The organism is Reichenbachiella versicolor (assembly GCF_003171675.1).
Lineage (GTDB): Bacteria > Bacteroidota > Bacteroidia > Cytophagales > Cyclobacteriaceae > Reichenbachiella > Reichenbachiella versicolor.
Genome location: NZ_QFZQ01000004.1, coordinates 115343 through 173013 on the forward strand (window position 1 = coordinate 115343; position 57671 = coordinate 173013).

Annotated in this window: 45 protein-coding genes (2 of these 45 running past the window's edge); 21 read left to right on the plus strand and 24 right to left on the minus strand. The window is 37.2% G+C overall.

Going from position 1 to position 57671, the window contains the following annotated elements:
- Positions 1-637 carry the 5' portion of a class I SAM-dependent methyltransferase gene (locus tag DKG80_RS10155; RefSeq protein ID WP_221409102.1) on the minus strand. The gene continues 68 nt to the left of window position 1, outside the view, so only the first 637 of its 705 coding nucleotides appear in the window; the start codon lies at positions 635-637; its stop codon lies off the left edge, out of view.
- Between the two features lie 11 nt (positions 638-648).
- Positions 649-1977: a signal recognition particle protein gene (ffh, locus tag DKG80_RS10160; RefSeq protein ID WP_109831294.1), complete on the minus strand. Its 1329-nt coding sequence runs from the start codon at positions 1975-1977 to the stop codon at positions 649-651.
- A gap of 504 nt (positions 1978-2481) precedes the next feature.
- Between ffh and DKG80_RS10165 the strand changes: the two genes are divergently transcribed.
- Complete coding sequence (locus DKG80_RS10165) at positions 2482-4989, plus strand: glycoside hydrolase family 2 protein (protein WP_221409103.1); 2508 nt, start codon at positions 2482-2484, stop codon at positions 4987-4989.
- Positions 4990-5117: 128 nt separating this feature from the next.
- Here DKG80_RS10165 and DKG80_RS10170 read toward each other — a convergent pair whose 3' ends face one another.
- From DKG80_RS10170 to DKG80_RS10190, 5 genes are all read right to left on the minus strand, one after another.
- A complete protein-coding gene (locus tag DKG80_RS10170; RefSeq protein WP_109831234.1) occupies positions 5118-5867 on the minus strand; it encodes an SDR family NAD(P)-dependent oxidoreductase in 750 nt (249 codons plus the stop codon).
- Positions 5868-5955: 88 nt separating this feature from the next.
- Positions 5956-6531 (minus strand): TetR/AcrR family transcriptional regulator, encoded by a 576-nt coding sequence (locus DKG80_RS10175; RefSeq protein ID WP_109831235.1) that lies wholly within the window; start codon positions 6529-6531, stop codon positions 5956-5958.
- Between the two features lie 45 nt (positions 6532-6576).
- Entirely contained in the window at positions 6577-7857 is a 1281-nt protein-coding gene (bioA, locus tag DKG80_RS10180; RefSeq protein ID WP_109831236.1) for an adenosylmethionine--8-amino-7-oxononanoate transaminase, read from the minus strand.
- On the minus strand, positions 7857-8459 hold the full coding sequence (gene bioD / locus DKG80_RS10185) for a dethiobiotin synthase (RefSeq protein WP_109831237.1): 603 nt from the start codon (positions 8457-8459) through the stop codon (positions 7857-7859). Before bioD ends, bioA begins: the two co-directional genes overlap by 1 nt.
- On the minus strand, positions 8456-9580 hold the full coding sequence (locus DKG80_RS10190; RefSeq protein WP_109831238.1) for an aminotransferase class I/II-fold pyridoxal phosphate-dependent enzyme: 1125 nt from the start codon (positions 9578-9580) through the stop codon (positions 8456-8458). The genes bioD and DKG80_RS10190 overlap by 4 nt, the downstream gene beginning before the upstream one ends.
- Positions 9581-9645: 65 nt before the next feature.
- Between DKG80_RS10190 and DKG80_RS10195 the strand changes: the two genes are divergently transcribed.
- Positions 9646-10257, plus strand: coding sequence for a porin family protein (locus tag DKG80_RS10195; RefSeq protein WP_109831239.1), 612 nt, complete (start codon positions 9646-9648; stop codon positions 10255-10257).
- Positions 10258-10345: 88 nt separating this feature from the next.
- On the opposite strand, the gene DKG80_RS10200 is transcribed toward DKG80_RS10195, so the two are convergent.
- From DKG80_RS10200 to DKG80_RS10215, 4 genes are all read right to left on the minus strand, one after another.
- Positions 10346-12058: a glutamine--tRNA ligase/YqeY domain fusion protein gene (locus DKG80_RS10200; protein ID WP_245906991.1), complete on the minus strand. Its 1713-nt coding sequence runs from the start codon at positions 12056-12058 to the stop codon at positions 10346-10348.
- A 98-nt stretch (positions 12059-12156) separates the two neighbouring features.
- On the minus strand, positions 12157-12816 hold the full coding sequence (gene rpe, locus DKG80_RS10205) for a ribulose-phosphate 3-epimerase (protein ID WP_109831240.1): 660 nt from the start codon (positions 12814-12816) through the stop codon (positions 12157-12159).
- 113 nt (positions 12817-12929) lie between these two features.
- Entirely contained in the window at positions 12930-13166 is a 237-nt protein-coding gene (locus DKG80_RS10210; protein ID WP_109831241.1) for a hypothetical protein, read from the minus strand.
- Complete coding sequence (locus DKG80_RS10215) at positions 13163-14545, minus strand: nicotinate-nucleotide adenylyltransferase (RefSeq protein WP_109831242.1); 1383 nt, start codon at positions 14543-14545, stop codon at positions 13163-13165. Before DKG80_RS10215 ends, DKG80_RS10210 begins: the two co-directional genes overlap by 4 nt.
- 124 nt (positions 14546-14669) lie before the next feature.
- Between DKG80_RS10215 and DKG80_RS10220 the strand changes: the two genes are divergently transcribed.
- Entirely contained in the window at positions 14670-15191 is a 522-nt protein-coding gene (locus DKG80_RS10220; protein ID WP_221409104.1) for a hypothetical protein, read from the plus strand.
- 334 nt (positions 15192-15525) lie between these two features.
- Here DKG80_RS10220 and DKG80_RS10225 read toward each other — a convergent pair whose 3' ends face one another.
- Positions 15526-17454 (minus strand): FGGY family carbohydrate kinase, encoded by a 1929-nt coding sequence (locus tag DKG80_RS10225; RefSeq protein ID WP_221409105.1) that lies wholly within the window; start codon positions 17452-17454, stop codon positions 15526-15528.
- Between the two features lie 215 nt (positions 17455-17669).
- Here DKG80_RS10225 and DKG80_RS10230 point away from each other — a divergent pair, with 215 nt between their 5' ends.
- The 6 genes from DKG80_RS10230 to DKG80_RS10255 all read left to right on the plus strand — a co-directional run bounded on the left by DKG80_RS10230 (position 17670) and on the right by DKG80_RS10255 (position 24202).
- On the plus strand, positions 17670-18275 hold the full coding sequence (locus tag DKG80_RS10230; RefSeq protein ID WP_109831245.1) for a helix-turn-helix transcriptional regulator: 606 nt from the start codon (positions 17670-17672) through the stop codon (positions 18273-18275).
- Between the two features lie 164 nt (positions 18276-18439).
- A complete protein-coding gene (locus tag DKG80_RS10235; protein ID WP_109831246.1) occupies positions 18440-19921 on the plus strand; it encodes a xylulokinase in 1482 nt (493 codons plus the stop codon).
- 18 nt (positions 19922-19939) lie between these two features.
- On the plus strand, positions 19940-21277 hold the full coding sequence (gene xylA, locus DKG80_RS10240) for a xylose isomerase (protein WP_109831247.1): 1338 nt from the start codon (positions 19940-19942) through the stop codon (positions 21275-21277).
- A gap of 74 nt (positions 21278-21351) precedes the next feature.
- Complete coding sequence (locus DKG80_RS10245; RefSeq protein ID WP_221409106.1) at positions 21352-22755, plus strand: sugar porter family MFS transporter; 1404 nt, start codon at positions 21352-21354, stop codon at positions 22753-22755.
- Between the two features lie 344 nt (positions 22756-23099).
- The gene (locus DKG80_RS10250; RefSeq protein WP_162555808.1) at positions 23100-23579 is read left to right on the plus strand and encodes a DUF4468 domain-containing protein; all 480 of its coding nucleotides are present in this window, start codon (positions 23100-23102) and stop codon (positions 23577-23579) included.
- Positions 23580-23662: 83 nt separating this feature from the next.
- Positions 23663-24202 carry a hypothetical protein gene (locus DKG80_RS10255; protein ID WP_109831250.1) on the plus strand — a complete coding sequence of 180 codons (540 nt, stop codon included), beginning with the start codon at positions 23663-23665 and terminating at the stop codon, positions 24200-24202.
- 134 nt (positions 24203-24336) lie between these two features.
- Here the strand turns inward: DKG80_RS10255 and DKG80_RS10260 are convergent, their stop codons facing one another.
- The 8 genes from DKG80_RS10260 to DKG80_RS10295 form a co-directional block, all read right to left on the minus strand.
- The gene (locus DKG80_RS10260; protein ID WP_109831251.1) at positions 24337-26034 is read right to left on the minus strand and encodes a hypothetical protein; all 1698 of its coding nucleotides are present in this window, start codon (positions 26032-26034) and stop codon (positions 24337-24339) included.
- A 328-nt stretch (positions 26035-26362) separates the two neighbouring features.
- Entirely contained in the window at positions 26363-27226 is an 864-nt protein-coding gene (locus tag DKG80_RS10265) for an alpha/beta hydrolase (protein WP_109831252.1), read from the minus strand.
- A 27-nt stretch (positions 27227-27253) separates the two neighbouring features.
- Entirely contained in the window at positions 27254-27943 is a 690-nt protein-coding gene (locus DKG80_RS10270) for a class I SAM-dependent methyltransferase (protein ID WP_109831253.1), read from the minus strand.
- Positions 27944-28147: 204 nt separating this feature from the next.
- Positions 28148-29440 carry a TRAP transporter large permease gene (locus DKG80_RS10275; RefSeq protein ID WP_109831254.1) on the minus strand — a complete coding sequence of 431 codons (1293 nt, stop codon included), beginning with the start codon at positions 29438-29440 and terminating at the stop codon, positions 28148-28150.
- A gap of 2 nt (positions 29441-29442) precedes the next feature.
- Positions 29443-29904 carry a TRAP transporter small permease gene (locus DKG80_RS10280; RefSeq protein WP_109831255.1) on the minus strand — a complete coding sequence of 154 codons (462 nt, stop codon included), beginning with the start codon at positions 29902-29904 and terminating at the stop codon, positions 29443-29445.
- On the minus strand, positions 29888-30916 hold the full coding sequence (locus DKG80_RS10285; RefSeq protein WP_245906992.1) for a TRAP transporter substrate-binding protein: 1029 nt from the start codon (positions 30914-30916) through the stop codon (positions 29888-29890). Before DKG80_RS10285 ends, DKG80_RS10280 begins: the two co-directional genes overlap by 17 nt.
- Positions 30917-30959: 43 nt before the next feature.
- Positions 30960-31289 carry a hypothetical protein gene (locus tag DKG80_RS10290; protein ID WP_109831256.1) on the minus strand — a complete coding sequence of 110 codons (330 nt, stop codon included), beginning with the start codon at positions 31287-31289 and terminating at the stop codon, positions 30960-30962.
- 7 nt (positions 31290-31296) lie between these two features.
- Positions 31297-32013: an NUDIX hydrolase gene (locus tag DKG80_RS10295; RefSeq protein WP_109831257.1), complete on the minus strand. Its 717-nt coding sequence runs from the start codon at positions 32011-32013 to the stop codon at positions 31297-31299.
- A gap of 428 nt (positions 32014-32441) precedes the next feature.
- On the opposite strand from DKG80_RS10295, the gene DKG80_RS10300 reads away from it, so the two are divergent.
- The 6 genes from DKG80_RS10300 to DKG80_RS10325 all read left to right on the plus strand — a co-directional run bounded on the left by DKG80_RS10300 (position 32442) and on the right by DKG80_RS10325 (position 46614).
- Entirely contained in the window at positions 32442-33491 is a 1050-nt protein-coding gene (locus tag DKG80_RS10300; protein WP_162555809.1) for a LacI family DNA-binding transcriptional regulator, read from the plus strand.
- A gap of 343 nt (positions 33492-33834) precedes the next feature.
- Positions 33835-35862, plus strand: a complete 2028-nt coding sequence (locus tag DKG80_RS10305) for a TonB-dependent receptor plug domain-containing protein (protein ID WP_109831259.1) — start codon at positions 33835-33837, stop codon at positions 35860-35862.
- A 54-nt stretch (positions 35863-35916) separates the two neighbouring features.
- Positions 35917-36876 (plus strand): 23S rRNA (adenine(1618)-N(6))-methyltransferase RlmF, encoded by a 960-nt coding sequence (gene rlmF / locus DKG80_RS10310; RefSeq protein ID WP_109831260.1) that lies wholly within the window; start codon positions 35917-35919, stop codon positions 36874-36876.
- A 212-nt stretch (positions 36877-37088) separates the two neighbouring features.
- A complete protein-coding gene (locus DKG80_RS10315; RefSeq protein ID WP_109831261.1) occupies positions 37089-39398 on the plus strand; it encodes a type IA DNA topoisomerase in 2310 nt (769 codons plus the stop codon).
- A 610-nt stretch (positions 39399-40008) separates the two neighbouring features.
- Positions 40009-41487 (plus strand): hypothetical protein, encoded by a 1479-nt coding sequence (locus DKG80_RS10320; protein WP_109831262.1) that lies wholly within the window; start codon positions 40009-40011, stop codon positions 41485-41487.
- A gap of 354 nt (positions 41488-41841) precedes the next feature.
- Positions 41842-46614, plus strand: a complete 4773-nt coding sequence (locus tag DKG80_RS10325; RefSeq protein ID WP_109831263.1) for a putative Ig domain-containing protein — start codon at positions 41842-41844, stop codon at positions 46612-46614.
- A gap of 149 nt (positions 46615-46763) precedes the next feature.
- Here the strand turns inward: DKG80_RS10325 and DKG80_RS10330 are convergent, their stop codons facing one another.
- Positions 46764-47294, minus strand: a complete 531-nt coding sequence (locus DKG80_RS10330) for a dihydrofolate reductase family protein (RefSeq protein WP_109831264.1) — start codon at positions 47292-47294, stop codon at positions 46764-46766.
- Between the two features lie 413 nt (positions 47295-47707).
- Here DKG80_RS10330 and DKG80_RS10335 point away from each other — a divergent pair, with 413 nt between their 5' ends.
- The 3 genes from DKG80_RS10335 to DKG80_RS10345 all read left to right on the plus strand — a co-directional run bounded on the left by DKG80_RS10335 (position 47708) and on the right by DKG80_RS10345 (position 49700).
- On the plus strand, positions 47708-48109 hold the full coding sequence (locus DKG80_RS10335) for a DUF2141 domain-containing protein (protein ID WP_109831265.1): 402 nt from the start codon (positions 47708-47710) through the stop codon (positions 48107-48109).
- Positions 48110-48140: 31 nt separating this feature from the next.
- A complete protein-coding gene (locus DKG80_RS10340; RefSeq protein ID WP_109831266.1) occupies positions 48141-49001 on the plus strand; it encodes a DUF2911 domain-containing protein in 861 nt (286 codons plus the stop codon).
- A 267-nt stretch (positions 49002-49268) separates the two neighbouring features.
- Complete coding sequence (locus DKG80_RS10345; protein WP_109831267.1) at positions 49269-49700, plus strand: hypothetical protein; 432 nt, start codon at positions 49269-49271, stop codon at positions 49698-49700.
- Positions 49701-49836: 136 nt separating this feature from the next.
- Here DKG80_RS10345 and DKG80_RS10350 read toward each other — a convergent pair whose 3' ends face one another.
- Entirely contained in the window at positions 49837-50604 is a 768-nt protein-coding gene (locus tag DKG80_RS10350; RefSeq protein ID WP_162555810.1) for a universal stress protein, read from the minus strand.
- 126 nt (positions 50605-50730) lie between these two features.
- On the opposite strand from DKG80_RS10350, the gene DKG80_RS10355 reads away from it, so the two are divergent.
- Entirely contained in the window at positions 50731-51294 is a 564-nt protein-coding gene (locus tag DKG80_RS10355) for a hypothetical protein (RefSeq protein WP_109831269.1), read from the plus strand.
- Positions 51295-51298: 4 nt separating this feature from the next.
- On the opposite strand, the gene DKG80_RS10360 is transcribed toward DKG80_RS10355, so the two are convergent.
- Positions 51299-52708 (minus strand): aldehyde dehydrogenase family protein, encoded by a 1410-nt coding sequence (locus DKG80_RS10360; protein WP_109831270.1) that lies wholly within the window; start codon positions 52706-52708, stop codon positions 51299-51301.
- 287 nt (positions 52709-52995) lie between these two features.
- On the opposite strand from DKG80_RS10360, the gene DKG80_RS10365 reads away from it, so the two are divergent.
- Positions 52996-53769: a hypothetical protein gene (locus tag DKG80_RS10365; RefSeq protein WP_109831271.1), complete on the plus strand. Its 774-nt coding sequence runs from the start codon at positions 52996-52998 to the stop codon at positions 53767-53769.
- Here the strand turns inward: DKG80_RS10365 and DKG80_RS10370 are convergent.
- Positions 53766-56699: a DEAD/DEAH box helicase gene (locus DKG80_RS10370; RefSeq protein ID WP_109831272.1), complete on the minus strand. Its 2934-nt coding sequence runs from the start codon at positions 56697-56699 to the stop codon at positions 53766-53768. The two genes, DKG80_RS10365 and DKG80_RS10370, sit on opposite strands and share 4 nt — an antisense overlap.
- Positions 56700-56970: 271 nt before the next feature.
- On the opposite strand from DKG80_RS10370, the gene DKG80_RS10375 reads away from it, so the two are divergent.
- Positions 56971-57671 carry the 5' end (the start) of a bifunctional UDP-N-acetylmuramoyl-tripeptide:D-alanyl-D-alanine ligase/alanine racemase gene (locus tag DKG80_RS10375; protein WP_109831273.1) on the plus strand. The gene runs 1705 nt beyond the window's last position, so only the first 701 of its 2406 coding nucleotides appear in the window; its start codon is at positions 56971-56973; its stop codon lies beyond the right edge, outside the window.

The following is a 57671-nucleotide window of genomic DNA, read 5'->3' on the forward strand; positions in this document are numbered from 1 at the left end:
TAAGAATCTCACATGAGAGATTCATTCTATTGCATATTTCTTGGATTTTTCCCGAATCGACATAAACCCAATCAAACCAGTTGCTCTTTTCACCTTTGTATTCATATTGGTATCTAATCTCACCATAGTAGTGTTCAGGTCGTGGAGTTTCAGAATCATACAGGTATGTGATATCAGAGGAATCAAAGATGATTTTTCCATCGGGCTCTAGCATATTAAAGCATTTTTCAATCAATTCAGGGATATTGTTCAGCTTGCCCGCTATGCCAATGCCATTCATAAGCATAAGAATAGTATCGTATTTTTTGGTGATATTTTGGTAGTTATCGTGAATGACATTTTTTATACCTTGATCACGCATGATTGTGGCACAACCTAGTGAGTTGTCTACTGCTTCTACGTCGTAACCAAGGGCCTGTAGGAATAATGAGTGTGTTCCTGCACCGGCACCTAAATCAAGGATTTTACCTTCACAAGCCGAAATAGCCAAGTGCTCTAAATATGTGAAGTCATGTTCGTCTCTGAAGAAAACTTCAACGGGCATTTCTTCGGGTTCTCCGTAAGAGTTATAAAGTAAAAGAGGCGATTCCTCGCCTCTATAATAATCTTTGATTGCTTGACCGTGTATGTCTTTCACTACTCAGTCTTTTATCTTCCCATCATATTCATTGCTTGCATAGCACGCTTGGCTCCTCCCATTTTATTCATGGTTTTCATCATTTTACGCATTTGCTCAAACTGCTTCATTAACTGATTTACTTCTTGAATAGAAGTGCCGCTACCTTTTGCAATTCTCTTCTTTCTACTGCCATTGATTATGTCTGGGTTTGTTCTTTCTTTTAACGTCATAGACTTAATGATAGCTTCTATTGGCTTTAAAGAATCGTCATCTATATCTACGTCTTTGATAGCCTTACTTACTCCAGGTATCATGCCTACGAGATCTTTCAGGTTACCCATTTTTTTGATTTGCTCAAGCTGAGATAAAAAGTCGTCGAATCCAAAAGTATTCGTACGCATTTTCTTTTGGAGCTTTTTAGCCTGTTCCTCGTCGAAATTTTGTTGAGCTTTTTCTACAAGAGAAACGACGTCCCCCATACCGAGAATCCTACTTGCCATCCTGTCAGGGTGGAAGATGTCAAGCGCATCCATTTTTTCACCGTGTGAGATGAATTTAATAGGCTTAGTAACGACTGTGCGAATAGAAAGTGCAGCTCCACCTCGAGTATCACCGTCCATTTTGGTTAATACCACTCCATCAAAGTCCAATCTATCGTTGAAAGTCTTGGCAGTGTTGACGGCATCCTGACCAGTCATTGCGTCCACTACAAAAAGAGTCTCAGCAGGCTTGAGTTCTTTTTTTAACAACTCAATTTCCTGCATCATTTCTTCATCTACAGCTAGACGACCAGCGGTATCGACGATGATTGTTTTCTTGTTATTTTCCTTAGCAAACTTTATTGCATTTTTAGCAATTTCAAGTGCATTTTTATTTTCAGGTTCAGCATACACATCGACGTCGATCTGTTCCCCAAGAACCTTTAACTGATCAATCGCAGCAGGTCTATAAATATCACAAGCTGCTAGTAATACATTTCTTTGACTCTTTAGTTTATTTGCTAGTTTTCCTGAGAAAGTAGTCTTACCAGAACCTTGAAGACCTGATATTAAGATGATATTCGGATCCCCTTTTAGTTCTATGTCTTCTTTAGCTCCTCCCATCATCAGGGTAAGCTCATCAGATACGATCTTAGTTAATAATTGACCAGGAGATACTGCCGTAAGCACATTTTGTCCGAGTGCCTTTTCCTTGATTGTGTCTGTTACATTCTTTGCAACTTTGAAGTTAACATCGGCATCAACTAGCGCACGTCTGATTTCTTTCACCGTACTTGCTACATTGATTTCAGAAATTTTACCTTGACCTTTCAGGTTTTTAATCGCTGAGTCAAGCTTGCTACTAAGATTCTCGAACATAATGAACTGTATTTTAATCTCAGGGCGATAGCCCATTGAGTTTAAATTTTCGACTCTAAAGTCGATTTAAATGAAATTTCGAATAAGCCAGTTGCTTTAAGGACTGGAACTCCATTCGGTGCGCAAATGTAGATACTTTGAGGCAGAAAGAGAATCTTAAATAGAGAGAACTAGCTATTATGTAAGAGACTATTATGCAATCTCAGAGGTTCTTTTAAGAATCGTGTGTTTTCCATTTTAATTGCTGCTGTATTATTTACATATGGTAGTTAATAGCCTAATGATGATAAAGTCTAGATTTTAGGTTTAGCTTAATTAAAATTTTATAGATAGGATCTCCTCGTTGGGTAAAGAAACTTTATTCTACAATCTATTTGGTCTATAATCAGTCTATAACAAATTTATCAAAATCCATAGTCAGTCTATATGTGATTTTATGCCTTCAGTATGTATATGAGGACTTTTGCTCTAGAATTAGTGATAACCAAAATATATGTAATGCATATGAGGATGATAGTAATGATGATGGGATTGCTGGTGTGTAATCTTGTCATAGCACAACCCAATACTGAAGTGCCACACGGCGAGAATAGTGAATTAGTAAGGGATTTTTCTGGATTTAAGTGGAAGATGAAAATGATGCTTCCGGGACAAGGAGTGAAAATGGGACTTCCTCAAATTCCTCCAGAAGATATAGAAGAACATGTATGGAATATTGCGAGAGTGCCAGGAGATGTATACACTGATCTATGGAAAGCAGGAGCGATAGAAGATCCGTATTTTGGGAGAAATACCGTAAAGGCTCAGTGGGTACAGCACTATGAATGGTGGTATTCTCATCAGTTCAATGTAACTGAATCTGTTGAAGGGCAAATCGTCAAACTTTTATTCGAAGGTGTGGACTTTAGTTGTGACGTTTGGTTGAACGGACATCACTTAGGAAGACATGAAGGTGCATTCTCTTCTTTTTCTTTTGAAGTGCAGGATTATTTGAGAGTCTCAAAGAAGAGGTTAGCTAGTACAAATATGATATTGGTAAAATTAGATCCACCGCCTCAAGTCAATGCTTTGGTGGCTGGAAGGAAAACTCCTTGGTTTGGGGATTATTGGAGAGATCTGGCTCCATTTGGTATAACAAAGCCAGTAAAAATGATTTCTACAGGTAAGGTTTCTATTGAAGACGTATATGCCAATAACAAAATCAATGATGACGGATCTGCTGATGTGAAGCTCGAATTGGAAGTGAAGAATGCTGACCATCACCCTAAGGAAATGACTTTTATCGCGACCATTGAAGGTTATAATTTCAATAGTAAGGTTCAAAAAATAGAGTTCAATAAAAAGGTCAACCCAGGAGTAAATAGGATTAGCGAAACAATGATCGTAAAAGATGCTAAGCTGTGGTGGCCATGGGACTTAGGTGATCCAAATCTTTACAAATTGAAATTAAGTCTGAAGGAGGATAAGTTAAATCATGACTTCAAAGAAACTACTTTCGGTATTCGAGAAGTAACTTCTAGGTGGAACCCAGGTTTTGTAAAAGATGTTGATGTAAGTTTTCCACGTTCGACCTATATCAATGATAAATTTCATTTTATTAGATCTGCATGTTGGGGAGGACCACCAGATGTTTTTGTTGGTCGGACAAACGATGAAGAGTATCGAAAGCTGATTAGAATGGCTAAAGAAGCCAACATGAATAATATTAGAATTTTTGGATGGCATCCACCGGAGATCGATTTGTTTTATCAATTATGTGACGAAGCGGGGATTACTGTTTGGCAAGATATTATTCCTTTGGGTACAGGAAACATTCCCAAGGAAAGAGAGAAGATTGATTTAATTATGAATGAAGCCGTAAGTGTGATCAAAGCACGCAGAGGTCACCCCTCTCTAATTATGATGGAAGGAGGAGAGGAGATGCTGTTGAGAACTCGTGATGCACATTTCGGAAGGGCATTTTTAGAGGAGTTGGGAGATTCTTTGACGACATATGCCGATTTGCCTTATGTGCCCGATTCTCCTTTGACTTGTGAAGTGTCTAGGGAAGCAGGTTTCAAGCCTAAAGAAGCTGTTCATGCATTGAGATATTTTTATGGAATGGGTAGGGAACTTCATGAAGATTGGCTATTGAGTTTAGATTACCCTATAGTTCCTGAATTTGCTATTACTTCTGTTCCTTCTGTTGAAAGCTTGAAAAAATTCATCCCAGAGGATGAATTATGGCCTCCAGGGCTTAGTTGGGGACATCACTGGGCAGATTTAGATAGATTGAAAATGCAAAATTGGGATGTGTTCAATGATGCTAAATCAGGATCGCTCGAAGAGTTTGTAAATGCAACTCAAGATGCACAAGGTATTATTTTTCAAAATGGGATTGAGATCTTCAGAAGAAGTAAACCAAAGCTAAGTGGAATAGCACTATGTCATTACATTACCTATTGGCCAGATATGAAATGGGGAATAGTAGATAATTATCAACAGCCAAAGCGGTCTTATGATTTTGTAAAAAAAGCGTACCAACCGTTATTAATCAATTTGGCTTTTGAGAAGAGAAGATGGAAGGCGGAAGAATCTTTTAAAGGAGAATTATGGGTAGTTAATGATTTATATGAAGCTTATCCAAATTGCGTAGCTGAATTGGTTTTTAAAAATGATAAGGGTAAAGTTATCAAAAGAGAAATTCAATCAATTGGCAATATTGAAGAAAACAGTGCAGAGAAATTTTTTGATACAGATGTAGATTTGAGTAAAGTCAAGGAGAAGTTTTATGTAGAGTTGACCTTGAAGAATTCAAAAGGAGAAGTAGTGTCAACTAATGATTACTTTTTCTTGATCGGCGATCAGCAAGAAGCTACTAAATATTTCAATCAATGGGGTAGAGAAAGAGGAAAAGGGGTTCGCAAATATTCTTATCCAAACTACTATCGCTTTTTTGATGAAATGACTGGTGAAAATGGAAAAAGCCTAGATAGCAAGGTTCAAACGCCTAGGGCTATCGGGTTTAAATAAATGGATATAGTTAGTTGTAATTAGAAGGATTCAGTCTTTTCTGAAAATAGCTTTTGTCCGCTTTATTTACATGACACTCTGCCAAAGTTAAAGAATTGGCAGAGTGTTCATTTGTTGTATTGTCCAAGTTATACTTGGCTTAAACCACCATCAACTTCGAATTCAACTCCATTAATATAAGAGGCATCGTCAGATGCTAAGAATAAGACAGTTTTAGCGATTTCTTCAGGAACACCAAATCTTTTTAGCGGAATGGCTTGTGCCATTGAAGCGCCAAACTCGTCAAGTTGCTCTTGTGGCATTCCCATTTTATCATATATAGGAGTTTGAATAGGGCCTGGAGCTACACTGACTGTTCTGATTTGTCTAGTATGTAATTCATTAGCTAATACTCTAGAAAGTGATCTTAGAGCACCTTTTGAAGCTGAGTAAACACCAATTCCTTCAAATCCTTTTTGGTGAACAATTGATGTGTTAGTAATGATAACACCACCGTCTTTTAATTGAGGGATAGCAGCTTTGATTGTAAAAAACGGGCCTTTGACATTTGTTTCAAAAACAGCATCAAAATGTTCTGGAGTGATGTCGCTAATTGGTGCAAGAGGAGCTATTCCAGCGTTTAAGAATAAGATATCGATTTTTCCATACTTATTAACAGCAGCTTCAATCAATTGAGCACTTTCTTCTACACTAGAAGCATCTGACTTCACTGCTAGAAAATCACCTGAAAGCTCTTTAGAGACTTCGTCGAGCGCTTCTTGTCTTCTACCTGAGAATACAACTTTAGCCCCTTCAGCTAAAAATAGCTTTACTGTAGCAAGACCAATGCCGCTATTACCTCCAGTAATTACAGCTACTTTGTTATTCAGTTTTGTCATTTTTTTATTTATTTGGAATGAATGTTTCAAATTACAAAACTGCTTAACGCTATTTTGAAACGAACGTTTCAAATTGATTCAAAAAAAATCAAATATTTTCCAAAGCCTTGTTAATTATGCTCTGTAAGGCCTTTTTATCTTCGATTTGCATGGCAGTAACTCGAAGTCCAAGGAGGTTGGAGTATAGGTAGAGTACAGTTTGTTCAATATTGATTCCTTTATCAAACTCACCACTTTCAATCCCTATTAGAATTAGTTCTTTAAAGAATTCTTTAGTGTCATGAACACTTTCTGAAACATAGGCATCTATATCTCCATTTTGATGGATAAGTTCGGTAGTACAGTTTGTTATTAAACACCCTCTGTCATTCGTCTTGTCTTCTATGCACTTGATGACGTCTTCATAAAATACTCTTATAGCCTGTTTGGGACTTAATTGTATGAGCTGTTTGAATGTTGGGGTTTGTAAAGTCTTTCTGTAATGTTTAAGGCTTTCAAGGTATAGTTTGAATTTATCACCGAAAGAGTTGTAAATACTAGATCGGTTTAGTCCCGAGACATCTACGATATCTTGCATAGAAGTACCATGAAAACCATGCTCCCAAAATTGGAGCATAATTTTATCCATTACCTTCTCTCTATCAAATGTTTCTACCTTGGGCATAGGCAAAGATACGAATATTGTAAAGTTCGGTTTAGAAGTAATAGTTTAGATCGCTTGGACAGCTCTAGTGATTCCATTGGTTAACTTATCAAGCTCTTTATCAGAGATATTAAAGGGAGGCATAGAGTATACTAGCTTTCCAAAAGGTCGAAGCCACACACCTTGATCAATGAGGTCATTTTGGATCGATTTCATATCTACAGGTTCTTTCATTTCAATGACTCCAATAGCTCCTAAAACTCGTACATCTGACACTGTGTTTAACTTCTTGAGAGGCGCAAGCGATTTTTTGAAATGATCTTCAATCCTTGTGACGTTCACTTTCCAGTTACTGCTAAGAAGCAGATCAATATTAGCCCTTGCTACCGAACAGGCAAGTGGATTTGCCATGAAGGTGGGACCATGCATGAAATATCCAGGGTTTGAATCAGAAATGGTCAAAGCAACCTCAGCTGTGCAAAGTGTAGCGGCAAATGACATATACCCTCCTGTCAAAGCTTTTCCAATGCACATGACGTCTGGAGTAATATTCGCATACTCGCATGCAAATAGCTTTCCAGCTCTTCCAAATCCGGTGGCAATTTCATCTGCTATAAATAGAATGTCAAACTGTTCACAAAGTCGTTTAACTCCTTTCAAATACTCAGGATGATAAAACCGCATTCCACCGGCATTTTGCACGATAGGCTCTATGATGAAGGCAGCAATCTCATGATGGTGTTTTTTAAGCTGCTTTTCGACTTCTTCTAATTCTGCCGATTCGAATTCTTCATAAAAGGTGCTTTTTGGCTCAGGAAGGAATATTTGCTTTGTAAGTCTCTCTCCGAAAATACCATGCATTCCATTGATAGGGTCACATACAGACATCGTGTGCCATGTATCACCATGGTAGCCGCTACGTGTTGTGATGAATCTATTTTTCTCTGGTTGTGATTTTGCAATCCAATATTGTAAGGCCATTTTCATAGCTATTTCAACAGATACTGAGCCTGAGTCACTATAAAATACGTGCTCTAGTTTTTGAGGAACTATGTCTAGCAATGTTTTAGTTAGCTCAACTGCGGGTCTGTGGGTTAGTCCTCCAAACATTACATGAGCCATATTTTTTAATTGCTTTTCAATAGCATAATTAAGCTCAGGCACGTTATAACCATGAATAGTACACCACCAACTAGACATTCCATCCAAGAGTTTGGTGCCATCTTCTAGCTCTAGATATACCCCATTAGCGCTTTTGACAGGTAGGCTATCTACGGTGCCATGTGCTGAATTGTATGGATGCCAGACGTGATCTTTGTCAATCTGAATTAGTTCTTCTGCAGTCATTAGATGTTGATGTTTTTACCTAGTTCGTGGATGGCTTGTGGGGTAATGTTCTCGATTTTTGGGATGTGCCCGAGGCATTTAAGGCCCGAATAATTAAGAATAAACGACTCCGTAGCTTCATTAGGAGTATCGTTAAAGATTATCCCTTTGATATTGTAATTGTTGGACTTTAAGTATTCTATAGATAGCATGGTATGGTTGATACTGCCGAGATAATTTCTTGATATGAGTATCACTTCTGCATCAAATTGCTTGGCAAATTCTATCACGAATTCTTTGCTGTTTATGGGAACCATTAATCCTCCAGCTCCCTCGATGATTATGTTATGCTTTTGTGATTTTGGGATAGTAATATCTCTTGCTTGAAGATTAATTTTTTCTAATTCAGCCGCTGCATGAGGAGACATAGGAGCTTTTAAAATGATTCCTTCTGGTAGCACGTTGATATCTTTTGATACTAGCGATCGGATCGTATCGCTATCAGTAGGGAAACCTGCTTGTATTGGTTTCCAATAATCAGCTTTTAGTTTCTCAGTCAATATTGCGCTAGCGATAGTTTTGCCAGCATCGGTGTCTATTCCAGTGACGAAATATCTATTCATAGCAGCGAAGATAGTTTTTCTACTAATTCTATGATTTGTTGGTCTGTGTTATAAGTATGGATGGATATCCTAAGACGTTCAGAATCCTTTTTTACCGTAGGGGATAGAATTGGTCGAACATCAAAGTCTAAGCTCTGCAATTCAGATGAGATGAATTTTACTCTTTCGTTTCCAGGTACGACGATAGGTTGGATAGGAGTATTGCTATCCATCTTGTAGCAGCTATCCGAATCACCTATTTTCTCTTCGAATGTCTTTTTGAATAGGCTGATCTTATCTTGGCTAGTCTGCTGTAGGTGATTGTGACTTTCAATGTACTTGAAAGCTTCGTCTATCGATTTGACACTGTGAGGAGGGAGGGCGGTAGTGTAAATAAATGGTCTTGCAAAATTTATTAGGTAATCAATGAGTTGCTGACCGCCAGCGATAGCGGCTCCATGGACGCCCATTGCTTTACCAAAAGTGTAAACTCTTGCAAAGAATTCTGTTTCGATTCCAAGGTCGCAGACTAAACCTTGGCCTTGATCACCGTACATGCCAGTACTATGAGCTTCATCAACAATTAAATGTGCGTTGTGTTTTTTTGCTAACTCTATAATAGGCCCGAACTCAGCTTTGTCACCATCCATAGAATAAACAGATTCGATTACCACGAATTTCTCTCCAGTTGCATTGTTGAGTTTTCGTTCTAGGTCTTCAATATCATTGTGCTTGAAAGAATAGCTTTGAGCTTTACTAAGCTTTGCACCTTCCTTGAGGCAAACATGAGAAAGACTATCATAAATGATGGTGTCAGATCGCTGGGGAATCGTAGATATTAGAGCAAGGTTAGCTACATAACCCGAGTTAAAAAGCAGCGTGGCTTCAGTATTAAATAGCTTCGCAAGCTTGTTTTCTAAATCCGTAGTACTTGATTGATTACCAGCTAGAAGCCTTGACCCTGTAGAACCATTGAGATATACAGAGGAAGTTTTATTGATATTGTGGAATAGTTCTTCAGAGCGACTTAGCCCTAAATAGTCATTAGAAACAAAATCGATCAATTCACTATAATTTTTCAAGGTTCTCAGACTGCCTTCTAGTTTTCTCTCCTCTAGCTTATCAAATATTTTGAGTTTCATTTCAGTAGCGTAATAGATAGGTCGCGAAGTTACAGAATTAGCCTTGAGAGAAAATAAAACTCAGCATGCAGAATAAATGGCATTCAAATTGTAATGTGAAGCGCATGTATTATTTCGTAATAAAGTGTATTAGAAGTTTAATCTTTGGTTTATCGATAGTTTGTATTGTTAATGCTTCTGTTTTTGGCCAAAGCATTAACCTAGGACTTAGTGGTGGAGGGAATTTGAGTAGTTTAAAAGTTCCTGACTCAGAATATAAGATGGGGTATCACTATGGAGTATATGCTAGAGTTCTTAGTTCTAGTAAATGGGGTGCGCAAATAGACTTGACATATAATCGGCATCAAACTGAGTATCTCGGACATCTCTTAAAGATGAATTATGTCACCGTTCCACTATTGATTCGATACAAATTCAACCCTCTTTTGTATTTACTTGTTGGGCCTCAGTACAGTTTTCTTGCAGAACAAGGAAAAAATACTGAATTCGTTGAAGAAGGGCTTCGAAATACCTATTTAGGTGTGTGCTTTGGAGTGGGAGTAGACTTACCAATGGGCTTCGATATGTCTTTGAGAGTCAACAATGCTTTCAATGAGCTGTACACAGTTGATGGAGGCATTCCTAGTGATATTGTTCAACTGTCCTTAGAAATGGATCTTCTGAGATTTAAAAATTAATTCTACTCAGGGATTTTTCGTAAAAAGAAAGCGTAAAAAAAGCACTGCCAAAAGAAATGGTAGTGCTTTTTATATTTTTATGTAGGGATTACCCGTTTTTCTTCGCCCAATTATCACGAAGAGTTACAGTTCTATTAATTACCGGTTTTGTATCCGAGGAGTCTCTATCAATGATAAAATATCCCATTCTTTCAAACTGAAATTGTGTTCCAACTTCCATTTTTCCTACAGACGGCTCGACCATAGCATTAGTCATGGTAGTCAGTGATTCAGGATTTAAATGGTTCTTGAAATCGTCCTCTATAGTATTCAAGTCTTCAGTCTTAAATAATCTGTCGTAGAGTCTAATTTCAGCATTCACTGCGTTATTAGCTTCTACCCATCCAAGAGTACCTTTTACTTTCTTACCCGTATTATCTTGACCACTTTTAGTCGCAGGGTCATATTCGCAGTACACTTCTTCTATTTCTCCCGCATCATTTTTCTTGAAGCCAGTACATTTCACGATGTAGGCGTATTTCAATCTTACTTCACGATCTGGTCCTAGTCTGAAAAACTTACGCGGAGGCTCTTCCATGAAGTCACCTCTTTCAATGTATACCTCTCTAGAGAATGGTATTTGACGCTTCCCCGCATTTTCATCCTCAGGATTATTCACAGCGTCTAGTTGTTCAGTCTGTCCTTCTGGATAATTGGTGATAACAAGTTTAATCGGATCCAAAACACCCAAAACTCTGTTGGCTTTCTTGTTTAAATCCTCTCTTACACTATGTTCTAAAAGAGCAACATCGCTGATACCGTCTCTTTTGGCTACTCCTACTTTTGATGCGAAGTTTTTGATCGAATCTGGAGTATAACCCCTTCTTCTGATACCAGAAATAGTCGGCATTCGAGGGTCATCCCATCCACTCACAAAGTTTCCCTCTACGAGTTCTCTAAGTTTTCTTTTACTTACTACTGTGTAGCTTAAGTTTAGTCTAGCAAACTCAGTTTGTTCACTTGGGAATATCCCTAGTTCCTTGATGAACCAATCATACAATGGTCTGTGTGAAGCAAACTCTAGTGTACACAAAGAGTGTGTAATGTTTTCGATGCTATCAGATTGTCCATGTGCAAAGTCATAAGTAGGATAGATGCACCACTTGTCTCCTGTTCTATGGTGAGACGCCTTTTTGATTCTATAGATGACAGGGTCACGAAGCTGCATGATGGGTGATGCCATATCAATTTTTGCTCTCAAAACATGTGTTCCCTCGTCGTGCTTGCCAGCTTTCATTTCTTCGAAAATTGTAAGACTCTCTTCGGCAGGTCTGTCTCTATAGGGACTATCTACACCTGGTCGCGTAGGCGTTCCTCTGTCCTTACTGATCTCTTCAGCTGTACGATCATCTATGTATGCTTTACCATCTTTGATTAATTGTGTAGCAAAGCCATATAGTTGGTCAAAGTAGTCTGAAGCATAATACTCTCTGTCTGCCCAGTCGTACCCGAGCCATTTGATATCTTCCTTGATAGAGTCTACATACTCCGTATCCTCTTTTTCAGGATTGGTATCATCGAAGCGAAGGTTACATTGACCATTATACTTTTCCGCTAGACCGAAGTTTAAGCAGATAGATTTAGCATGTCCAATGTGTAAGTAACCATTTGGCTCTGGAGGGAAACGAGTGTGTAAAACACCTCCCTTTTTTCCTTCTGCCAAATCTTTTTCGACCATTTGCTCAATAAAGTTGAGCGTTTCCTTTTCGCTACTCATTCCGTAGTTGATAGTTAATGTTGTTAGGCTAGCAGATTTATTCATCAGCTAGCTTTAGTTAAGCTTTTGAATTTCCATTTGGAAAACAAAATACAATTTTAGTCAAGAAAAGCCTCTTGGAGGTTCATGAAAGACCTTAATCTTTAGATGGATTTCATGTCTTTTATCATTTGAATAGGGTCTTCTGCTCCGAAAATACCTGAACCAGAAACGATCCAGTCGGTACCTGCATCGATCACATCTTTAATGTTATCAATTTTAACTCCTCCATCAATTTCGATCTTGATGAGCTCAAGGTTTCTATCCTTTAAGGTTTGTTTTAATGTTCTTATCTTTTCTACGCAAGATGGGATCAATTTTTGTCCTCCAAAGCCTGGGTTTACAGACATGATCAAAACAAAGTCTACTTCAGGAAGGATTTCTTCGATGGCTGAAAGAGGAGTGTGAGGATTCAGAACGACGCCGGCTTGAATGTTTCCCTGTTCTTTTATCAGCTGAATCGTTCTGTGTAGGTGAGGGCAAGCTTCTACGTGAACACTGATCATATCAGCACCAGCCTTGGCAAAATCTGGAATGTATAAGTCTGGGTTTTCGATCATCAAATGAACATCAATCGGTAACTCAGTGCATTTGCGAATATCTTTCAATACAAGAGGTCCAATAGTGATATTGGGAACGAAGTGACCATCCATGACATCATAATGGATGATATCTGCGCCTCCCTGTTCGACCATTTTAATATCATCGCCGAGTCGTGAAAAATCTGCTGAAAGTAGGGAAGGTGCTATTTTGTAATCTGCCATGCTTGTAGCTTGTTCGATAGTTGAATATTCAAAGTCTAAAAATAGATGATGAATATTCAGTAAGAAGTTTTAAAAATAGTCGCAAATATAACGTGGTCTATTTAGGTAGAAAGCTATTCTTCTGTGTATTCTATTACATGATGTGGGCGAAGTGATTTTTGGATAGTTTCAACATCTGATTCATTGATCACCATGATAGCAGCACTAAAGTTGTCTGCAATCTTTTCGACACCCACTTGGTGCAGTTCTATTTTGAATTTTTTAGCAAATTCTTCTAAATGGACAGCATGATGCTCAGCAGTAGGATGGGCATCTGGCCCATGCATCTCCCAGACTAGTTTGTATTTCATTTGATAGCAAACATTTCTTTTTCTTCTACTAGCGAACGAACCTTAGAAGGTACATAATCTTTCCAGCTATTGTCTCCAGCTTTGATGAGTTTCAATACTTTCTCAGAATCAATGCTCAGGTATTCATCTCGCACTTCTTCGATATCATCTATGAAGCCATTTTCCGTGAAGTGCTGATACAAATATTTTAGATCTTCGCTTGGTTTGAAATTACAAGCTTTACTACTTGTACTAGTTGGATAAATCAAGAGCTTAGCATTGGACCCGAATAAATGACTGAAGGCTTCTAAGATTCCTCCATTTAATGTCTCGTGTCTGTCCTTATCAAATATTCTAGTCAAGTTTTTAGAGCCTACGATGAGTCCCATTCGCTTTCCTCGGCTGTATTGCTTGAGGTATGAGGCTAACTGGTGTAGTCGATCGAAATTAGAGATCATTACATGTTGACCAAGAGCATTGAGTTGGCTGACTCTGTCTAGGAAGTCACTGTCGTCAATTTCGCCATCCGTAGCTAAGTCTGACAAAGTAAATTCGGCTAAGACTTGAACTCTTTTGGGGTCAACTTCTGTATCCTTTTGAAATTGATTGACCCCTGATACCATCATGTCTACTGAGCGATATGTTACAGGAGTGAATTGCCCTCGAAGTACACAAATATTCTTTTTGTAAAGTAAAGAGGAAGGTTGTTGTACTTCGCCGTCTTTGTCAAACATGGCGGCTTGCGAAAGACCATGTTTTACCAACTTAAGAGCCATTAGTCTATTGTCTACCGGTCTGAAGTCCGGTCCTCTTAGTTTGAACATGTCTACGTCCAGTCGATCGTGACTAAGGTTGTCCCTGATTGAAGTCATTAATCTTTCAGGATCGTTTCGATGATTGAAACAGGCATAAATAAGGTTGATACCTGCACGTCCAAGAGCTTCTTGCTGCCATATAGCATCTGGGTCACGTAATACCACATGTATAATACAGATATTCGGTTCACTATTGGGAGTGAGCTGAAACTTAACACCTAGCCATCCATTTCCTTGGTTAGTTTTTTTGTAATTAAGAGTTTCGACGGTATTAGCGAATGCAAAAAACAAAGTATCGTCTGCTCTGTGTCCCAGTCTCTCTGCCAGTAAGCTGTACTCATGTCCAAGCATCTTGTGAAGTTTCTCTTCACAGACATACCTATCTGTCTTGCCATAGATAGCATCTGAAAACTTCATGTCGTAGGCAGACATGGTTTTGGCGATGGTACCTGAGGCACCTCCAGCACGGAAAAAGTTGGCTGCAGTTTCTTGTCCACCACCGATTTCTGCAATGGTTCCGTATATGTCTGGTCTTAAATTCAGAGAAAGCGCTTTCTCTTTGGTAGTGTGTACGCCGTTTTCCATGTCGAAAAGTTTGCACAAAGCTATTTATTAGCCTGATTTTACGGAAATTGCATGTAGGATTAATTATGTGTTTTTCTGCATAATTTATTCCGAATGACCAGCGTTGAACGGTTAAAGAGTTGAAATGCAAGTACCTTATGAATTTATTGTCGGTAGTTTGATTTTTTTCGGACTGTTCATGTTGTGCTCGGTTGCCTATTATATAGACTCTTTACACCTGTTTTATTATCGAAAGGTGAATTTCCGAATCGATGATCTGGAAATTAGCTATTGGTACAAATGGAAACTTTTTACCAGTAATAGCTCACCGTTTTTCGTTTGGAGAAAAATCAAGTTTAAAAATCACATGACCAATCAGGAGTCAGAGCATATTATGCAACCTGTCAGTGAAAAAGAGCATATTCTATATTTTTATCTGGATAATAACTACAAGACCTATACAGGTGTACTATTCGATGCGGTAGTGGTAAGAGATGCAGACGTTTCTATGGGGTTTGATCTTTATTCCACGGATTATTTAGGTAAGAATTATGTTTACGAACGTCGTAAGGAAAGTACTGAATACCTTGGGATGATTGAACGGGGTAAATTTTACAAAACAGAAGGTATGTATCGAAATGTCAATAGTAAAGAGTTGAATTACTAAAAAAACAGCCACACCCTAATCACCCACGGCCACACCCGAATGATCGCCGACCAAGCCCTAACGATCCACGACCGCACCCGAATGACTGCCGACCATGCCCTAATGATCCACGTCCACACCCGAATGACTGCCGACCATGCCCTAATGATCCACGACCACACCCTAATGACCCACGACCGTGCCCGAATGACTGCCGACCATACCCTAATGACCCACGACCGTGCCCGAATGACTGCCGACCATACCCTAACGATCCACGACCGTGCCCGAATGACCGCCGACCACTCCCTAACGATCCACGACCATGCCCGAATGACCGCCGACCACGTATGGGTCAAATAGTCTCTAAATATTCGTCAAGGCTTAGACTTTTTGATAAATCAAACTTCTTTCGGAGTCTGTACCTTCTCGTCTCTACCCCCCTCACAGATAAATTGAGCTGATTAGCCATTTCTTTTGTAGTGAGATTTAATTTGATCAGAGAACATAGTTTAGCATCAGAGGGGGATAGTTTAGGATGTTTTTTCTTTAGTTTTTTAAAGAAGTCTGAATGTATGATGTCAAATTTTTCTTGAAAATGTTGCCAGTCTTTTTGTTTGTCAGTTTGCTGGTCGATGGACATGATGAGTCTACGAATATCATGTGCGGTATTCTCTGAGCTACCGATTCTAGCGAGTCTATTTTTAATATCTTCTAACAGTTCATCCTTTTCATTTAGTTTTAGACTGACTGTGGCAAGATCTTGGTCTCGCTTTTCGATTTCCTTTTTCAAATTAAAATTAATCTGTTTTAGTCGTTCAGGTCTACTCGATTGATTTGGAAGCTCGTAGAGGATTTTTTCAAGGTTGGAATACCAGTAGTTGTAAGCTTGGTTGCACATCATATAGTTTAGCCGAGGCTCATATATGGCTTTCGGCTTGATACTGCGAAGAGCTTCTTCTAGGTTTTTATATGCTCCACAAGCTATACCAGCACCTCTTGCCGCACCTATGGCTCCATTGGTATCCACTTGTTCCACTTGACAGTCAAGCATAGTCGCTAGTGTCATCGCGAAGACTTCAGATCGAAACATGTCTTCATTTCCTACCCTGATTATATCAACATCTATATTCATTTCTTTTAAGACATTGACTCCATGTACGAATGAAAAAGCTACTCCCTCTAATGCAGCCCTGAACACATGGCCTCTTGTATGGCGATTAAAGTCCAGATTGAGAATATGAGAATTAATATTTCTGTCTTCTAATATGCGTTCTGCACCATTTCCAAAAGGTAGAACACATAAGCCATCTGATCCTACAGGGATCGTAGAAGCTATTCGTTCCATGTCTTCATAGTTACGACCAGAGACGGCAATCTGGTGTTTGAGCCAATTATATTGTTTGCCAGCACCATTCAAACAGAGTAGTACGCCGATTCCATTCTGTTCTTCATAATTGACATGTGCGAACGAGTTGACCCTGGATTTGGGGTCGTACTTTGGGGTGTCCACGATTCCGTATACTACTCCAGATTCGGCACTTGATGCAGCGATTTCACCCGGGCGCATGACGTTAAGTGCAAGGGCGTTGTTGGGCTGGTCGCCAGCCCGATAGGTGAAAGGAGTATTAGGGTGTAAACCTGTTTGATAAGCAGCTTGGTGAGTTAAGTTTCCTTGAATGGAGAAAGTAGGCTGTAGGTCAGGTACAAGTTCTTTGTCAAGTTCAAAGTAGTTTAAGATCTCTTGCGATACCTTTTGTTTTTGGAAGTCCCATAGTATAGCTTCGGATATTCCAGAGACAGTGCTACAGATCTCGCCGGTCATTTTCATAGCTATATAGTCGCCCGGTAGCATGAATTTATAGGTGCGTTCGTAGATGTGAGGTTCGTTATCCTTGATCCACTTTAGTCGAGAAGTAGTGAAGTTTCCAGGGGAATTGAGCAGGTTTTCCAAACAGAATAGTTCACCCATATCATGAAAAGCCCTTTTTCCTATGTTTACAGCACGCCCATCACTCCATATGATGGCGGGTCTGAGAGCTTTGTGATCTCTATCGACTAAAACCAGACCATGCATTTGGTAAGTAATGCCAATTCCTCCAATGTCTCTAGGTGAGATTTGAGTTTCTTGAATCAAAAGTTTCGTGGCATGACAGAGGTCTTGCCACCACATATCGGGATGCTGCTCAGCCCAGCCGTGCTGCTTAGAAATAACAGAATAGTCATGTTCAGGATAGCGTAGCGTAGTAATAGTGGTATTGGTAGTTGCATCTAGGAGCGCCACTTTGATGCAAGCACTTGAGATCTGATAGCCGAGTAAATACATACTTCAAATATACGTCGTTTTTCAACTGTGTGATGATTTCTGTTTTTACTAATACCTACTCATTTGAACTGATAAACTTAGCTGAGTTGATCACTTAGGATAAATATTGAGTTGTATTATATTTGATTGTTATTATAGATCTAATATTCAGCGATTCTTTACGAATTGCATCCATGAAGTTGAAAAATTCACCATTATATATAGCATTCCTTGCGGTACTAGCTGCGACATTGCTGCTTTTTGTTGATGTGATAGCTGGTACGTTTGTTATTGCAGATCCTCAAGTGACTAACATAAAAGTTGAAATGGCTGAAAACCACACGACCGAATTGTTTGTCACAATCACTATAGTAGTGTCTGTTATCGTTTTCTTCTTGAGAAGGCAGCTAGTTAGGCATCATGATTTTGTAAGAAAAGTAACAGAAGAGAGTTCTAATCAGTTAAGTGTCAATAATTACGCAGAGCCTTATATCCAAAAGTGTATGATTATTATTAATGCACGATTCAAGGAAGATTTACAACTTGAGGAAGTTGCAAAGGTCTTGAATATCTCAAGTCCGCATCTTCAGCAAATGCTTTTTGACCTAACTAACAAATCGTTTGTAGAGCATCTAAATGAGGTGAGGGTAGCATATGCTAAAAAACTATTGATCAAATCTGATAAAGAAGTCTCTGAGGTGTCAAAAGCTGTAGGGTATGACAATAAGCATTACTTTATTAGACTCTTTAAGAATGAATATGGTATGTCTCCTGAGAAATTCAAATCTTCCTACAGTTAATTCAGAGAGTCTTTGTTGCTTCTTAATTCAAATTGAATTTACTGACGTAGTATTGAAGTAAAGTGAAGAAATTTTGAAGTAGGGTATTTCAAGAGTATAATCATTAATCAGTTTCTTTTGCCTTTGTCATCCAACGCTGGAGACAGAAGAATGAAAGAAGAATTATGTATCTACTAGGATATGATCTGGGTAGCTCTTCGGTGAAAGCTGCTATTGTGGAGGCTGAGACTGGTAAGTCCATAGCAGTGGAGCAGTATCCCTCACAAGAAATGGAAATTATCTCTCATGAATTGGGGTGGGCCGAGCAAGAGCCTGACACATGGTGGGAGAATCTCAAAAACGTAACTCAAAATATATTAGCATCTTCTAAGATAGATTCAGCCTTAATTAAAGGGATCGGAATTTCTTATCAAATGCATGGTCTAGTGGTAGTGGATGAAAATCAAAATTCACTTAGGCCGTCTATTATTTGGTGCGACAGTCGGGCTGTTGAAATTGGGAATGAGGCTTTTGGACAGATAGGGTCAGAAAAGTGTCTTTCTCACCTTTTGAATTCACCGGGTAATTTTACCGCTTCAAAACTGAAATGGTTGAAGGACAATGAACAATCTACGTTTCAGAAAATAGACAAGATCATGTTGCCTGGAGACTACATCGCTATGAAGATGACAGGCGAAGTGAAGACTACCGTGACTGGATTGTCTGAGGGTATTATGTGGGATTTCAAAGAGGAGAAAATAGCTTCTTTTCTTTTGGATCACTATGGTATCAAGGAGTCAATGATTCCAGAAGTGGTAGATGCTGTAGGACATCAGGGGAAATTAACTGCTGAATCTGCTAAATATCTTGGTCTGAACGAAGGAATACCTATTGGCTACAGAGCTGGAGATCAACCTAATAATGCAATGTCTCTTGGCGTATTGAATCCGGGTGAAGTGGCTGCTACAGGAGGTACGTCAGGTGTGGTGTATGGTGTAGTAGATAAGCCAACAGTCGATCCGAAGACTAGAGTAAATTCTTTTGCTCATGTCAATTACACTTCTGATGATGCTAGAGTAGGCGTGTTATTGTGCATCAATGGTTCAGGGATTCAATATAGCTGGGTCAGACAGATGGTAGCTGAAGAAGGGTTAGATTATCCTGATTTGGAGAAGTTGGCTGCGGAAATTCCCATAGGTTCCGATGAGTTAAGAATTATCCCATTTGGAAATGGAGCTGAAAGAGTGCTGGAAAATAAGAATCTGGGAGCACAGATGATCAATCTCCAGTTTAATCGTCACAAGAAGCCACATATTTATAGAGCTACTCTTGAAGGTATTGCATTTTCTTTCATTTATGGCATGGAAATCATGCAGGATATGGGACTAGATGTGGGAGTTATCAAGGTAGGTAATGACAACCTTTTTCAGTCAGAGATATTTTCCAAGACTATCGCTACTGTAATAGGTTGTGAGATACAGATGGTGAAGACTACTGGTGCAGTAGGAGCAGCGAAAGCAGCTGGTGTAGCAGGAGGGCTCTATGACTCATTGGAGCAAGCATTTGCACAAATGGAAACTGTGCAAGTGTATAAAGGAGATGACAATGGTGAGCCATACAAGAAGGCTTATCAACTATGGAAACAAGATTTAGAAAAACTTTTATAATAATTTAACTTTTCAGAAATGGCTGATTTAAGTGTAGTTACTGGCGACAAAGAATATTTCAAAGGTATAGATAAGATAAAGTTTGAAGGCAAAGGTTCGGATAACCCAATGGCATTCAAATACTATGACGAGAACCAAGTGGTAGCAGGCAAAACTATGAAGGAGCACTTCAAGTTTGCTATTGCTTATTGGCATACGTTCTGTGGAACTGGTGGAGACCCATTCGGTCCAGGTACAAAGGCATTTGAGTGGGATCAAAATGGAGATCCGATTGGAGCGGCTAAAGAGAAAATGGATGCAGCTTTTGAGTTCATTACTAAGATAGGTGCGCCATACTACTGTTTTCATGATTTTGATTTGATCGCTGAAGGTTCTTCATTGAAAGAGTCTGGGGAGAGATTGGATATCATTACTGATTACGCTAAAGAGAAGCAGGCTGCTTCAGGTGTAAAATTGCTATGGGGTACAGCCAATTGTTTTTCAAATCCAAGATATATGAACGGGGCATCTACTAACCCTGATTTCGATATCGTAGCATACGCAGGAGCTCAAATTAAAAATGCTCTTGATGCTACTATTAAGCTTGGTGGTGAAAATTATGTATTCTGGGGTGGTAGAGAAGGTTATATGTCTCTTTTAAATACCAATACTAAAAAGGAACTAGATCATATGGGTAGATTCCTTGGAATGTGTAGAGACTATGCGCGTAAGCAAGGATTCAAAGGTAATTTCTTCATAGAACCTAAGCCGGCAGAGCCTTCTAAGCACCAGTATGATTTTGATGCACAGACTGTGATTGGATTTTTGAAAGAGCATGGTTTGGAAAATGATTTCAAATTAAATCTTGAAGTGAATCACGCGACTTTAGCACAGCATACATTTACACATGAGCTTCAGATGGCAGTAGATAGTGGAATGCTAGGAAGTATTGACGCGAATAGAGGTGATTATCAAAATGGTTGGGACACGGACCAGTTCCCTAATGATATTTTAGAAGTGACTGAAGCAATGATGATTATCCTGCAAGCTGGAGGCTTCAAAGGTGGAGGTGTCAACTTCGATGCAAAAACTAGAAGAAACTCTACCGATCTAGAGGATATATTCTATGCTCATATCGGTGGTATGGACATTTTTGCGAGGGCACTATTAACGGCTCAAGATATTTTAGATAACTCTCAATACTTGAATTTAAGAAAGGCCAGATACAGTTCTTTCAATACAATGCAGGGTAAGGAGTTTGAAGAAGGAAAGCTTGATCTAGAAGCGTTGGCTAAAATAGCTCAAGAAGGAGGCGAGCCAAAGCTAAGAAGTGGTCAGCAGGAATTGTTCGAAAACATCATCAATAGCTATATATAGCAGATTGACTAGTCCCGATTCATTGTTTGGACGGGACTAATACTATTACCTCAAAAGACTAAATAGACTAAATTTTGGAAAATCAAGGTATTAACAAAGGGTATATCATTTTGATTACCCTAGTAGCTACACTCGGAGGGTTTCTCTTTGGGTTTGATAGTGGAGTAATCAATGGTACAGTCAAAGGATTGGAATCGGCATTCAATGCACAAAACATCGGAAGTGGGTTCAATGTAGCTTCAATGCTTCTTGGATGTGCTGTAGGTGCTTACTTTGCAGGAACATTTGCAGATAAGTATGGTAGAAAGAATATGCTGATCATGTCAGCTGTGTTTTTTATTATTTCGGCTTGGGGTTCAGGAATCGCTACTGCATCACCCGAATTTATAGTTTATAGAATTATTGGAGGGTTGGCAGTAGGTGCAGCGTCTGTAATGGCGCCGGCATATATTAGTGAAATAGCTCCTGCCGAATACAGAGGAGCATTAGCTACAGTGCAGCAAGTAGCAATTATTTCAGGTTTGTTTTTCTCATTTCTTAGTAACTACATTTTAGCAGATGTGTCTGGATCAGCAGAGAATGTTCTTTGGATGAATTTTGAGACATGGAGGTGGATGTTTTGGATGGAGCTGATGCCTGCAGGAGTATTTTTACTTTCCCTGTTCTTGATTCCTGAAAGTCCAAGATTCTTGGTAGCCAAACAAAAGAAAGAGGATGCACTTAAAGTATTGCAAAAATTATATGGTGATGGCGAAGGACAAATTAAATTGAATGAAATCGATTCTTCTTTAGCGGTAGACCATCATAAGCCAAGTTTAAAAGATTTGTACGATTCCACTCTAGGAAGAGTAAGGCCGATAGTCTGGATAGGCATTGGTTTAGCAACTTTTCAGCAATTAGTGGGTATTAATGTAGTGTTCTATTATGGAGCAGTTTTATGGCAGGCAGTGGGATTTGGTGAAGGAGATGCATTATTGATCAATGTAGTGTCTGGTGCTTTGAGTATAGCTGCTGTAGTAGCGGCATTAGTTCTGATAGATAAGGTAGGAAGAAAGCCTCTTTTAGTTGCAGGGTCTATTGGTATGGCTATCACACTTACATTAGTAGCCATCGCATTTGCTACAGGTACTTTGGGAGAAGAAGGTAATCTGGAGTTAAGTGAGAGTATGGGAGTTCTTGCATTAGTAGCAGCGAATCTCTACGTTATTTGTTTTAACTTTTCTTGGGGTCCTGTGATGTGGGTTATGCTTGGGGAGATGTTTCCTAATCAAATGAGAGGGTCAGGATTGGCAGTATCTGGATTAGCACAATGGGTTTCTAATTTTGGAATTACTTTAACTTTCCCGATTCTATTAGCAGGTCTTGGTCTAGCCTTTGCCTATGGTCTTTATGCTGCTTTCGCAGCGGTATCAGTCTTTTTCGTGATCAAGTATGTCTATGAGACTAAAGGGAAAGAGTTGGAGCAGATGGAAGGGTAATTAGAATAATAATTTACACATATAGCGCAAGCCTTTCTGGAGTGAATCCGGAGGGGCTATTTTTTGTCTAAGGTTATTCAGTAACAATTTCTTGTTATTATATGCTTTAATAGACATAGCATGTCAAATAAGAGAAATTATTACGTTTATTAATTTATTCATGTGAAAAAGAAGGGTTTGTGGCTTTTAAAGATGGTTTTTAAATCTCTCTTGTTTTGTCTTAAAAAATGTGTAACCCCTTATAGGTGATTTGCTTAAAAATGCAAATAGGCATTTACAGTGAGGAATCGCATGGTTTGGCATTCTACTTTTGTATTATGCTAAACCACAAAACACAAACCACAATGAGAAATATTTTTACGTTGATTGCGATCCTAGCCGTAATACAAGTACAAGCACAGTTGGTTAAAGAAAGTGGTTCTTATACTTTTCATCAAGTAGTAAGAGCTGCAGGTGATAAAGTAGATCTATATCAAAAGGCTGAGCAATGGGCAAAAGAAAATCATGAAAATACTAAGAATAGTATTCAATTTTCGAGTGAAGACAGAGGTCAAATAGTATTGAAAGGAATTTTTGAACATCATACTAAAAACGGAATGAGCAATGTGGCTTATTTATGTACTATTCAGATAAGAAATGGGATGTATAAAGAATCTTATGGAGACTTTAGATACATGAAATTGAATGGAGAGGAGCTACATTTTGAAGATAAAAAATTGAAAGGGAAGAGTCAAATCCTTGAAGATACACACATGAAGATAGTGTCATTATCAGCAAGCTTAAGGGATCAATTAAGTAGCCAAGTGATGGCATCAGAGAAATAAATTACAAGATCTTATAGACCAGCTATCTATCGATCTTTGACATGTCCTTTTGAAAAGAAGGAAATTAACTATGAATTAGTGCGATGAAATCCACTTTAGCGTTGTTGATAATCATGACTGCATCAGCAGTAGGGTATACGCAACAACTTAGAATCAAACATACTTCCGAGGGACAGGCATATGTAGAGTCAGAGGCAATGAAGATAGAAAACGACAACGATTTGGTTATGGAAAATGGGCAATCAGTGCATGAGATAAGCTTTGCGTATTATGGTAGTTCTGCAGGCGATAAGTCAATGCGAATGACAGTTAGTTTTACTGAAAGTGTAAAACGTGAAATCCCAGCGGGATCGATGGTTATTATTAAGTTGGGTAATGGGGAGATAGTAGGCTCCAGAACTTTAGCCAGTTATTCAGGTGTACGCAGAGATGATAATGTTTACGCTAGTAATTTTTATGTCTATTTCAATAATACTACAGCTCGTAAAATAGCAGCTAGTGGAATTAAAAAAGTAAGGCTAGCTTACGAAAAAAAGAGATTTGATTGGCAGGCAGATGAAAACAAGTCTAAAACATTAGCAATGGGGGTATTTAATACAGACCTTAATGTCTTTGCTAAGTAGTAATTAGTTTTTGATTAATTCTAGTTGTCCTAATATCTTTTTCATTTAAAGAATCTTGTCTTGTACAATGACTGTAAAAAAAGACCGGTTCTTTTTAAACCGATCTATATTTAGTCAAATCATTACTGAAAATCTTATACTAACTCGTTCATTTCTATATTTTCTACCTCTGTCCTGAATTTTTTTATTTCTTTAACTGTGTTTTTGTCAAGCCACATAGCTTCAGCATTGATTAAGTAGTGGGCAATACTGTTTAATAAATTAGATTGAAAGGTTTCAAGTTTCTTCAACTCTTTTACTGATAGCTCCGCTGAGTACTTAGGGGTTATTTCCTTCAAATGATTTACGTAAAGGCTCATTTCCTTCAAGAACATATGTGGGCGTCTCATGGTTAGAATATTGCTTTTACCGTAGATATGACCAACCATTCTCTCTAATGAATAGGTCTTGTCAAAGTATGCAAGGTTTGGTCCAGGACAAACAGATATGCTATCGTTATTATCCTTACTATCGAGGTTGAATTTCTTTAAAAACGAATTGGCAAGACCATCGCAGATGCATTCCTTTTCAGTGATTTTATTGAATTGTTCGAGATATTCATTAGGAGTCAGATCCATTGAATTAATTTCTTCTATTCGTTTTTTCTGAAAATTCACAGAGGCAGGGCATATCCCATCATCACTATATCTTTTGTCTAGTGCGACGTGTTTTTTTATACATGGGCTGCCTGGCTTTCCTTGTGCGATTCTTTGTAACCTTACCTTCTCCGCATTGTTGTTTTTGATCGTGTTGAATTTGACACCTAAAGGTGAAATATCACTCGTATAAATATCATCTTCACCAGCAGCTATCAACTCGTCCAAGGTGCTATTATCTATAGATGTTGCTTCAGGAACTAATAGAAAAGGACTGCCCCAACCAGTTCCATTTACGTTGTAAAATGACTCAAGCAATTCCCTTTCTTCTGCAGTTCCAATTCCTCCCTGTACGGTTAGCTTTTGTATTAGTACAGGTGTATTTTTATTTTGAGCTTTCCAAGCTTCATGACAAAGGCTTAAAAGCTCATTATTCATTTTTTTGCGATTTTGTTTGAAGTCTTGTAGTATAGGACCTAGTAATATCCCTTCAGTTGGGAAGGCATGGCCTCCACAGTTAAGTCCAGATTCTACTCTGTATTCAGATACCCATATACCTCTTTTTGCAAGCATTTTACCTTGTATCAAGGCAGATCGATAATCACTTACTTTGAGAATAATTCTTTTTTTAATGTATCCAGATTTGTCTGGAAAGAAGTCTTCGAATTCCGTGATATATGCGAATAGTTTTGGATTGATACCTGCGGACAGAACTAATGAACCATCTATTTGACTCTTAGCAAAACCTTTTAGTGCAGAGCAAGCTTCTGACAAATCTGTTTCACCATGAATACCCTGTCTATCAAGCTTAGTCATGATGTTCACATCGATTGATCCAGGTTTCAATTGATTCTTTTTGTCAAGAATGTCCTGTGAACGTACATATCCTGGGAGTAAACGTGCATACTTGTTAAGTTCTGTTTTTGATTTAAATACCTCTTTAAATCCTTTGTCTACAAGAACTTTGGTCAAATTGAGGTATGCAGTGATTCTACGGCTTCTATAGTCAGGCTCTGACTTTTTAATTTCTGTATATGGAATCTGATTGACTCTTGAGTAAAACATACGAGCCTTTTCGATGACATCGTCCTGTACTAGAGAAATAACTGATGAGATGCCATATTTGGCTACTTTGATAGGTGTGTCTAGAGTATATCCTATTCCCATTACGGGTATGTGAAATTGATGAGTAAGCATGTTCTTTGAATTTTTATGAGGTAAATCTCAAGCAATACTAGAATTGCGCCTATGACCTAGATCAGGAATAGACTTGTTACTCATTAGCTAATTTTTTGTCACAATGATACTAATCAGCCTGTCTATAATGGTTTGAAGAAAATCATGAGAGAGGTTTTGATAAGTATTCAGGAGTGATCCAGTTTAATTTATTAGTGTTTTTATAGATGGATATTGTTTGCAGACTTATCGAATTTGCACTTAGATAGAATTTAAATATTGATTTGGGTCAGTATTTACTAAGGATGGAATCTAAAATGTGTGTTAATAGTTGATGTGTTTTGACTTCTCAGGTTTTAATAAAACCTTCATCTAAAGCCCATTCATAAAATCGTTCTATCCATGTGTCTGTAGCTAAGTTTTTAGTTCTCATACCAAAGCCATGACCTCCTTTGGAGTACATATGTAAACCAACGCTGAACCCATTGCTAAGCCATGATTGATACAGACTAATAGAACCGGGAGCCAATCCTAATGGGTCATTACTTGCACATATAATAAGCATAGGAGGCGAGTCTTTTTTTGGTTTTTTAATAGGCATCATTTCTGTCCAAGGGTAAACAGGAACCACAAAGTCTGGACGAGTCGATTTATTATAAAAATATGTGACTCCCATAGCTACGGCTCCTCCAGCTGAAAATCCCATAAAGCCAACTTTTGAAGGATCAATTTTCAATTCTTCTGCATGATCTCTTACATATTGTACAGCACTCAATCCATCTCTAATCGAATATGGAAGTACAGCGTTGACCTTTTCACTAAAAGTTATTTGATCTCTATTTGGTTGGTCGAGTTCCTTCTTGTTATTATCGATAGGGACTAATCTATATTTTAATACTATGCCCGTAATTCCTTTATTTTGAAGCCATTTAGCCACCATTCTACCTTCTGATTCGATACTATGTGCCATCAATCCACCACCTGGAGCGATAATGACTACTGTACCGTTCGGTTCTTTTGGGGAATAGATTTCTATAGTTGGTTTAGATACATTATTAACGATAGGTGTATTCCATTTCTCGTTGAAAAACGCTTTCTCTTCCCCTGTCCAAACGATATGAGGTGCAGGGGTGAATGGTATTTCTATAACTCTTTGAGCTTGAGATAAAAATGTTAATAGTATTAAGCAAGTGGTAATTCTTAGTTTTAACATGCCTTTTGATTTAGGTGAGAAAATTGGTTAACCTTTTTTGATACCGAATGCAGCTACATTGACCATCATCCAGCCTAATTTTTGATCGAGTTTTTGATCCAGCCAGTAAAGAGGTTTATTAAGGGCAGGTACCACAAAAGGGTATAGATGAATACCCTTAAAACCGATCAGATCAATTCCATTGTTGATTAAAAAAGACTTAAGCTCATGATAGTGTACCCAGTTTTCATAGCCTTGATAATCCCGTAGATTAAATGTTTGAGCTAATTTCAAAGAAAAATACCAGAACGTTCGGTTCGGGGCGGTGATGCAAATTTTTCCGCCGGGTTTTAGTACCCTGATCATTTCTAATGTAGCGTCATATGGATTAGGAGTGTGTTCAATTACTTCAGATGAGATTACATAAGAAAAACTATTGTCATCGAAGGGTAGATCTAGAAGTGATCCTACTATGCCTTTAGCTTTAGGTGACTTGTTGACTGAAATGTCTACAAGCTTAGGGGCAATGTCTAAAGTGGTGACTTCTGCGCCTCTTTCTACTGCTTTTTTTGTAAACCACCCAGTTCCACATCCAGCATCCAGTAATGACTGTTTAGTAAGATTTTCATCTCCAAGAAAATCCTTGAAAATGACCTCTATTCTGCGATTCGTATCATACATGTTCATGATTGAATCAAAATCTTCAGCAATGTCATTATAGAATAATTCCTTATTCATCAAGCAACAATATATACATTAATTGATCGTAGTGCGATCTTATATCTGGTTTAATTCTTTTAGACTGGGGTAAAACAAGAATAAAACCTGGAAGATATTCTAATTGGTTACCGAGTTTTTTACTTGTTAAATATCTAAATAATTTAAAAAAAAGAGCTCAGCATCTATACTGAGCTCTCACATACCTTTACTACAGAAGTAGTTTTAATCAAATAATTCGGGTAACCAAAGACTGATTTGTGGAATGTAAGTTACCAGTAGAAGCACTACTATCATTACTATAAAAAGTGGAATTAAAGGCTTCAATACTTTATTGAGTGAGACATCAGCGATTCCCATTCCTACGAATAGCACAGATCCTACAGGAGGTGTGCACAAGCCAATACAAAGGTTCATGACCATAATTATCCCAAAATGTACAGGATTAATACCAATGCTAGTTACCACAGGTAGGAATATGGGGGTGAAGATTAAAACAGCTGGTGTCATGTCCATGAAAATTCCTACACAAAGAAGTAATACATTGATAAGGAAAAGAATCACGATTGGATTGTCTGATACACTTAGAAGAGCTGACGTTACCGCTTGAGGAATATCAGCATACGCCATAACCCATGACATGCTCATAGAGCATGCAATCAATAAAGTAACTATTGAAGTTGTAGTTACCGAGCTTATTGCTATAGTTCTAAGTTTTTCAAAATCTAATTCTTTGTACACTAATGAAAGAATAAGTGTGTAAAGAACAGCAATTCCCGAAGCTTCAGTAGCAGTAAATACTCCCGCCACTATACCTCCAATTACTACAAAAAGCATAAATAAACTAGGAAGCGCATGTACGAATGTGACGATTACGTTTTTAAAGCTTGCTTTTTCCCCTTTTGGGTAATTTTTGATTTTAGCATATATGGCTGCTACTAGCATCAATGCAAGCCCCATTAATGTACCTGGAAGATACCCTGCCAAGAAAAGAGCTGCAATAGAAACTCCTCCACTTGCTAGAGAGTATACGATTAGAATGTTTGAAGGAGGGATGACAAGACCAGTAGTAGATGATACAATATTAACTGCAGCACTATACTCCTTTTCATATCCTTCTTTTTCCATGCGTGGACCAAGTGTTCCCCCAATAGCTGATACTGCTGCCATCGCAGAGCCTGAAATTGCGCCAAAAAGCATAGCTCCAATGATGTTTACATAAGCAAGACCTCCTGGAAAAGAACCTACCAAAGCTTTTGCGAAAGCGATGAGTCGTTGAGCTATACCTCCTTGGTTCATGATTTGTCCTGCTAGTACAAAAAATGGTATTGCTAGCAAACTAAAACTATCTAACCCAGTAGCCATTCGTTGAGCAATGGTTGTAAAAGCAGGCATTGAATCTATGCTGACCAATATCGTACAAAGCGATGCTAGTCCAACACTATATGCCACAGGTACACCTAATACCAACAAAACAATGAAGCTTGTAATAAGTGTAATGATTTCTAAATGCTCCATGATTAGTCGATGTTTAAAAGGTCACAAATGGTATAGAAACATATCAAAAAACCGCTAATAGGGAGTGCTAAGTAAACATATCCTATTGGTAAGTGCATAGCGGATGAAGTTTGCCCAAGATCAAAAGAAACCAAGACCATTCTCGTGCCGCCGACAATGAATGCTAAAATGGAAAAAATTAATATGATAACATGAATTATCTTATTTTGAATAGCTTGTTGTTCGTTATTAAGTTTTTGTTTAAGTATTTCTATTGCTACATGAGCTTGTTTACCAGAAGCATAAGCAGCGCCAAGAAGACCAATCCAAACTAATAGATATCTTGCTAATTCATCCGTGAAAATGCTAGGGTTACTTAATAGATATCTAGAAGCTACTTGCCAAAGTACATTAAGTACCATTATGCCAAGAAGTATGCTTAGTGCAATTTCTAGTGCTTTGTCTATTTTATTTCTTAGAGTCATTTGTAGTTGTTTTTGATGAGGAGAGTCCTGTCGCTTGTATTTGTTGGATTAGTTCGTATACTTTCGGTTGGTCTTTGTATTTGTTGTACAGGTTTTGAACCTTACCTTGGAATAGAGTCTTGTCAGGGTAGCTTACTTGTACACCTGCTTTTTTTACAGCCTCTAGACTTTCAAGAACAGAGTTATACCATACTGCTTTTTGATATTCTACAGAGCGGTCAGCAGCTTCTTGAAGCCATTCTTTTTCTTGATTTGTCAGGTTATTCCAAGTATAAGTGCCTACTATCAGTACATCAGGTAGTGACATATGCTCGTCAATAGAATAATACTTGCATACCTCATAGTGTCTAGAAGTGAAAAAGCTAGGAGGATTGTTTTCAGCAGCATCTACCACTCCCTGTTGTAGCGCAGTATAAAGTTCACCAAATGAAACTGGGGTAGGAGAGCCGCCAAGAGCATTAACCATGTCAAAAGAAGATTGACTATTCATGACTCTAATTTTCTTGCCTTTTAGATCTTCAGGAGTTGTAAAAGGTTTTTCTTTAGAGTAGAAGCTCCTACTACCAGCGTCGTAGAAGCACAATCCCCTAAGTCTGTAATCACTTCCCTTTTCAAGTAGTTGCTTACCTACTCCTCCTTGTAAGACTTGCCAAGCATGAGCCGAATCTCGGAAAATATAAGGCAGTGCCAACACACTGATTTCTGGAACAAAGTTCTCAAGAGCACCTGCTGATACTTTGGTCATATCCATGCTGCCGATTTGTAGTAACTCCAATAAATCTCTTTCCTGTCCTAATTGTCCATTACTGTATATATCAATGGTCATCTGACCATTAGATATTTCCTCAAGTAGTCTGGCCATTTCAAGGATACCAAGATGGACGGGGTGTTGATCATTTAGTCCATGAGCTAGTTTTAAGGTTTTGACCTTATCGGTACGTTGGCAAGAAATTAATCCTATGCACAGTACGACTAGTACTTGAATAGACAATCGCCATTTAGTAGTCATCATTATCATTCTGTTGTTTTTGATTTGTTAGGTTGGTTTAATCAGATTATTCAAAGTGTTTAGTGTTAATTTCTGGTAGATTATCTGATTTTCTGTAGATAACCTTAAAATATTCATCTCCTTCGGGGAAATAGTAAGTTACAGACTCCCAACTTTCCTCAAGAGTATTGAATTTAAATGGAATGAACTCACCATCAGTTTTTAATACAGGAAATAACCCTTCATCGATTTCATCGCTTACTAATGCTTCAAATTGAGCTCTAGAATAAGTTTTAAGTCCACTAACTCCTTCTAGTTTTAATGGAGGGTTTTTTATTGATTCACATCCTATTATTAAATAGGTAAATAATGCTGATAAATAGATTATCTTTTTCATTTTCTGATTATCTAAAACTGTGATTTGTATTTGACTGAAAATTCGGGTTCAATTTGAATAAAGTTGGAGCGCCTTGAACGCCTTTTCTTTTTTCCTTAGTTTCTAGTACCATGTTTAGACTGTTGACTTTTCTTCTGAAGTTCCTTCTGTCTAGGGTCTCGTCTAGTAATATTTCATATAAACCCTGCAATTCTGTTAAAGTGAATTTTTCAGGAAGTAAATGGAATCCAATCTTGGAAAAACTTACTGCTTGCTTGAGCATATTTCTAGCATCCTGTAATACTTCCAAGTGATCAAAGCCAAGCTCATTAATATCACTAAAGTCCACCCATTTAGCATCCGATATATAATTTTTTGGTCTCATTTCTAACCATTCAGGTTTGACCAAGGCATAATATCCAGATGTAATTGCTCGTTTAATCGGGTGACGTCTGACGTTGCTATAAGTCTTTACTTGCTTTATGTATACTTCTGAAGATAGTCCAAGTAATTTATCAAGAACTGTACTAACTGCTTCTTCTAGATTTTGCCCTTCTTGCATTATTCCTCCTGGTAGCAGCCAGTGCCCTTTGAATGGTTCAATATCTCTTTGGACTAAAAGTACTTTAAGGCCCTTTTGAGTGAAACCAAAAATGGCGACATCTGCTGTATGGGAACATTCATAGGCATCTATGGAGACAGTGGTATCCCAATTCACTTGTCTACTGGTTGGTTTTTGTTCCATAACTAAATAAGTGTGTCAAAACTACGCTAAAAATGATTCTATACAAACTACAAGCAAATGGCTATTGTATGATTATGCTCACTCAAAACTTTGATTGATAATAAACTGGTTAATTGAGCAACTACAAAGTCATTAATTTATAGGTTTTAGAGATTTCAAACCCTAATAGTACTCTAGATTAATACGCGTTGATGTTCAATAGAATTACCATTAAAGGTGTTATTGTTAAAGAGAACTATATCATCTTTAGGAAGTGTTTTTAGCTGATATTTTCTGAAAATTAAGGTTCGTTGTACTATACGTCTGTATTTATCGTTATTATTCGAGAATATTATTCATTTGTTTGTCTATTTGATTAAGAGTTACAATATAGAATGTTATTCAAAGTGCTTTTGTTTACATGTTAATTGAGTTGTCAAATAGAATAGTTGTCCTTAGTAGAGGGAATGAACGAAAAGATTACAATTAAAGAAATAGCCGCTTTAGCTCAGGTTTCTATTGGAACTGTTGATAGAGTTTTACATAATAGAGGGCGTGTTTCTAAAGAAACTAAGGAAAAGGTTGAAAAAATAGCAAAGGATTATGACTATAAATCTAATGTTAATGCTAGGAAATTAAAACTTAATAAGGCTTTTGAAATAGCTGTTTTATTACCTGAGGCTGATAGTTATTGGCAAAAACATAGAGAAGGAATTTCTAAAGCATTATCAGAATTTGACTTTTTAAATATTCTTTTTTTTGAATTCAAGCTAAATGATTCAACAACTGCTTCAATGAATCTAGCTTTGGATAAAGCACTTGATTCTAGTCCAGATGGTATGATAATTGCTCCCATATTTTTTGATTCGAACGAATTACTACTTAGGAGAATCAAAGATGCTGAAGTGCCAGTAATATTGATAGATTCTAAAATTGAAGGTTGGGATGGGCAATTGTCTTATATAGGTCAGGATGCATTTCAAAGCGGTGTAACTGCAGCACACCTTATAGATCATGGTGCGAGTAATAATTATCATGTTGCAGTAATAAATTTTGATCAAGCGGATGAAGTAAAAAAAACGCTTCAATCAAGGATTGCAGGTTTTGAGTCATACTTCAGTTCAATGGTTGTTAAACCGGAGATTAGGAAAATTAATATAGAAAGAGATAATAGGACGATAAGTGGGTTATTGAGTGAGCTTAGTTTAATCGAAGATGTAAGGATTTATGTTCCGAGTTCTAGAATATACCTTTTGAATGAGGCAATAGAAGGCAAAGAGTTTACTCGAATAGTGGGCTGTGATTTGATATCTCAAAACTTTGAGATGCTAAGAGATAATAAAATTGATTTTATTATTAATCAACTACCTTTTAACCAAGGGTATAAGGCTATAAGAACCCTTTATAAGAAATTGATTATGAATAGGGAAGTAGAAGAGTATCAATTTATGCCTATCGAAATTGTCAGTAAGTTTAATCTCGATTATTGTTCATTGTAGAAGGAAATAAAAATTCATTACAATTTTCAGTAGTTGACTGTAATAGAATACAAAGTTCAATAAACTGATCAGAAAGATTATTCTCAAGATTAAAACTTTAAAAATGAATTCTTTATAAAGAAATGTATTCAGGTTGAAAATTGAGAAATGCTAAAGATGAAAGATACGTATTTAAAAGCCGGCAAGGAAGTTGAGATTTGTGTTCTTAAAAGTTTTAATTATTTTGTCCAATCCGATTTTGTTTTAAATGTGTTCCGAAAGTATTATTTCGGTGATTTTATGTTCTGTCTCCAAAAATTTCTTGTGGCCTTTAAGTAGCCTTCAATAAGCAAGGAAGTTACATATGATTAAAAAAGTATCTACAAGTATTATTTTCAGTGTTTTAAGTCATGCAGTTCTTTTCGCTCAAGTAAAGACTGATGTGGACTCATTGGATATTGAAAACTGGTCTTTGCAAGAAATACTTGATTTTAGAATATACTCCGTCACAAAACAAGAGGAAAAGTTGGCAGAAGTACCATTGTCAGCATACAAACTGACACACGAAGAAATCAATCGATGGGGTACCAGATACCTTTTTGAAACGATGGGGCGAGTTTCTGGATATTCTTTTTACAATACGGATTATTATGGTCAGCATGGGTTTATGGTCAGAGGACTACAATCGATCTGGCGATACGGGTATAGTATAGAACTGATGCCTATCCAGGATTATGGGCATACCTTGTTTCCTCACGAATTCTTTAGTTCTGTAGAAGCAGCTCGAGGGCCTTCAGGACTTGCTTGGGGTAGCAGTGCCAATGCTGGACTAATGAACCTAAATATACGAGATGATTTGAATGGTCCAGAATTAGTGGGTAGTTATGGGAATTACAATCAATTTTCTTTATCTGCTCTGTATGGTCGAAAGTTTGAAGATGATAAAGGGGGTATGTTTTTTGGGGTGAATGAAAAAGGGCAGAATCCTGAGACTGTAGAGGATGCATTTAATCAACCAGGTAATAACTGGAAGGTCAATGGACTTTTACCTTCGTACTCTTTTATAGGTAAAGTGGAATACGAAGGGTTTAAAGCCATAGTCTATATGGAAAAAAATGATCACGTTTCTCCTCAGTTGTGGTTCGAAGACGCCTATGATAGGCGTCCTGATGGACAATGGAGACCAAATCAGTTTGCTCAGTTATGGAAAGATATAGCCGATTCTACAGGTGCAGATCCGCATGATCAATTAGATGTTTGGTCGTATAGATTAGAATATACTTTACCACTCAAAGGTGATAATATAGATGTATCTCTTTATCATAATCACTATGAAAAGACTTGGTATATGAATGCAGTAGGTATTGATGGACAAAGTACTAGAGACGTAGGTTTCAATGCAAACGCTAGAGCATTAGATAATAAATTAAATATCAGTTTTGGCAGTGATCTATATGGCTTGGCCAAAAATCAACTTTATTCAATCAATGATCAGTTTGCCATCAGAAGAGGTGTTGATTGGTTCGGGAAAACTTCTGCCCCTACAAATATTAGATATCACAACTCGTTTGTCCAGTTGGATTACAATATTCTTCCTGAGTTAAGAGTAATAGGAGGTACTCGTTTCGATTTTCAAGATGATGGAATGTTTCAAGATTGGATGGTCTTTTACCGCGGAGGACTTATTTACATGCGAAATGAAAATTTAGTATTTAAGTACTTTTATAATAATGCCCCTAGAAGACCTCAAGCAAATGAGAGAGGACACACATCTCCTGACGAAGAAATACTATCGGCTCATGAAGTAGCAGTAATTGGTAATTTAGGAGAAGTTTTCAATTTCAATGTCAACCTTTATTATCAACAGCTAGAAAATCAAATAACTAGAGATAATTCTTCCTTCAATGATTTTATTAATACGGGAGGAATGAAAACTCTTGGTATTGAGTGGGGAATTAAATCAAGGCCAATAAATAAACTCTTACTGTATTGGAACGGTTCTACAATGAGGTCAAAAATAAATGCAGGGCAATTAGCGATTAATCCAGGGAATTCAGAAGGACGTCCATTGTTTGTTCCTAGTTTCAACTCTTTTCTAGGAGCAGAATACCAAATTTTAGACTTATTGAGAACTAACATGGCATGGAGAGCAGTATATGGAATTCCATATCATGATCAACAGCATGAGGAACAAATTGCTTCAGCTAATTTCTTTGATCTTACTATGACTAGTCGTAAGTTCTGGAAAAAGTTGGAGGTATCTTTTGTAGCGCTCAACTTATTCAATAATACGAAACCTTTGCCTGCATATGGTGAACATGCCAAGAATCAACCAGGTACCATTGCACCAGAAGGACTTAGATACTACTTGAAAACAAGATATACATTCTAATTCGTTCAGATACTTCATTATACTTTTGTCTACAGGCTGAAATAAAAGAACAAAGTGAAAAAGAGTATCCAAAGTCAATCAAAATTACATCCTAGGAATAAACACCAAGGAAAGTATGATTTTGATACACTTGTCAAACATACCCCCGAGTTGAGGAAGTTCCTTATTAAAAATATTATCGGAGAAGTTTCTATTGACTTCTCCGATGCTAAGGCCGTTAAGACACTGAATAAAGCTCTATTAAAACTTCAGTATAATATCGAATACTGGGATATCCCGAATGGATATCTGTGTCCACCAATACCGGGAAGGGCAGACTATATTCATTATATGGCAAGTTGGTTACAAAAATGTAATCTGGAAAAAATGCCTAGAAATGGAAGTATTACTTGTATTGATATCGGTGTAGGGGCCAATTTGATTTATCCAATCATTGGAGTTACTGAATATGGTTGGTCCTTTATAGGTACTGATATAGATGAGAATTCTTTAAGTTCTGCTCAAATCATAATTGATTTGAATCCTAATTTAAAAGGTCGAATAGAGCTGCGTAGGCAAAATAATGTTGATGATATTTTCAAAGGTATTTTAAGCAAGGATGATCGTATTGATCTATCCGTTTGCAATCCACCATTTCATGCGTCTGCCGAAGACGCACAATTGGGATCTAATCGTAAAGTGAGCAATTTATCGGGTAAGAAGGTAGATAGTGCTAAACTAAATTTTGGAGGGCAATCAAATGAACTCTGGTGTCAAGGCGGTGAGTTAAGATTCATTCTCGATTATATCTATCAGAGTCGAGAGTTTAGTAACTGTTGTTTTTGGTATTCTACTTTAGTATCTAAGCAAGCTAATCTCAAGAGTATTTATAGCGCTTTGAATAAGCATAAAGCAGTACAAGTTGAGACTATACCTATGGCTCAAGGTAATAAAGTAAGTAGAATTGTTACTTGGACTTTCTTGACAGAAAAGCAACAAGAGATATGGAGAAAGATGAAATGGAACAGCAAATGACTAAGAAAAGCTAAAAAATTAAGTCATAGGCTTGATCCTTCCCTAGTATATGAAAGGTTGGGAACTATTTGGTTTATATAGATATTATCCTAAATTCATTAACTCTATAAAGCTTTGATATCGAGAGGGTAAGAGTTTTTGTCAAGGCAGCTTTTTAATTTTATTTTAAAAGCAGTTTTACCCTATCTGACAATGATTTTTCTTTGCTGGCTATGAAAGTCTGTATTGCCGAGAAACCCAGTGTAGCCAAGGAGATTGCTAATGTAATCGGAGCAACTAATCGTCATGATGGTTACTATGAAGGTAATGGCTATCAGGTTACTTGGACATTTGGACATTTTTGTCAGCTCCTACCTCCTGAAGATTATAAACCACATTGGAAGAGATGGGATTTGAATACTCTACCTATGTTGCCAGTGCGGTTTGAAACCAAAATTATGGATGATGGCGGAGTTAAAAAGCAGTTCAAAATCATTCAAAGGTTATTAGGTAACGCTGAAACGGTCATAAACTGTGGTGATGCAGGGCAAGAAGGAGAATTGATCCAACGGTGGGTTTTGAAGCAAGCTAAGTTTGAAGGGCATGTGCAGCGATTGTGGATTTCATCACTCACTACAGAAGCAATTAGAACAGGTTTTGAGAAGTTAAAACCAGCAGGTGAGTTTGATAACCTATACTATGCTGGTAGTTCACGAGCTATTGGAGACTGGCTACTAGGAATGAATGCGACTCGGCTTTATACGCTCAAGTATGGTGCACAGAAGCAAGTATTATCTATTGGTCGAGTTCAAACGCCGACACTTGCTATGTTGGTTAAGCGTCATTATGAAATTGAAAACTTCGTTCCCAAACCTTATTGGGAACTGATGACACTTTATAGGGACACTAAGTTTAATAACACAGAAGGGAAGTTTTTCAATAAAGAAGATGGAGAAGCTCTGCTTAATAAAGTAAAAGGTCAAGACTTAGTCATCAAAAAAGTTGAGAAAAAGGAAGGAAAAGAATATGCTCCAAAACTCTTCGACTTGACCTCGCTTCAAGTTTATTGTAACAGTAAGTTTGGTTTGACAGCAGATGCTACGTTGAAAATCGTTCAATCATTGTACGAAATGAAAGTCGTGACTTACCCAAGAGTAGATACAACCTTCTTACCAAATGATATGTATCCAAAGATTCCTGGCATACTGAAAGGGCTTAACAATTACTCCAGTTTTACAGGGGTATTATTAACCGGTAAGATCAGAAAGTCTACTAAAGTTTTTAACGACAATAAAGTCACTGATCACCATGCGATAGTGCCTACGGGGGAGGAGAAATCTTTAAGTGGTGATTATTTAAAGGTTTATGACATTATCGTTAGACGGTTTCTAGCTGTTTTTTATCCAGATTGTAAGGTAGCTAAGACGCAGGTCGATGCGGAGGTAGAAGAAGTTAAGTTTGTTGCCAGAGGAAAAGAGATTTTAGAAGAAGGATGGAGAGTTTTATTTCCTAAAGAAAAGAAAAAGACTAAGGATGATGATGAATCAAAGGAAGAAGAAGAAAATATACTTCCATCATTTGTAGAGAGAGAACAAGGACCACATGAACCTTCGTTTGTGGAAAAGGAAACTAAGCCACCTAAGTACTATACGGAGGCGTCATTGTTAAGGGCTATGGAAACGGCGGGTAAGCAACTGGAGGACGAAGAATTGAGTGATTTAATGAAAGCCAATGGTATAGGTAGACCTTCTACTCGAGCAAGTATCATTGAGACTTTGTTTAAACGCAAGTACACGATGCGTCGCAAAAAGCAGGTACTCCCAACACCTATGGGAATTCAGCTAATCGATACGATTCAGAATAAACTACTCAAATCAGCAGAACTTACTGGGCAATGGGAAAAGCAACTCAAAGAGATAGAGAATGGCAACTATCATGCAGGGCAATTCATTGCTAACATGAAGAAAATGGTTGATCACTTGGTCTATGAAGTAAGAATGGAACAAGGTAAAACCATGTTGACAGCAGAACCCATTACACTCAAAAAAAAGTCAGCAAGTAAACCTGCCAAGAAAGAATTTGTAGGTTCACAATGTCCTAGATGCCAAAAAGGACAAATCTTAAAGGGTAGTGTAGCTTATGGATGTAGCGATTGGAAAGAAGGTTGTAGTTTTAGACTACCCATATCCTTTTTGGAAAAGAAGCTTACAGAGTCTCAGTTAAAGCGCCTTATTGATAAAAAAGCTACTACTAAACTAAAAGGATTTATTCTTGAAGGGGAGAAAGTTGAAGGGATTATAAAATTGAATGATGACTTTCAATTGACATTCGAAAATAAATCAATAGCTCCAAAGAAAACCGATAATGGAATGCCCATATGTCCTAAGTGCAAGAAAGGTACTTTGGTCAAAGGAAAGGAAGCGTATGGTTGTTCAGAATGGAAAGATGGCTGTAATTTCAGATTTACATTTGCTGATATTAAAGTGAAAGCTAATGGTCAGCCGTTAACCAAGAAGCTAGTCTTGGATATCATTTCGAAGTAATCCAACTTTGGTAAGTTTGAGAGTTTCTATTAACTAGAAATTGATAGATGCACTTTCAATCAATATTCACTAAACAAATTTCCATTCGTTTATGTGAAATAAAAAGAAAAAAGTCTCACCAAGATGGCGAGACCAAATATTCACGGGATATGTGAATATAGCTGGTAAAAATATCAAGGGTGATTTTTCGAGTCCATTTCATAAAATTAAGGTCTATCAAAAATCACGGTCTACTAATTGAAATATCAATTTTTAGAGACGCGTACCCATATTCAAAACTCAAATTAATCTATTCAATAACGTCATTGTTATGAGATATTATATGTCGAGGTTATTTCATAATGAGTTAAAATTTACTTGTTCTATTAGCTTGTATCAGAACTAAACTTTCGTATTGAAAGCCGAATTATAATAATAACGATTTATATAAATATTGAACTAGTTCAATATTTATATCCTACTCAATTAATAGTATTGTTCTGTAAATGCAATTTTATATTATTTAAATCAAATATTGGTAAAATTGTTAAAGTGATGATTAAGACTTGTTATCGTAGACAGGGCTACTAAGCCTATAGTTTGAATTAAACATCATATATATAATTAACTCATGAAATATTTATTTTTAAGTCTTTTTGCCTTTTTTCTATTCGCTTGCGATGAACAACCTGCAGAAGAACCGGGTTCTGATGAATCAGATGATACTCAGGAACAAAATGATAGCGGTTCTGATAATCCAATTGGTTCTAATTTTGGGTTCACAGCTCTAGAAGTATCCTCTGATTCAAGAACTATTTATGTTAGTAATTCAGAAGGAGATGATAAGAATGATTGTTTTACTGATGGTACTCCATGTAAAACATTAGCTGTAGCTATGGGTAAAATGCGGGAAGGTTATCCTGATCATTTATATCTCAAAAGTGGAGATTCCTTCATAGATGAAAACCTAAATAAGGTAACAAGTGGAAGAAGTAAGTCTGAACCTACCGTAGTGTCTTCCTACGGGGATGGTCCAAGACCAATAATAGGTGCTGCAGGTAAAGATGTTTTTTTGGCCTATGGTCCTACATCACATTTGCAGTTTATTGGATTGCACTTTTATGCATACAAATTAGATCCCGATAATGAACAATTTGATGGTGCAACTGGTTCTTCATTTCATTTTTTAGGTGGATTTGAAGATGTTTTATTGGAGGATAATGTGTTTGACTTTATGGAACTTAAGATTGCTTCTTGGGAAAGTGGAGGTCCAAAAGACTTTGTGCTAAGAAGAAATATTTGGACTGGCGCTTATATCAATACCTCGTCAGAACATCATAAAAAAAGACCATCTAACTTGTATGTTAGCGCAGTAGACGGATTAGTTATCGAAGAAAACGTATTTGATTATGGAGGGTGGCATCCTACAGTGCAAGGAGCAGGAGCAAATACTCGAAATCATAATTTGTACATAGTTGATAATAATGTAAGTAGTAGATTATTTGTTCGAAACAATATCATCACAAGAGGTTCAAGTCATGGTATACATGGCAGACCTGGAGGTACTTATGACAATAACTTTTTTGGTAGAAACTCTATACAGCTAGGAGTTGGGTATTCTAAAGTTGAAATGGTTCCAGGTGAATTTACGTTGGTCACTGATAATGTAATGAGCGAAACTGCTTCTATGTATAAGGGAACTCCCGTTTCAGAAAAAGCGAATGGAGCCATTTGGGGATTTGTTATCAGCAAGGATATAGGAAACCCAGACTATATTAAAATAGAAAGGAATATAATAACTAAAGAAATAGGGACATGTGGAATTTGCCGATCATATTTAAAACATGGATATACTCCAGAAGATAAGGACAATGTACTTTATGATGTTACTGTCGCAGATGAATTTGAAAACCCACATGAAGGTCCTTTTCCAGATCCAGAGAGAACTCTTGCAACATATAGCAAGACTTTAGGTCAGGAAGAGTCATTTGATGCCTTTATGAATATTGTTAAATCTCGCGCTCCTAAAACTTGGGATGATGCGTACAGCGCAGATGCGATCAATGATTATTTTAGAGAGGGCTTTGGATTAGAACAAGGTTCAAACTAAACAGATACTCTCTTTTTATACCTAATTAAAAATTTATTGAGGCTGTAGTTCCCCCTAAGCGAATAGAATTATTGAAATACAAAAATATACTATTTGAATAGGAGGGTATTACGTCTCAATTCCTCCATTCTTAAACTAGTTCAATTTTTTTATTCTTCCGATTTAATATTCTTGTTAGTTAAATCAAACTATAGATTGGTTAAGTCCAAATTAGATTTGGTTTGAGATAAAACTTTTTTCCTAGAAAGAAAGGTGAGACATAAATTATTATCTACATGAAAAGACCTAGACTTTCCATTTAGCCATAATTAATGTAAGGTTCTAAAATCCACTAATCCAAAGGTTTATACCGATATGAAAAGACCAATACACTCTATTTATTCAAAATACATTAAATACAAAAGTCGATTGGATCGAGCCATCCAAAGTGGGGACTTTTATCGCTATACAATCAGAAAGAGGCAAATGCTCTTAGATCGTTTGAATAGGCTCAAGAGACAATTAACAGCAGCAGGTCTCGCATGGAAAATTGCTAGTTTGAGTACGATGACCCTGGCAGGCATCTCTACAAGTACTTTCGCTCAGAACAAGGACGGTAGTGAATTTTTAGTTAATACTGAGACTTTAAATAGCCAAGGTAGTCCGTCTGTAGCTATGGATGCTGATGGCGATTTTGTTATTGTTTGGCAAAGTGATGATCAGGATGGAAATGGTAGTGGAGTTTATGCACAACTTTTTGATCAATCAGGAAATGTAAAAGGGATAGAATTTTTAGTTAATACTGAGACATCGGGTAGCCAATGGGTATCCTCAGTAGCCATGGATGACGATGGTAACTTTGTTGTCTCATGGATTGGACCAGATGGCTCCAACAGTGGCGTTTATGCTCGACGCTTCAATGCCAATGGTGTCGCATTAGGAGATGAATTTTTAGTTAATACTGAAACCTCAGACAATCAGTATAGGTCAGCAGTAGCCATGGATGCAGATGGTGATTTCGTGATTACTTGGCAGAGTGCCAATCAGGACGGCGATGATTGGGGAATATATGCTCAACGTTATAATGCATCCGGAGTGGCGCAAGACGGCGAATTTTTGGTCAATACCAAAACCAGTCAGGATCAACGTTCTCCATCGGTTGCGATGGATGCCGATGGAGATTTTGTAGTATCATGGACTACTGGTGATTATAGTACAGGTTTTACTTTTCAGCGCTTTGATGCATCTGGAGTTCCACAGGGTTCTGAAACTTCCGTGATATCATCAATTTATCTTGGTTCTTCTTCAGTGGGTATGGCACCTGATGGGGACTTTGTGATTACCTGGAGGAATGAATATAAATCGGCAGAAGGTATTTATGCCAAGCGCTATAATGCTGATGGTGTCTTACAGGGCGATCAATTTTTGGTGAATACATTTGTTTCGGGCCAGCAAAGTAATCCTTCCATTGCGATGGAAGCTGATGGTGATTTTGTGATCGTCTGGCAGAGCTCTGGTCAGGATGGTTCAGGGCAAGGGGTTTATGGGCAGCGTTTTCGCAAATCAGGAGAATTCAAAGATGAAGAGTTTCAAATTAATACAGAGACCTCCAGTAATCAACAATTTCCAGTGGTAGCAAGTGATGATGCTGGCGGTTTTGTTGTGGCTTGGCAAAGTACCGATCAGGATGGTTCCAATAATGGCGTTTATGCGCAAAAGTATGCTGCACCACCTGCCACTCCTACGGCTCCAGTTTTATCCCCTATTGCAGATCAATCTATTGATCAAGGTTTAAAACTTTATTTAAAGACAGAAGCCGAAGATGTTAATGAAGATGTTGTGACTTACAGTTTGGACGAAGCATCTAAGCAACTGGGTATGGATATTGATCCTGAAACAGGGGAATTTACTTGGTCTAATACTAGCAATCGTGAGGGGAGTTTTGATGTGATTGTAACAGCAAGTGATGGAGCATTAACTCATCAGCAAGAATTTATGATTCAGGTGAATGCGACCGCGTTGAATGGATCAGAGTTTCAGGTCAGTTCTCGTACCTCCCAACCTCAGCAAAACCCAACCATAGCTATAGACAAGGATGGAGAGTTTATGGTGGTTTGGCAAAACGATTTTTTTAGTAGTAGTTCTGTTCGTTTTGATATTAGAGCTCAGAGGTACAATGCTTTCGGTCAACCTAAAGGGGATAATTTTAAAGTTAATACTTACAATACCAATGGACCTAACATGACTAATCCATCTATAGATGTGAGTGCAGATGGTAGTACAGTAGTAGTATGGCAGGATAGCCGTCAAGATGGTTCATCTAGCGGGATATTTGCTCGACGTTATAATTCTGAAGGAGAGGCTAGCGATGCTCAGGAATTTAGAGTCAATACAACTACTTCATTAGATCAATCTGATCCTAGTGTAGGAATGGATACTGATGGTAATTTTGTGATTGCTTGGCAAAGTAGAAATCAAGATGGCTCAGACGATGGTATTTATGCTCAGCGCTATGATGCTTCAGGAACTACCCAAGGAACTGAGTTTTTAGTAAATTCAGAGACATCGGGAAAACAGTCAAACCCTTCTATTGCAGTAGCTGCTGATGGTAGTTTTGTGATTGTTTGGCAAAGCTTTGTTGGGGCAGAAGATATTTATGCTCAGCGCTATGATGCTTCAGGAGTAGTTCAAGGTACAGAATTTAGAGTTAATGGTTTTTTAACTGGTAGACAAGTTAACCCTTCTATTAGTGTAGACTCTGATGGTAATTTTGTTGTTACTTGGCAAAGTGAAGGTCAAGATGGTGATGGTATGGGAGTTTATGCCCAGCGCTATGATTTTAATGGGGTAGCTTTGGGTACAGAATTCAGAGTCAATACCGAAACTTCTAATGACCAAAGCAATCCATCTGTAAGTATGGAAGCAGATGGTAGTTTTGTGATTGTCTGGGATACTTTTGATCAAGATGGTTCGCTTTTGGGGATTTATGGCCAGAAATACAACGATTCAGGCGTAGCACAGGAGAGTGAATTTCGTGTAAATGTAGAGCCAATAGGTAATCAATCAAGACCTACAGTAAGTATGAGGACAAGTAATGATTTTGTTGTTGCTTGGCAAAATGATGTAGAGATTGAAGATGAATCACATTTCGGTGTTTTGGCAAGACGTTTTCTTGATCCTATGGCTCCAATATTTGAACCCATCGAGGGGTTGGGAGTATCAGAAGGGCTTACATTATTATATCAAGTAATAGCTAAAGATATTAATCTAGATCTACTGACTTTTAGTCTGAATCAGGAGGCCAAAGCTTTAGGAATGGAAATTGATCCTTCCAGTGGTTTATTGACCTGGAAGACAAAATTAGGTCAGACAGGTAGATACGATGGAGTGGTGCAGGTCAGCGATGGTAAGTTTACTATTGATCAACCTTTTACTGTAGTCGTAGAAAAATCTTTAAGGATAGGCGGTGAGTTCCAAGTCAATACTACAACTGAATTAACAGAGGAGAAGCCATTTGTGTCAATGAGCCCTAATGGCAGTTTTGTTGTTGTTTGGTCGAAACAAGGAGGGGCTAGAAATGTGGACGGTATTTATGCACAGATATATAATTCCCTCGGAAATAAGCAGGGTCCTGAATTAATAGTCCAACTTTTGAAAGATCAGGATGCTCAATATTTAGATTCTCCTGTAGTAGCAATAGATGCAGATGGTAATTTCATAGTGGTATGGAAAAGTCACATAGATATTGGCGATGTTGATAATATTATGGCTCAACAATACAATGCTTCAGGTGAATTACAAGGTGATGCAATGACTATTAGTAGCTCAGGAACCAATTCGCTTAGTAATCCATTCATTGATATGAATGCAGGTGGAGACTTTGTAATCTTATGGCAAGATCGAGGGAAAGATGGCAATAGAGAAGGAGTTTATGCGCGCCGATATAATTCATCGGCTATAGCACAAGGGGATGAGTTTTTGGTGAACACAAATAAAACCGATGACAATCAGGCCAATGCTTCTATAGCCATGAATGATGATGGTGAATTTGTCATCTCTTGGTATGATGATCCAGGAGATGGTGCTGATGTTTATGTTCAGAGATATGATGCTAAAGGAGTAGCTAAGGGGTTACCTATTTATGTCAATGATGGAAGTGATGAGATTTTTCTTACAGGAGAGTATACCTCAGCTGGAATAGATCAAGATGGTAATTTTGTTGTCGTTTGGGATAGAGGAGATTATAATAAAGGTGATATTTTGGCACAGCGCTATAATTCAGAAGGAGCTGCTATTGGAAATCTGATAAAGGTAGTAGAGGGGATCGATTTTATGAAAAAGCCTCAAGTAAGAATGAATGCTACAGGTGAATTTGTGATTACTTGGTCAAATATTGATGCGAATACTGATCAGGAAGACATTTTCGGTAGACTATACAACAAGTCAGGAGAAGCTGAAACGTTTATTTTTCAGGTCAATACTGAAACTACAGATGATCAAAAACACCCATCGGTAGATATTCATGATAGTGGTGACTTTGTCATTACTTGGCAAAGTAAAAATCAAGATGGTTTTGATCAAGGTATTTATGCACAGCGATTTAGTGAATCTAAAGCACCCGTACTACAAACAATCAGTAATCAAACGATTACTGAAGAGTCAACTTTATTATTTACTATAAAAGCGACGGATGAAGATAGTGATGTACTGACATTTAGTTTAGATAGTGAGTCAACAGCATTGGGAATGACTGTAAATGCTAGTACAGGTGAGTTCAAATGGACACCTAACAATACGCAGTCAGGTAGTTATAATGTCAAAGTCACTGTAGATGATGGTAGATTGTCTGATAGTCAAGTTTTCAAAATAGTTGTTTCAGATAATATGCCAACAGGTTTGTCAAACGATGTAAAAGGAAGTATGAAACTGTTTCCAAACCCTGTTAGAAGTGAATTGACTATATCTTTAGAAGAAGAGGGATTTACACAATATGAGATGATTGATTTGACTAATAAAATTGTAAAATCAGGTAGCATTAAAGGTAGAACTCAAATTATTTCAACAATAGAACTACCATTGGGAGTATATGTCTTAAAAGTTTCAGGTGAAGAGCGTATAAAGTCTAAGCGATTTATCAAGATTGATTAAAACAATATTGTTCTAGTTGACATTCTTTAAAATGAGGTCGGAGTTTTCTTCTGACCTCAATTTTTACTGGAATGTAATAGACGATATAATTAGATCAGGTTAAAATCTGGGTTGATTTCTAAATGTTAGTTTTAAATTATATAATCTGTTTATACGACGTCATAAACGGCTTCCATGGCACCCGATTGAAATGTGCGATTTGATATCAACTTTAGAGGTACATTTTTGAGGTTGTATTCAAAAATATCGTGACCATTTTCTAAAATGTAAGGCATGTAATAGAGATAGATCTGGTCAATGAGTTTATTGGCCAACAACAAGGTATTTATCTGTCCTCCTCCAATTAGCCAAATATCCTTACCATTTTGTTGTTTCAGTGATTTAATGAAATCTATGTGATTACTAGTTACAAATTCCACATGTTCAAATGGCTCAGGATTTTGATTTCTGGTGATTACATAGTTTTTCATACCCCGATATGGATACGCTACATCAAATCCTAAAATTTGCTGATGCGTAACCATTCCCATAATGGTTGAATCACAACTTTCAACAAATTCAGTATACCCATAATCTTCATTATCAGGATTGGGAATATTTTCTAACCAATCGACATCACCGTTTTTTTTAGCAATTTTACCATTAATACTGATAGCTATATACAGTTTAATTTTTTTCATATAGGGTACATAAGACAAACAAAAGCCAAAAGGTACTGCCTATTTGCTTATCGACATTGTTAATTTTCTTACATGAATACTAAACTGACTAAAGACATACTTTTAGGTCTTTTTTAGATTGGTTTTAATTGTTATTGAACATTTAGTTTAGTTAATATGGTGTAATGCATAGGTTAGTCGAAGTTATATAAAGACATCTAGATCTGCGTTCTACAAAAACAGAGCTGTTCTATATATAGATTTTCAGGGGGCTGATCAATTAATTGAAAAGGCATGTTTTTTTGATATGTCTTAACTGTTGAATCCTATATTTGTGTTCTCATTAAACTGTAGGTTTTATATCAAGGACTTTTTCAGAACCTACTCTCTTTTTTATTGCAGGAGAGGTATAAAGCTCACTTTAACTATTTGTTTTGAAAAAACACTTTTTTCTTGTTGCGATCTTTGTGATTCCACTTACCACTTTGGGATATGAACTGAAGGTGGTAATCAATAATGTAAAAAGCGATCAAGGAAATATATGGATAGAGCTCTTAGATGTAAATAAAGATTCTTTTAAAGATACCAAAATTCGAGCTCAAGAAGGAGTCTCCATTATGTCCTTCAAGGGTCTTCCCGAGGGTAAATACGCAGTTCGTTTATTTCACGATGAAAACGTGAATGACGAATTGGATACAAATTTCATTGGTATACCAAAAGAGGGGTATGGCTTTTCAAATGATGCTCATGGTCGATTTGGACCATATGATTTTAAAAAATGGTTGATAGAAGTGAAAAAGGATGAAACCATTCAAGTCAATTTGGAGTATCTATAGATCGTATTAAATAACTCAAACATTATTTTTCATGAAAAATTACTTCAGAGCGTTAGCTGTAGTGGCTTTTGCACTTATTTCTCAAATTTCGTATGCGCAAATTGAGACACCTCTTCCTAGCCCAAAAGGAACGGTTTCGACTAAAGTTGGTTTGACTGATGTGTCAATAGAATATTTCAGACCTCAAGTAAAAGGACGTAAAATCTTCGGAGAGCTAGTAGCATTCGATGAGGTTTGGCGTACAGGTGCTAATGGAGGTACAAAAGTGACATTTGGCGATGATGTTAAGGTAGGAGGAAAAAGTCTTGCTGCGGGCACTTACCAGCTATTGTCTATTCCATCAAAGACTGAGTGGACTGTGATTTTCTATACAGACACTAAGATAGGAGGGAATATGAGTAAATACAGTAAAGAAAAAGATGCTGTTAGATTGATGATTAAGCCTTCTAAAATAAAGCCTACGGTTCAGATGCTGACTTTTAATATATCTGATCTAAGTGAGAACAGCGAAATGGCTGCTATTGAATTGACTTGGGAGAATACATCAGTTAAGATTCCTGTCACTGTTTCATATGATGATAAGGTTATGGCTTCTATTAAAGAAAATATAGGTAAAGAGCCTGGAAGCTATGCTGTTGCGGCAAGATATTATTTAGACAAAGGTAAGGATATGGACCAAGCTCTAGAGTGGATCAATACTTATCTATCGACAGGAGAAAATAGTAAGCAATTTTGGCAAGTATATGTTAAGGCAAAAATTTTAGCGGCAAAAGGAGATAAAGAAGAAGCCATTAAAGTAGCGAAAGAATCTAAGAAACTAGCTTCAGAAAGTAAAGCAGGTGACTTTGGATACATCAAAAGAAACGAAGATTTGATTGCTTCTTTGAAGTAAGATATCTTCCATAATAATTAAAAAGCTACTCTTTGAATCATCAAAGAGTAGCTTTTTTGTTTAAGGTTATTCCTGTTTTAGCGTTACCAAGTTCGATTTTTTTATAGTGCAGAGAAGAAATGGAGATTCTGGTTTTTTAAAAGGCTGATTTAGCTCAAATAGTAATTTCAGTTCGATTTTTTGTATGAGAAATAATGAAACTGATAAATAATTCTGCCACAAGGAACCTTTTTAGTCAAATTAGGTTTTTAATACCAAATCAAGATTATGAATAAGCAAAAAGGTAATGAACAGCCAAATATGCTGAAATGGGCAGTTAAGTTTGCAGCATCAGCAGGTATAGCAGGAATACTATGTTGTGTAGCTCCAGCAGTGTTATTTATGTTCGGTTTGATGGGTGGGGTGTATGCCATTTCGTTTGCAGATTTTTTCTATAATGAAGACGGTTCTGTAGGGGTAGGTTCTTGGGTGCTGAGAGGAGTAGCTGTAGCCATAGGTATATATGGTGTGTATGCCTACAGAAAGAAGCAAAACCAGTGTTCCGTAGATCCGGATAGAAAGGTTCTGAACTTAGTGCTTCTTACTCTAACGATCGTTGCTCTTAGTGTAGGCATCTTTTTATCATTAGAAAAATGGTCGTCTTGGTATTTTGATAAGTACATCGTTCCAGCTCAGCAAGAAGAGCTGTTTGGAGAGTAATTTTAAGAATACCCTAAAAACAAAGAAGGGGAAACCTATCGCGAGGTTCCCCCTAAAAATTACCCAATCTAGTCTTTCGCTCTATCTGACTGAAAGTGTAGGGCAGCACTTCAGTCCCGCTTTTCATTCTAATTTCTTAATCAATTACAAGTAATGGTACACTACTATGAGCTGCCAAAAGTCTCGTAAGTCTGCCCTCAGATCGTTCTATGTTTTTAGCATGATGTTTTGGCATTATGGCTAGCATATCGATGTTTTGGTCTTTAATGTACTCTTCTATTCCTTTTTCAATATCAGAGTTTTTTGGCACAGCCATTTTATAATCTATATTGTCTAAGTAGTACTCAAGTGATCTATGAGTTTCTCCTAGAGTTATTTTGTCCTGATCCTTTCTGTCTACCGTAACCACATGAACTGTAGATTTATACCACTTCGCTAAATCGTGAAAAAGTCCTAAGTCGGATGCATCATCTAACTCTTTATTATCTACTGCAAGAGCAATATTTTTCATCATGAATGCATCTGTACCTGCAGGAATTAAAAGTACCGGACAATCTGCTCTTCTTAGTAGTTGTGCGGTTTTAGAATTAATCGTTTCATCAACAGATCCTGCAGTACCAAAAACAATCAAATTAATTCCAAACTCATCATTCACTTCTATTAACGTTTCTACTAACTCTCCCGATTTTACTATGGATTGACAAGTAATTCCGTTACTATCGAAAATTTCTGACTTAAGTTTATTTAAATCTTCTAATGAAGAATTTGATTTCTCATCTTGAACATGGATCAATAAAAACTCTATTTTTTTATCCATTTTAGACATTTCCGCTGCATATCTAGCTGCAGCATTAGAACTTTCTGAGAAATCAATGGGGACAAGGACCTTCCTTACAGTGTTCATATTCTTGCTAATTTTGATTGGGAAAAATTTATGATTCAAATATCTTGTCATTGCTACGGAACTAAACTGACTGCCGTCATGTAATAGTATGAGCTTAGACATTCACTTAAATATAATCAGATATAAATGGAACCATTTGAATACGTAATTGCATTTACATCAATCATATTAGGTCTTGGAGTAGCACAAATTCTTACAGGAGTATCTGATATTGTAGCTGACTGGGACAATGTGAAATTTAGTATTCCACATTCGCTATACATTTTAGTTGTTTTCCTAATACATATTCAAGATTGGTGGTGGACTTATTCTATGCAGGAAATTGTTAGAGAATGGACAATTTTGAAAGTACTTAGTGTTTTAATATTCCCAATAATACTATATCTACAAGCTCGAATGTTGTTTCCGACAGGTAGCCGTCAGGAAGAGACAGATCTTAGATTTTACTTTAGAGATAGATGGAAGTGGATGTACGGCTTGGGATTGGCCAGTGTAATTTCTAGTGCTTGGAATAATTTCGCTATATCAAATGTTGATTTACATCTGCATATACCTCATGTTATGTATGCCTCGGCATACATTATCTTTTTTGTGAGTGATGTTAAAAAGGAAAAGTATCACACCATTTTTATCGTTCTTCAGCTTATATTTTTATCAGGTGCTATAGTTGGAGCTCCATCTTTAAAATAGTTTATCATAAATAATTGATGGCAAATTCGATAAACTTCTCTTTCCAATGTGTAAATGGTGGATAAAAAGGGAAGGCATTAGTTAGCCCTATGCGCTGCTTGAGTACCGACTTTTGATTACTGAAATCTAAGAATCCATAATAACCATGTGATTTACCTATACCACTGTTATTTACTCCTCCAAAAGGTAAGTTATGCTGTGAATACTGCAATACTACATCATTCATTACCAATGATCCGGAAGATGTTTCTTGACTTATTTTGTTTTGAGTGTTTTTGTTTTGACTGAAAAGATAAAGAGACAGAGGCTTAGGGTTCATATTGATGTGATTTATTACTTCGGATATTTCGTTGTAAGATTTTATTGGAAGAACAGGACCAAAAATTTCCTTTGTCCATACTTCAGAGGATTCTTTTACATTGGATAATAATGTAGGAGCAATGTAGTTGTCGTTCACCTGGTAGTCTCCCCCAAACTCAACTTTAGCACCATCTTTTTTAGCTTGTTCCAGCATGTCTATAATTCTAGACGTGTGCTTTTCATGAATAAGTCGAGAATAATTCTGGGTTTTATTGAACCCTTCATTCTTGTGGTCAAAAAGGATTTGAACTTGATGTTTTAAAGCATCTATTAATACATTTTCTTTGCTTTCATGCACAAAAATATAATCTGGAGATAGGCATGTTTGACTACAATTAACGAATCTTCCCCAAACAATCTTTCTAGCTGAATCTTCAATGTTGGCACTATCATCAACGATGACGGGAGATTTACCTCCTAGTTCCAGAGTAACTGAAGTTAAGTGTTTAGCAGCGGCAGTCATTACAACTTTACCTATTTCAGTACTTCCTGTAAAGAATATATGGTTAAAGGGAAGTTGGAGTAATTCTTGAGTCTCTTCAACAGCTCCTTGCACTACTGCTACATCTGAATACTCGAATAACTCTTCAATCAGGTTTTGAATGACCATTGAGGTAGCTGGAGAATGTTCACTAGGTTTTATGATGATGGTGTTGCCAGCCGCGATAGCTGTTATCAATGGAATCATTACAAGGTTGAATGGGAAGTTCCATGGTGCTATTATTAAACATACTCCTTTAGGTTCTGGTAGTATATAAGATTGGGTACCTATAAATGAAAGCCCTGAAGGAACAGCTTTAGGTTTTGCCCATTTTCTGAGGTTTTTAATAGTGTTATTGATTTCTGAAGTTACTGGAAAGACTTCGAATATGTCAGTATCCTGTTTTGATCTTCTTAGATCAGAAAATAGTGCTTCATGGATAAGAGTTCTATTGTTTAATATCCATTTTTTTATGCTTATTATTTTATCCAATCTATGTTGAATACTCTTAGAGCGCATTTCAAGGGCTCTGCCGAGTTGCGCTTTAAAGATTTGTTGGATTGAGGTTTCCATGTATCGCTAAAATCATTGTTGGTATCACAATATAATCATTCAATAAAAATTCAAAGTTTGAAGGTCATTTTGGCATTCACTTATTGTGATTAAAATCTGATTCTAAATAATTAACATTAAGTTAATATGAGCGTAGTTTATGTTAACAAGGTTATTTAATCGTTAAGTAAGGGATTTACTTAAAGTATCAATTAAGTGGGTTTAGGTAGATAAAGGTGTTGCAATTTATTACTATTGCAATTATATTAGTTAACATAAAATTAACATTAAGAAAATAAATTAGAAATATGATCAAGTCGATCTTCAACATATGGCTCATAATGGCAATGGTAGTATTTACTATCACTAGTGTTGTGGCAAGTGGAGGAGATAGTTTTGAAAGGTTTTTTGAACGAAACTTAAAACAGTCCCGTCCAGAAATCTTTACTACAGCCAGTACAGATTTTGCTGAATTAATAGAAAAGCTTGAGGAGAAGAGGTTGAAAGTGAAGTCTGATGAATCTTTCCTAAAGTATGTGTTTTATGCAGTTCATAGAAAGTATCTCGGAGAATATAAGCAGTACGTGGCACTTGGGGAGATTTTTGACAAGAGGCGACAGTATGATTGTGTCACAGGTACTGCTCTGTATGCTTTAGTTTTAGATCATTTCGGGTTTTTGTATGAGATAAGAGAAACAGACTACCATGTGTATTTACTAGCATATGCCGAGGGTAAAAAATATATGCTAGAAAGTACTGATGCTCTGTATGGTATCACTAAAGATCAAGAAGAAATTCAAGCTCGTCGAAAGATGATTATGGATGATGCGAAAAAAATCAATGCAGAATTAGCTATGTCTGGTGTAGGGTCGGACGAACAGTACATCTCTGAGCTTATTGATAATAAAGTGACACTAAAAGAGCTCTCAGGTCTACATTATTACAATTTAGCATTGGCTGAGCTGAACAATCAAAATTTCTCTCAGGCTTTTACATTAGTGACAAAGGCTTATCACTTGTATCCATCTGAGAGAATAAAACAAACAGCTTCATTAGTTTTTGCACTTGCCTTTGAGGACTAGTCTAATAAGCCAACTAAATCCTCTTTTGACAAAGACTTAACAAAGCTTTCTTCAGTCGTGATCAGATCAGAAGCTAGTTTTTGTTTACTCTGTTGAAGTTTCATAATCTTTTCCTCTACGGAGTTCTTAGTAATGAATCTGTAAGTGAAGACTTTGTTTTTCTGCCCGATACGATGTGCTCGATCAATGGCTTGTGCTTCGATAGCAGGGTTCCACCAAGGATCTAATAAAAAGACATACTCAGCTTGAGTTAAGTTAAGCCCTAGTCCTCCTGCCTTGAGAGAGATCAAGAATACCTTGATCTCTTCTTTTTCTTGGAACTCTCTTACAGCTGCTTCTCTATCTTTAGTACTGCCGTCCAAATACGCAAACTTTATTCCTTGCTCATTTAAGTATTTGCTTACTATTCCAAGGTGTTTTACAAATTGTGAGAAAACTAGTACTTTATGCTCTTTATTCACCGCATTATTAATCATAAAGCTAATGTCCTCCAGCTTTCCAGAATCACCATTATAACTTTCATCCGCCAATTGAGGATGATTCGCGATTTGCCTAAGTTTAGTTAAGCCTTGAAGAATCATGAATTGAGATTTGCCAAGACTTCCACCTCCATCGATTTCTTCCATGATTCTATCACGATAAGCTGATTTTACTTTATCGTAAGCTTCTTCTTGAGCATCTGACATAGTACAATAACGCACATTTTCCACTTTTTCAGGAAGGTCTGTAGCTACTTGGGACTTGTGTCTTCGTAATAAGAAAGGTTTTATGATTGTGTACAGCTTTTTGGTTTGCCCTTCATCATTTTTCTTTTCTATTGGAAGCTGAAAATGCTTCTTGAAATAACTTTTAGCTCCTAAAAGTCCAGGGTTAACAAAGCTCATTTGAGTCCAGAGATCCAGCGTAGTATTTTCGATTGGAGTACCTGTTAATATGAGTTTGTTTGTAGAGTTAAGATCATTTACACATTTTGAGATGTTAGACTCAGGATTTTTAATGACTTGAGATTCATCTAAAATGATATAATTAAAATGGAACTGAGCTAAGTAGTCAATATCCTGTCTTATTATTCCATAGGAAGTGATGATTATATCATAGTTGCTGAATTGCGTAATGTCTTTATTTCTTTTAACTCCTGTGTAATTGTGGATTTTGAGGTTAGGAGTAAATTTCTCCGCTTCCTTTTCCCAGTTGTAGATCAAAGAAGTAGGCATTATCAATAAACTTGTACCAGCATTTTCTTCATCATGGGTGGATTGTAATAGTGCAAGAGTTTGTACGGTCTTACCAAGTCCCATATCATCTGCTAAGCATCCGCCAAGTCTATAAGAGTGTAAAAACTTCATCCAGTTAAAACCTGCTTTCTGATATGCTCTAAGTTCACCCTTGAATGCTGGTGAAATAGGGAAGTCTTCGATTTCTTCAAATTCGCTAAGTCTTGCCAATTTAGCTCCCAATTCAAGCTTTGCCAGATTTGACTCTTGAAGCTCTTTAACAAGAGATATATGGTGCTTCTGAAGTTTGATTTGCTCTTCATCTCCTTCATCAGAAAATGCCATTAACTCTGAGTATTGAGTAAACCAGGCATCAGGAATGACGGCTATTTCTCCATTTGGTAACTCTATCTCTTTTTTATTCTTAAGAATGTAGTTTCGAATTAGTTTAAAAGGGATTTCAAAATCTCCAAACTTCACAATAGCGTGAATATCAAACCAATCAATATTTTCTCTTATTTCTAGATTTAACTCAGATGTCCCTAAGAAGTACTTTTTCTCTCCTGATCCGTTTTGTTGCAGTTCTATCCCAGCACCTTTAAGAAACCCTTGATTCAATCGCATCCATTCAAACGCCTCACCCATTGGTACTGTTACTTGAGTAGGGCGAAGTCCTAACCCACTTTCTTTTAGTAAGTGAAGCGTTTTTTCTTCTTTTTCAAGATCTCTTGTAATTCTACGAAAAGTGTAATGATCACCATCTTGATCTACATGAACACTTACTCCTTTGCTTTTATCACCATTAAAGGTGTGTTCTCCGTATTGAAATTTTAGCTCAAATAGAATTTTACTGTCTTCTTGTTCGGCTACCGCTGTGACATTGTCCTCTCCAAATAGTGATAACGATTGATTGGATGCTAATTCTGAAAAGTATAGAACTGGTGAAACAATCATTTTCTCTGTAGTGATATCAAACCCTTTGGCATATACGTCGAAGCTAGCTACTAACGGTGCTACGAACTTACGATAGTAGTTGTCTTCGATATTCTTAGGAATTGCAATGAATTTCTTGTTGAGAAATGGTTTGAGTTTATTGGCATCTACTTTTTTAGCAAAGCTGTATAGCTTCCTTTCGATCACTAAATACGCTGGGGAATTGCACAATATATACGCACCTTTGTTTAGAAACTCTACTTTCTGATCATCGTATTTGATGGTAGGGAAGTAATGCGTATTATCTTCGTTTTTTCTGAAATGAAAAAGTACGGTTGCCTTTTCATTGAGGACTTCAATTTCTTTCCAAGCAGGTTCTCCATCATTCCCCATTTCGAATAGACGTTTTCCATGTAAAAGGGGCATAATGATCTCTCGCCTGCGTTCTACATATTCACGCATTTGTTTTTGGATACGCTCATCGCCAGTTTTCTTATCAAAAATTTTGAGGAAGTAGTCGTCAGGTTTTACCTTTTTCTTTTCAAATTTCTTTACTACTACATCTGGCTGCATGGAGTCCATAGTCTTGATAAGCTCGTAGTCCTTTTCATCCAATCCAGATGAGAATTCTTCCGCATTGGCAGAAGAAATGTTTTGATGAGAGAAGGTTAGATTCCCTTGCTCATTCAACTGTATAACAAAAGACTCGAATAAATACCCTAGGTAAGGATGTTCGAACAAGGTGTAAATCAGTTGGAAAGGAATGTTAGGAGATACCTTCATGTAAACTCAATCAAAAAATGAAAAATGTAAAAAATTGCTATCCAATAAATCTTGCAAGTTATGGTATCATGATCTTATTGCGAAGATTAAAGACTGAAAAAACAACCCACAGTCAAGATTTGTAGCTAATTTTCAAAAATGAAGTTTCCCGACTCAAGAGGAGGGATGGCTTAGTGATTTTATTGAAGTCGATTCAATGTGCAGGCAATAATACCAATATGGAGATATTGTCCTGTGATTAAAAATGCACTCAAAGCATAAAAGATAGTATATGAAGTTTAGTCAAATTGATCAGATAACTACGGGTGATTTTCAGCAAGTATCCTCAGATGTTGAAATTCGAGATTTAGTTACAGATACTCGCAATATCGCGGTAGGACAAGGAGTTGTTTTTTTTGCCATAGAAGGAAAGAATCACGATGGTCATCAATTTGTAAGCGATGCTTATACAAGCGGCGCAAGATGCTTTGTAGTCGAAAAACCAGTTAAACTTCCCGAAGATGCTAGTGTTTTTATAGTTAATCAGTCTTTGGATGCTTTACAAGACCTCGCGAAAGCCCACAGAGCACAGTTTAATTATCCAGTCGTTGCTGTAACAGGAAGCAATGGTAAGACTATTGTAAAGGAGTGGCTGGCTCAGATGTTGGATTACAAATATAGTATTGTCAAAAGTCCAAAGAGTTATAACTCTCAGCTCGGAGTTCCACTTTCAGTTTGGCAAATGTCAGGGCATCATAATGTAGCAATATTCGAAGCGGGAATATCTAGGAAGGGAGAGATGGGTAAGTTAGAGTCAATCATTAAACCTTCAGTTGGGATATTTACAAATATTGGAGAAGCGCATAATGCAGGGTTCGATTCACATCTAGAGAAGGCGAGAGAAAAAGCTCAGTTATTTAAAGGAACTAAGAAAATAATCTATTGCGAAGATCATAAAGTTGTCAAGGAGGCATTGACTTCTTTTTATTCTGC

Excerpts from the sequence above, each read along its gene's own strand:
- DKG80_RS10235 (WP_109831246.1), top strand. The coding sequence starts at position 18,440 with ATGTATCTACTAGGATATGATCTGGGTAGCTCTTCGGTGAAAGCTGCT.
- rpe (WP_109831240.1), bottom strand. The coding sequence starts at position 12,816 with ATGGCAGATTACAAAATAGCACCTTCCCTACTTTCAGCAGATTTTTCA.
- DKG80_RS10340 (WP_109831266.1), top strand. The coding sequence starts at position 48,141 with ATGAAAAATTACTTCAGAGCGTTAGCTGTAGTGGCTTTTGCACTTATT.
- DKG80_RS10215 (WP_109831242.1), bottom strand. The coding sequence starts at position 14,545 with ATGGAAAACGGCGTACACACTACCAAAGAGAAAGCGCTTTCTCTGAAT.
- DKG80_RS10270 (WP_109831253.1), bottom strand. The coding sequence starts at position 27,943 with ATGAATAAGGAATTATTCTATAATGACATTGCTGAAGATTTTGATTCA.
- DKG80_RS10345 (WP_109831267.1), top strand. The coding sequence starts at position 49,269 with ATGAATAAGCAAAAAGGTAATGAACAGCCAAATATGCTGAAATGGGCA.
- DKG80_RS10325 (WP_109831263.1), top strand. The coding sequence starts at position 41,842 with ATGAAAAGACCAATACACTCTATTTATTCAAAATACATTAAATACAAA.
- DKG80_RS10175 (WP_109831235.1), bottom strand. The coding sequence starts at position 6,531 with ATGCCCAAGGTAGAAACATTTGATAGAGAGAAGGTAATGGATAAAATT.
- DKG80_RS10285 (WP_245906992.1), bottom strand. The coding sequence starts at position 30,916 with ATGATGACTACTAAATGGCGATTGTCTATTCAAGTACTAGTCGTACTG.
- DKG80_RS10265 (WP_109831252.1), bottom strand. The coding sequence starts at position 27,226 with ATGTTAAAACTAAGAATTACCACTTGCTTAATACTATTAACATTTTTA.
- bioD (WP_109831237.1), bottom strand. The coding sequence starts at position 8,459 with ATGAATAGATATTTCGTCACTGGAATAGACACCGATGCTGGCAAAACT.
- DKG80_RS10200 (WP_245906991.1), bottom strand. The coding sequence starts at position 12,058 with ATGAATAAATCTGCTAGCCTAACAACATTAACTATCAACTACGGAATG.
- DKG80_RS10170 (WP_109831234.1), bottom strand. The coding sequence starts at position 5,867 with ATGACAAAACTGAATAACAAAGTAGCTGTAATTACTGGAGGTAATAGC.
- DKG80_RS10190 (WP_109831238.1), bottom strand. The coding sequence starts at position 9,580 with ATGAAACTCAAAATATTTGATAAGCTAGAGGAGAGAAAACTAGAAGGC.
- DKG80_RS10210 (WP_109831241.1), bottom strand. The coding sequence starts at position 13,166 with ATGAAATACAAACTAGTCTGGGAGATGCATGGGCCAGATGCCCATCCT.
- DKG80_RS10370 (WP_109831272.1), bottom strand. The coding sequence starts at position 56,699 with ATGAAGGTATCTCCTAACATTCCTTTCCAACTGATTTACACCTTGTTC.
- DKG80_RS10275 (WP_109831254.1), bottom strand. The coding sequence starts at position 29,440 with ATGGAGCATTTAGAAATCATTACACTTATTACAAGCTTCATTGTTTTG.
- DKG80_RS10295 (WP_109831257.1), bottom strand. The coding sequence starts at position 32,013 with ATGGAACAAAAACCAACCAGTAGACAAGTGAATTGGGATACCACTGTC.
- bioA (WP_109831236.1), bottom strand. The coding sequence starts at position 7,857 with ATGACTGCAGAAGAACTAATTCAGATTGACAAAGATCACGTCTGGCAT.
- DKG80_RS10320 (WP_109831262.1), top strand. The coding sequence starts at position 40,009 with ATGAAATATTTATTTTTAAGTCTTTTTGCCTTTTTTCTATTCGCTTGC.
- DKG80_RS10330 (WP_109831264.1), bottom strand. The coding sequence starts at position 47,294 with ATGAAAAAAATTAAACTGTATATAGCTATCAGTATTAATGGTAAAATT.
- DKG80_RS10360 (WP_109831270.1), bottom strand. The coding sequence starts at position 52,708 with ATGGAAACCTCAATCCAACAAATCTTTAAAGCGCAACTCGGCAGAGCC.
- DKG80_RS10220 (WP_221409104.1), top strand. The coding sequence starts at position 14,670 with ATGCAAGTACCTTATGAATTTATTGTCGGTAGTTTGATTTTTTTCGGA.
- DKG80_RS10195 (WP_109831239.1), top strand. The coding sequence starts at position 9,646 with ATGCAGAATAAATGGCATTCAAATTGTAATGTGAAGCGCATGTATTAT.
- DKG80_RS10255 (WP_109831250.1), top strand. The coding sequence starts at position 23,663 with ATGAAATCCACTTTAGCGTTGTTGATAATCATGACTGCATCAGCAGTA.
- DKG80_RS10355 (WP_109831269.1), top strand. The coding sequence starts at position 50,731 with ATGGAACCATTTGAATACGTAATTGCATTTACATCAATCATATTAGGT.
- ffh (WP_109831294.1), bottom strand. The coding sequence starts at position 1,977 with ATGTTCGAGAATCTTAGTAGCAAGCTTGACTCAGCGATTAAAAACCTG.
- DKG80_RS10260 (WP_109831251.1), bottom strand. The coding sequence starts at position 26,034 with ATGCTTACTCATCAATTTCACATACCCGTAATGGGAATAGGATATACT.
- DKG80_RS10280 (WP_109831255.1), bottom strand. The coding sequence starts at position 29,904 with ATGACTCTAAGAAATAAAATAGACAAAGCACTAGAAATTGCACTAAGC.
- DKG80_RS10305 (WP_109831259.1), top strand. The coding sequence starts at position 33,835 with ATGATTAAAAAAGTATCTACAAGTATTATTTTCAGTGTTTTAAGTCAT.
- xylA (WP_109831247.1), top strand. The coding sequence starts at position 19,940 with ATGGCTGATTTAAGTGTAGTTACTGGCGACAAAGAATATTTCAAAGGT.
- DKG80_RS10250 (WP_162555808.1), top strand. The coding sequence starts at position 23,100 with ATGAGAAATATTTTTACGTTGATTGCGATCCTAGCCGTAATACAAGTA.
- DKG80_RS10290 (WP_109831256.1), bottom strand. The coding sequence starts at position 31,289 with ATGAAAAAGATAATCTATTTATCAGCATTATTTACCTATTTAATAATA.
- DKG80_RS10230 (WP_109831245.1), top strand. The coding sequence starts at position 17,670 with ATGAAGTTGAAAAATTCACCATTATATATAGCATTCCTTGCGGTACTA.
- DKG80_RS10350 (WP_162555810.1), bottom strand. The coding sequence starts at position 50,604 with ATGAACACTGTAAGGAAGGTCCTTGTCCCCATTGATTTCTCAGAAAGT.
- DKG80_RS10365 (WP_109831271.1), top strand. The coding sequence starts at position 52,996 with ATGATCAAGTCGATCTTCAACATATGGCTCATAATGGCAATGGTAGTA.
- DKG80_RS10165 (WP_221409103.1), top strand. The coding sequence starts at position 2,482 with ATGAGGATGATAGTAATGATGATGGGATTGCTGGTGTGTAATCTTGTC.
- DKG80_RS10315 (WP_109831261.1), top strand. The coding sequence starts at position 37,089 with ATGAAAGTCTGTATTGCCGAGAAACCCAGTGTAGCCAAGGAGATTGCT.